Consider the following 55,075-nt stretch of genomic DNA (forward strand, 5'->3'; position numbering starts at 1 on the left):
TCCATTCAAACCTCCCTTTTGGAAGGTTGAATCAAACCTCAGGTGATTTGAAAATCCTCAATGTCCACAGGCCCTAGAACAATCCCTCCACATCGCCATCGGCATTGAGCTTGATTGCCTCGGCTGAAGGCACCCGCGGCAGGCCCGGCATGGTCATGATTTCACCGCAGATGACGACGACGAAACCCGCCCCCGCCGAGAGACGCACCTCGCGGATGGGGACGCTGAAACCCGTGGGCGCGCCGCGCAGGTCGGGATCGGTCGAGAAACTGTACTGGGTCTTGGCCATGCAGACCGGCAGATTGCCGTAGCCCTGCGCCTCCCAATCCTTCAACTGGTTGCGCACCTTTTGGTCGGCCAGCACCTCATCGGCGCGGTAGACGCGTTTGGCGATGGTCTCGATCTTTTCGAACAGCGGCATCTCGTCGGCGTAGAGCGGGGCGAAATTCGCGTGGTCGCCATCGGCGATCTCGGCGACGCGGGTGGCCAGATCGGCGGAGCCTTCCGAGCCCAGCTCCCAGTGGCGCGACAGGATCGCCTCGGCCCCTTGGGCCGCGACATAGTCTTTCACAGCCGCCACTTCGGCGTCGGTATCGGTGACGAAATGGTTGACCGCCACCACCACGGGCACGCCAAAGGATTTTACGTTTTCGATGTGGCGGCCAAGGTTGGCGCAGCCCTTTTGCACGGCCTCGACATTCTCGGTCCCGAGATCGGCTTTCGCCACGCCGCCGTTCATCTTCATCGCGCGCACGGTGGCGACGACGACCACCACCGAAGGCGCGAGCCCTGCCTTGCGGCATTTGATGTTCATGAATTTTTCGGCCCCGAGATCGGCGCCAAAGCCCGCCTCTGTCACCACATAATCCGCCAGTTTCAGCGCTGTGGTCGTGGCGATGACCGAGTTGCAGCCGTGGGCGATATTGGCGAAAGGCCCGCCGTGCACGAAGGCGGGGTTGTTCTCCAACGTCTGGACGAGGTTCGGCTGCATCGCGTCCTTCAGGAGTACCGTCATCGCCCCATCCGCCTTGATGTCGCGGGCATAGACCGGGCTGCGGTCGCGGCGATAAGCGACGATCATCGCGCCAAGGCGCTCTTGCAGATCGGTGAGGTTCTTGGCCAGACAGAGGATCGCCATGACCTCGGAAGCGACGGTGATGTCGAAACCCGTCTCGCGCGGGAAACCGTTGGGCACACCACCCAAGGAGGCGGTGATCTGGCGCAGAGCGCGGTCGTTCATGTCGACCACCCGGCGCCATGTGACCCGGCGGGTGTCGATCTCTAACTCATTGCCCCAATAGATATGGTTGTCGATCATCGCCGCCAGCAGGTTGTGGGCGCTGGTGATGGCATGGAAGTCGCCGGTGAAATGCAGGTTCATCTCTTCCATCGGCACCACCTGCGCATAGCCGCCGCCCGCGGCCCCGCCCTTCATCCCAAAGTTCGGCCCGAGCGAGGCTTCGCGGATGCAGACCGCCGCCTTTTTGCCGATCCGGTTCAGCCCGTCGCCGAGCCCCACGGTGGTGGTGGTCTTGCCCTCCCCCGCCGGGGTTGGGTTGATCGCGGTGACGAGGATCAGCTTGCCATTCGCACGATCCTGCACAGAGTCGATAAAGGATTGGCTCACCTTCGCCTTGTCATGGCCATAGGGCAGCAGATCGTCGCTTGAGATGCCCAGCTTCGCGCCGATCTCTTGGATAGGGCGTTTCGCCGCTTCGCGGGCGATTTGAATGTCGGTTTTAAAAGCCATGAGAATCCCCTGTTGCCGTTGGTGGCGATCTTTATTCTTTAGCCATAGCGCGACAAGCCCCCGCCGGGGGGCCGTATTTCCGACACTCAAAGTTCGCGAAACGGCGCGCGCTTAGGCCAGATGCGGCCAGACCGGTTGGTTCGGCACGAAAAGCCGCAACACATCCCCGAGGTTCAACGGTCCCTCCCGCTCGACCCATGCGGTCACGCCGCGTTTGCCTTGGGCGGCGGTTTTGAAGGTTTTGCCATGGCCCGGGGCCTCCACCTCAATCTCACGGGCCGGGAGGTTGCAGGGGCCGTTCTCGATATCCACGACCAAGGTGGTGCCATGCGCGTTTTGCAGCCGCGACCCCGGCGGGACAAGGGTGAAATCCGGGATCCCTTCAAGGATGATCGAAGCGCCCAGCAGGGTCGGGTCGAGCGTGGGCAGGTCGATGGCGGCGGCGATCTCGGTCATCTCTTCGGCGGAGAGGATGGAGAGCTGGCGGGTGTTGCGTATCTCTGTGCCCTTGGCATGCAGGTTGCGCACGCGCACGCAGGCCGGACGGGTCAGCCCTGCGTGAAAATCACCTTCGAAGCCCGCATATGTCGCAAAAGCCTGCTCCACCGCGACCGAGCGGATGTTTTCGCGGTTCTGAGGGACCATGCCCAGCCAAGTGATCCGGGCGGTATGGTCTGTCTTGCGCAGTTCGGGCATGGGGCATCCTTTGACGTGGTTTGCTGTGGCATCCTATGCCTATTGCCGGACCAGATGCACCTTGAAACCGCCCCCGCTTAGTGAGGCTTTGGCAAGGGTGCCCGCCGTGTAGACAAGCGACATCCCGAAGGATTTGAGATAGAAGGGCGAGACATAGCCCGGCCCCATGACGACACGGTAGGACATATCGCAGACCACCGAAGCCCCCTCCTCCCGGCTGCTTTGCGTCGCAATCTGCACCACGCGGCGCCCATCGTAAAGCGACAGCGGCGCGGGGCAGCTTTTGCCGGTAGCGAGCGCGGCGAAAACCTCGGGCGGGAAGAGGACACCGGCAGGCACCGCGCCGGCCTTCGACATTTCCGTCATTTCCGACGCCGGGGTGATCTTGACCGAGGTGACCTGCCCCCCGGCCCGATCAATCGCAATATCGCGCGTCTCGCTCCCCCGGTTGGATCCAAGGTAGCTGACCGCGGTTCCACTCGACTGGGTGGCCGCCTTGAAGCTGCCGTTCTTGATGCCGAAAGGCGCGTTGTCGAGCGACAGCAGGAAGGCCGCGTTCCGGCTTTGCCCGTTGAACTGCAAAGTCCCCAGCTGCCGCCCGCCTAAGGCGACCACATAGGTCTGCGGATCGGCCCAGACAGGTCCGGCGTTGAGGGCGAGGAGAAGGGCGAAGGCAGAAAGGATGCGTCGCATAAGACCCGGCTTGTTCAAGAATTCGGTCCCTGTCTAACGCGATGGCGGCTCTGAGGCGATAGTAGAGTTCCCGCCCCGACCGGCGGGAGTGCCGAAACGAAAAGACCCCGCCGAAGCGGGGCCTTTCATATGTCGAAGCGCCGGATCAGACCGAAGGTTCAGGCTCCATCCCGCCATCCTTTGGCGGGGCCTTCTTGCCCTTCGCCTTGGGGATCGCGGTGACGCTCGGCGCGCTGCCGGTGTCGGAGTTGTCGTCGTCGGAATCCTCCGCCGGTGGCAGGCCGTCCATGACGCGCTTGATCTCATCGCCGGTCAGGGTCTCATATTCCAGCAGACCTTGGGCCAGACGCTCGAACTCCACCTCTTTTTCGGTGATGATCTTCATCGCGCGGTCATAGCCGTCTTGGATGAACTGCTGCACCTCTTTCTCGACCAGCTCCTTGGTATTGGCCGAGACGGAGAAGCCCGCAGTGTTACCCTGATAGCCCTGCGCGGCTTCGGAATAGTCGATGTTGCCGACCTTATCCGACATGCCCCATTGCAGCACCATCGCACGCGCCAGCGCAGAGGCTTGCTGGATGTCGCCCGCCGGGCCGTTGGAGACCGAGTCCGGCCCGTATTTATGGATCTCCGCCGCCTTGCCTGCCATGGCCATGGCCAGACGCTGGTGGCATTCGTCCTTGAACATGTTCAGGCGGTCGATCTCGGGCAGGCTCATCACCATGCCAAGCGCGCCGCCGCGCGGGATGATCGTGGCCTTGTAGACCGGGTCGCATTTGGGCAGCGTCATGCCCACGAGGGCATGGCCAGCCTCATGATAGGCGGTCATCTCCTTTTGCTCGGCGGTCATCACCATCGAGCGGCGCTCAGGCCCCATCATCACCTTGTCCTTGGCCTGCTCGAAGTCGACCATGGTGACGAAGCGGCGCCCGACGCGGGCGGCCATCAGCGCGGCCTCATTCACGAGGTTCGCCAAGTCCGCACCCGAGAACCCCGGCGTGCCGCGTGCGATGATGCGCAGGTCCACGTCCGGCCCCAACGGGGTCTTGCGGGCATGGACCGAGAGGATTTTCTCGCGGCCTTTGATGTCGGGGTTCGGCACGGTGACCTGACGGTCGAAACGGCCCGGACGCAGCAGCGCGGGGTCGAGCACGTCGCGGCGGTTGGTCGCGGCGAGGATGATGACACCCTCGTTGCTCTCAAAACCGTCCATCTCGACCAGAAGCTGGTTCAGGGTCTGCTCACGCTCATCATTGCCGCCGCCATAGCCCGCGCCACGGTGGCGACCCACGGCGTCGATCTCGTCAATGAAGACGATGCAGGGCGCGTTTTTCTTGGCCTGTTCGAACATGTCGCGCACGCGGCTGGCACCCACGCCGACGAACATCTCGACAAAATCGGAGCCCGAGATAGTGAAGAAGGGCACGCCCGCCTCACCCGCAATTGCGCGGGCCAGCAGGGTCTTACCGGTGCCCGGAGGGCCCACCAGCAGCGCGCCTTTGGGGATCTTGCCACCGAGGCGCGAGAACTTCTGCGGATTGCGCAGGAATTCGACGATCTCTTCCAACTCTTCCTTGGCCTCGTCGATGCCCGCCACGTCGTCAAAGGTCACCCGGCCATGCTTTTCGGTCAGCATCTTGGCCTTGGATTTTCCAAAGCCCATGGCCCCGCCTTTGCCGCCGCCCTGCATGCGGTTCATGAAGTAAATCCACACGCCGATCAGCAGCGCGATGGGCAGAAGCGACATCAAGAAGGTCTGGAAACCGGACTGTTGCTGGGGGCGCGCTTTGACGGGGATGTCGTTGTCGATCAGAAGCTGGGTCAGCTCCGCATCGCCGGGTTTGATCGTCAGGTAGTCGGCACCATCCGCTTGGCGGAATCGCACCTGCTCGCCATCCAACGTCACATTACGGACATCACCATCCTGTACGGAGGTGACAAATTCGGAATAGCTGACTTCGTTGTTTTGAAGCGACCCGCTGGACCCGCTGAACAGGTTGAACAGCGCCAGCACAAGCAACATCAGGACAACCCAGAAGGCGAGGTTACGAACATTTCCCAAGGGAATTCTCCTAAATTCACATGGCCGCAGGCAAGTCCCGCAACCCAAGGGGCGCCCGTTCGGGCAACCACCATACTAAGATAGACATGATGCGCTCATGTTCAATGCGATAATGGCGCGGTTTTGTTCCATTCCGCCCCGCTTTCGCGCCGGACATGCCATTTCTGATCCAGCCCGGCAAGGGGCGCGGCAAGCAGCCGCGGGCCTTGCCAGATGGCCGGGGTCGACAGCAAGGCGGCACGGGGTCGCCCAAGGCTGCGCCAATCGGGGCATTGGGCCAGCCCCTCGGGGCCAAGCGCGCGCAATTCGGCCTCGGGCGGCAGCCCTTCGGGGGGAATCGCACGCCAGCGCCCGTCCCAAAGCTGATCCGCAGGCACGCGCAGATCGCGCACCGCGTTATACTCGCGAAAGACCCAGATTTCACCGCGCCGGCGCAGCGCCTGACAGCCCGCCAGCGTGGCCGCCTGCCCTTCCGCCAGCCCCGCGATCAGGGCGGCGACGGGGCCGCGGCGCGGGGGGTAGGCACCGCCGTTGATCTGCCCAAGTGCCCGAAGCATCAGGCGGCGGCGGGTCTCTTCCGGCTCGGCGAAAAAGGCATCGGCTTGCATCACCTGCGCCCCCGCTTCGATACGCAGAATATCGCCCGCGGCGCAGTCGGTTTGCGCCTCCAACGCCGCCCGGGCCATGGCCATGTTGCGCGCGACTTCGGCCAAGGTTTCCACATCAATGCCAAGTGGCGCGAGGGCATCGAGGCTTTGGCGGGTTTTGATCCGGGCATAGCGCGGGTCATCGTTGCTGGGGTCTTCGACCCAGTGAAGCCCCGCCCGTCGCAAATGATCGCGCAGCGCCGCACGCCGGGCGAAAAGCAGCGGGCGCAGCCATGTGACACCGAACCTTTCGCTGCGGAGCGCCATCGCTGCAAGCCCATCGACCCCCGACCGCCGCGCCAAGCGCATCAGCACCGTCTCGGCCTGATCGTCCGCCGTATGGCCAAGGGCCACGATGGGAAGCGCGCGCCGCGTGGCCCAATCGGCCATCAGGCGATAGCGCGCCTCCCGCGCGGCGTTTTGAAGATTGCCCTGCCCGTCCCAATCGCGCCAATGCAGAGTTTCATGGGCCAGCCCCAGTCGGGCGGCATGGCGCGCGACCATGGCGGCCTCTTCCGCCGCTTCCGGGCGCAGCCCATGGTCGACGGTCACGGCCTCAAGATGACTACCGGTTGCCACCGCCATCCCATGCAGAAGCGACAGCAAGGCCATGGAATCGCCCCCGCCAGAGACGGCGACGCCAAGGCGGGGCGGCAGCGCGCCGCCCAAGCCCGACAGCAGCCCCTCGGTCAGCGCTGCATCAGCCGTTGCGGCGGGTGCAGTCATCCGCGGTCAGGAACAACCCAGCGTCTGGCGCTGCGCCTCGGCTTGGCTGACCTGCGGGGCGCTCGGGAAGCGCACGGCGACTTCAGCGAGGGTCACGCAGGCTTCTTGGGTCTGCTCCAACACGCCAAGGGCGCGGCCCAATTCGAAGAGCGACCGCGGGGCCACCGGCCCTTCGGGGTCGGTGCTGAAGGCCGCCAGATAGGCGCGCGCCGCTTCGCGGTTATCGCCCAGACCGGTCAGAGCTTCGCCCCGGCGCATCTCGGCCTCGGCGGCTAGCGGACCGCCGGGATAGGTCGTATTGAAGGACGCAAAGAGATCGGCGGCGCTGCGAAAGTCACCCGATGCGAGCGCCTCCTGCGCCCGCTCGAAATCGGCCTTCTCGCTGACCGCCAGCTCTGCTTCGTTGATCGGGGTGATGATGCCGCCAGATGTACCTGCGCCACCGCTGCCGGGGGTCACTTCGACCACCTCACGACCCGCTTCGGGGGCGGGGGCCGCCACGGCGGGCGCCGCCCCGCCGCCGAGGGTCGACGTCTCACCCAAAGCGCCCAGATCGCCGCCTTCAAGCTCGACCAGACGGTACTCCAGATCGCCAATCCGGTTGGTGCCATCAGCGACGATCCGGTTGATGCGGTTCTCCATTTCCTCGGTCTTGGAGGTGAGGCGCTGCAACTCGCTCTCCATGGTGCTGACCCGCTCCAACACAGAGTTGCCGCCGGTCTCGACCGAGGCGCCGCCGGTGGTCGACAGTTCGCGGCGCAGCTTTTGCACCTCGACGTTGAGCACGGTCAACTGCTGGCGAATATCCGCCAGCGTTTGATCGTTGTCCTGCGCCATAAGCGCGGCGGGGGCGGTCATCAGCCCCATCACGGCCACGAAAATATATCGCTTCAGCACATCGGCCTCCTTGGATTGGTCATTGCTTGGGCTGTTGCCGCGATCAGCTTGTCAGCGCGCCGCCGGCCAGCACGGTCACCGCGCGGCGGTTCTTGGCATAGCACGCCTCGGCCGAGCAGATTTCGATCGGGCGTTCCTTGCCGTAGCTGATGGTCTTGAGCCGCGAGGCTGCGATCCCGCGCGAGATCATATATTCACGCACCGCATTGGCGCGGCGCCCCCCAAGGGCGATGTTGTATTCGCGGGTGCCCTGCTCATCGGCGTGGCCTTCGATCACGGCTTGGTAGTCGGAATTGGCCTGCAGCCATGCAACCTGCCCGTCAAGGGTGGCGCGGCCTTCGTCGGTCAGGGTGGATTGGTCGACCAAGAACAGCACCCGGTCGCCCACGGCCTGCTGGAAATAGGCGGTGGAGGTCGGGTCATTCGCGCTGCCCGGCACCACGCCGGCGTTGACCCCGGCCCCTGCATTTGCCCCGCCCATGCCATCGGCACCGAAGCGGTCAGGGTTGGTACAGGCCGACACGGCCAATGCGGAAATCAAAAGCGTGCTGGTCAGAATGCGTTTCATGGGGTCTGCCTTCTATGTGGTGGCGTTATCGTTGCTGGTATTAACACAGGCGCGGGATCATTGGAATTGCCCGCACCTGTGGATGATATGAGTAAGGCGTCAGTTTTGCAGCGGTGACCACGAGGGGTCAGAGCCGCCTTCGGGCGTGCGCACGGGCTTGAGGTTGCGCCCCGAAATATCGACGGAGTAAAGCGAGGAGGATCCGCCCGCCCCTTGGGTTTCGCGGGCGAACATGATGACCCGCCCGTTCGGTGCCCAAGTCGGCCCCTCATCGAGGAAAGAGGCGGTCAGCAAACGCTCTTCGGACCCATCGAGGCGCATCACGCCGATGTGGAAGCGGCCCTTGTTCTGCTTGGTAAAGGCCACCAAATCCCCGCGCGGCGACCAGACGGGTGTGCCGTAACGCCCCTCACCAAAGGAAATCCGCGTCGCCTCGCCCCCGGTGGCGGGCATGACATAAAGCTGCGGGCTGCCGGAACGGTCACTTTCAAAAACGATCTTGCTGCCATCGGGCGAGAAGCTCGGCGCCGTCTCGATCGCGGGGGTGTTGGTCAGGCGCACCGACTGGCCGCTGTTAATGTCCATCGAGTAGATATCCGTGTTGCCGCCTTGGCTCAGCGAATAGACCACCGTCTGACCGCTGGGCGAGAAACGTGGGGCAAAGGCCATGGAGCCTTCGGCGCTTTGCAGCCCGCGGCGCTGGACGGTGCCGATATCCAGAACATAGATGCGCGGGAAACCGCTTTCATAGCTGGTGTAGAGCACACGGTCTCCGCTCGGCGAGAAGCGCGGCGCCAGCACGATGGAGCCGGATTCGGTGAGGTATTTCAGGTTTGCCCCGTCATAGTCCATCACGGCCAGACGTTTCTGGCGGTTGTCCTTCGGCCCGGTCTCGGAGACGAAAACCACGCGGCTGTCGAAATAGCCGCCCTCGCCGGTGATCCGGCTGTAAACCGCATCGGCCACCTTATGCGCCATGCGGCGCCAACCATCGACAGTGCCGCTGAATTGCAGACCGCCCTGCCCGCTGGCATCCAGCAGTTCCTCGCCCGAGAAAACGTCATAGACGCGGAACTTTACGTTCACGCTGCTGCCGGTGACATTGACCGCCCCGGTGATCAGCGCCTGCGCGTTGATCGCCTTCCAGTCGGCATATTCCACCGGCGCATTGAAGTCGCTCACGGTAGAGATATAGGCGCTGGCCGGAATTTCGCGGAACAGGCCAGTGCCGGTCAGATCGTCCGAGACGACGCGGGCGATGTCTGTCGCCAACTGGCCCGCCTCACCGCTTTCGGGCTGGAAGCTGGGGACGGCAAAGGGCAAGGGTTCGATGGTCGGGTCGTCAATCACGATGCGCAACGGCTCGGCGCGCGCGGTGTCCGGGGCCGCCGCAAAGACGGTCGCGGCCCCCAGTGCCAGAAGTCCCAGAAGTCTCGTCAGCATGTTATCGGCTCCTCATTGGGTCGAATGTCATCTCGATGTCTTGCCATTGGCTGTATTTTTCCTGCGGCAGGTCATAGCCACGACCGCCGCAACGGATGACCGCACGTTTCGCGGCTTCAAAGGCTTGCCGCGCGGCGGTGTCGCTGCCGCCGCTGGCACTCAGCAAGCGGATCGAACTGGCCACTGGCGTGCCGTCCTGATTCATCTGCATGCCGACCACGACCGTGGTGCGGGCCGCCTCTGTCGACAATGCGCCGATGTTCCAACAGGCCGAGACCGCCACCCGCAGGCTTTCACGCTCACCAGACGAAAGCGGCGGGCCACTGGGTGCGGGGGCTTCGGCTTCGGGCTGGCCCAGAACCTCGCTCAGCGCGTCGGCGATAGCATCATCGGTCGAACTGGATGTCGCCGGTTCCTCGACAGGTTCGGGCGCGGGTTTGGGGTCCGGCCGCGCGGTCTCGGCAGGTGTTTCTTCGGGCGCCTCGGCCACCTCGACGGGCGGTGGCGGGGACGGACGGCGACCGGGCGGGCGTGCCGAGGCCGCCGGGGCCTTGTCGGCTTCGGTCACGATCTCGGTCGTGGTATCCTCGGGCGTCTGCGCCTCTTGCGGCTCTTCCTCGACCACGACTTCGGGCTCGGCCTCTGGCTCCGGCGTCACGGCGGGCTGTTCGTCGAGGTCGGGGCGCGCTTCGGGTTCGGGCGGCGCGACAGGCTCGGGCGCTACACGGGGCGCTTCGCGCGGGCGGGCTTCGGGGGCGATCTCGGGCACCAGCACGGCGGTATCGCCGATGGGCTCGTTCATTTCGGGCGCGGTGTCGTCCACTTCGGTCTGCGGCGGCAATTCCAGCTCGGTCACCTCGGGGGGGAGGTCTTCGGGCGGGGTTTCTGTTTGCACCGGCTCGGGCTGTTCGATCTGCGTGTCCGGCTCGGCGGTGACCTCGGGCGCTTCCTCGCTCGGCGCGGGCAATGCGGGCTGGGCCACCTCGGTGGCCGAGGCTGGCGGCTGCTGGGCCGCGACCAGCGCGTCATATTCCGCCGCCGAGATCACTGAGACCTCGGTCATCTCAACCGGCTCAGGCTCGGAAGTGAAAATGTTTCCGAACAACAGCCAGCCGATAAGACCCAGATGCCCGGCACCTGATATGTAATGCCCGGTATGCACCGCTCAGCCACCCGACGTGTCGCTGCCGTCCAACGCCGGGCCGCCGATGTCGGTCACCAGACCGATGTTGGAAAAGCCTCCCGCGTTGAGCGCGCCCATGACTTCCATGACCTGCGCATAAGACACCTTGCCATCCGCGCGCAGAAACACCCGGTCGCTGGCCCGCTCCGAGGCGATGGCGCGCAGCTTGGTCACCAGTTGATCGCGCGGCGTGTCGGTGGTCTGGATTTGCACCGCCCCTTCGGCAGTGAGGGTGACGGTCAGCGGCTCTTCCTGCTCGGATGGCAGGGCCGTGGCGGCGGTCTTGGGCAGTTCCACCGGCACGCCGACGGTCAAAAGCGGGGCCGCGACCATGAAGATGATCAGCAGCACCAGCATCACGTCCACGAAGGGCGTGACGTTGATCTCGGCCATCGGCTGGGCGCGGCCACGCCGCCGCCCCTTGCCGCCTTGTTTTTTCATGACACCCGCACCCATGGCTTAGCTGTCCAACTGGCGGCTGAGGATGGTCGCGAATTCGTCCGAGAAGGCCTCATAGGTGCCCAAGATCCGGTCACTGTCGGCGCTCAGCTTGTTGTAGAAGACCACCGCCGGGATCGCGGCCAGAAGGCCGATGCCGGTCGCCAAAAGCGCCTCGGCGATGCCCGGGGCCACAACGGCGAGGTTGGTGTTCTGCTGGGCGGCGATCTCAATGAAGGAGTTCATGATCCCGAAGACGGTGCCGAACAGGCCAACGAAAGGCGCGGTGGAGCCCACGGTGGCCAAGACGGGCAGCCCCTTTTGCAGGCGCTCGGCCTCTTTGGCGATGGCCACGTCCATCGACCGGTCGATGCGTGCGGTGGCACCGGGGATGAGCGCGCCATCCTCGCGGTGCGAGCGGCGCCATTCCGACATGCCGGCGGCAAAGATCTTTTCCGACGGCCCATCGGGGTCGGCGCCAATGGTGTCAAAGAGACCGTCCAGCGGCTCACCCGACCAAAAGGCCTGATCGAACTGCGCCGCCTCGGCGCGGGCTTTGCGGTATTGGATGGTTTTCTGGACGATGATCGACCAAGACCAGAAAGAGGCCCCGATCAGCATGATCATTACAAGTTTGACCGTGACCGTCGCCTTCGCGAACAGACCCCACAGGGAGAAATCGATCCCCTGTGCCAATGCCAGCGTCTCTGCTTCCATTTAACTATGCTCTTTTACTGCCGCCCCTTCGGGGCATTCTGCCTCTGGGTTCTATCTCTGGGCCCTATTTTCCGGCCTCTATTTGGAGCAAAGCTAACGGACTGCAACCGGGATTGCTAGAATTATGGTATCAGCGCGCCGGATCGCCGTCCGACAGGCGGAGTTTCGCTGGCAGCCGCGTGGGTTTTCCGCCCGTCGTCATGCAAACGGCGGTCACTTTGGCGCGAAAGATGACCTTGCCATCGCGCAGCACGTCTTGGTCGAACACCCAACGCACCGGCCCTTCGGCCTGATGGGTCGTCTGCACCTCTAGTCGATCGCCAAAGCGCGCGGCGCCGAGATAATCCGCCTCCACCCGCGTCACCACAAAGACCAGCCCCTCGTCGCGCATGGCACGTTGATCAAGGCCGATCTGTTCGACAATGTCCGACCGCGCCCGTTCGATATAGCGCAGGTAGTTGGCGTAATAGACGACGCCCGCCATATCGGTGTCTTCATAGAAGATGCGGACCGGGAAACTATGGCTCATGACGCCACCTGCACCCGTGCGGCAAGGCGCAGCGCGTGGCTGGCATCATTGGCGGCAGGGGGCATCACCGGGTCATAGGCGGCGCGGATCACATCCGCGACCTCAGGACGCAGCACCAGCGCGTCATCGGCCATCGCCAGCGGCGATTGCCCTTGAAAGGCATCCTCGGACCACAGCAGAATGACCTGCACCGCTTGGCTCAGCGCCAGCACCTGCGCGGACATGTCTTGCAGGCTCTCGTCCATGCGCAGGAAGACGAAGGCCGCCTTGATCGCGCCGGTCTCGTCAAAGCGGAAAAAACGGTACTGGTTCGCGCCTGCCGTCTGCAAGCGGTCGACCTGCGCCGCGAGGTCGGGGACCAGCCCCTCCATCCCCGGCACGTCGAGCAGCTCCGCCCAATCGGCGAAGAAGAACATCATCAGGTTGCTGCCCAATTCGGGGTCGGTTTCGGCCATGTCGTGACCGGCGAGCTTGGCCACCGCTTCGAGTGCGCCCTTCACGACCGGCAACGCCTCTTCCTCGATCCCAAAGGCCACGGGGGCGATGGGGCGGCCCCAGCGGGCAAAGGCGAACTGCCCGTCGCGGCGGGTGAATAGGGTCTCGATCTGCTCTGCGGTCATCGTCATCTGGTCTACCTTCGCTTCGAAGCGTCAGCCAAAAAGGTCGCTCTGCCCCTTTGGCGCGGCCATGCCAAGGTGTGTCCACGCCTTGGCCGCCAACATTCTGCCGCGCGGGGTACGCTGGATCAGCCCTTGCTGCAACAGGAAGGGCTCAATGACTTCCTCCAGCGCATCGCGGCTTTCGGAAAGCGCGGCCGAGAGCGTTTCGATCCCCACCGGGCCGCCCTGATAGTTCTCTGCCATCAACCGCAGGTAGCGCCGGTCCGCCCCGTCAAGGCCGAGGTGATCGACACCGAGCCGCGTCAGCGCCATGTCGGCCAACGCGCGCGTCACCCGGCCATCGCCTTCGACCACCGCGAAATCCACCACCCGCCGCAATAGCCGCCCGGCGATCCGCGGCGTGCCCCGGGCGCGTTTGGCAATCTCGCGCGCGCCGCCTTCGTCCGCCGGGGCACCCAGCTTGCGGGCGTTGCGGTCGACGATGATGTAAAGCTCGTCCTCGGTGTAGAATTGCAGCCGCGTCGGGATGCCGAAACGGTCGCGCAGCGGCGTGGTCAAAAGCCCCATGCGGGTGGTGGCGCCCACCAGCGTGAAGGGCTGCAACTCGATCCGCACCGTGCGCGCGGCGGGGCCCTCGCCGATCACCAGATCGAGCTCGAAATCCTCCATCGCCGGGTAGAGCACCTCTTCGACCGAGGCGTTGAGCCGGTGGATCTCGTCGATGAAGAGCACGTCGCGCGCCTCGAGATTGGTGAGGATCGCGGCGAGGTCACCGGCCTTGGCCAGCACCGGGCCGGAGGTCATGCGAAAGCCCACGCCAAGCTCGCGCGCCATGATCTGCGCCAGCGTCGTCTTGCCCAGTCCGGGCGGGCCATGAAACAGCGTGTGGTCCATCGCCTCGCCGCGTTGGCGGGCGGACTGGATAAAGACCGACAGGTTCGCCCGTGCCTCCGCCTGCCCAACAAATTCGCCAAGCATCTGCGGCCGCAGCGCGCGGTCGGTGTCTTCGGGCAGCGGGTCGGGCCGCACGGTGGGGTCGATCTCGGTCATAGGGCCTCGTTATGCCGTAGGGTGCGTGGTTCTTCCAGCGGAAGGTTCACGCACCAGCAGCCGCGCGCATTCCTGCTCACCCCTTCGGCGCCAGCAGCTTAAGCGCCGCGCGGATCAGCGCCTTGGTATCGGCCTCGGGCGCCTCTCCGGCGGCCTGCGCCACGGCGCCCGCCGCATCGCCCGGTGCATAGCCAAGGTTGCCAAGTGCCGAGAGCGCCTCGGACTGGGCCGAAGCATTGGGGGCGGCGGGTTTCGGCGCGGGGCGCGGGGCGGCGGCTTCGATCACCGCCTCGTCGGCGGCGGCCTCAGTCTCACCCATGGCGTCGGCCACGGTGCCGGTCATCGCCATGACGCCGGGCGCCTTGTCCTTGAGGTCCAGCACCACGCGCTGCGCGATCTTGGGGCCGATGCCCTTGGCGGCCTTCACCGCGTTCCAGTCGCCAAGCGCGATGGCGCGGCTCACGCCATCCGGCCCCAGCGTGCCGAGGATCGCGAGCGAGGCCTTGGCCCCCACCCCCTGCACCGAGGTCAGCAGCCGGTGCCATTCCTTCTCCACCAGCGTCTGGAAGCCGAAAAGCTGCATCAGGTCTTCGCGCACCACGAGGTCGGTATAAAGCGCCACCGCCTCCCCCACGCCGGGCAGCGCGGCCATGGTCCGGTCGGAGACATAGACAAGGTAGCCCACCCCGCGCACGTCGATCAGCACGTGATCGGCGGCGCGGTAGTCGATGCGGCCCGAGAGCTTGCCGATCATGCGCTCGCCCTCGCCACCGCCTGCGCGAGGGTGCTCGCGCCGCCGTGGTGTGCGTGGCAGATCGCGATGGCCAGCGCATCGGCGGCATCTGGCCCGGCAATCTCGACCCCCGGCATCTGCATCTTAACCATATGCGCCACCTGTCCCTTATCCGCATGGCCAACGCCGACCACGGTTTTCTTGACCTTGTTGGGGGCATATTCGCCCACCGTCAAACCAAACTGCGCGGGCACCAGCATGGCGATGCCCCGCGCCTGCCCCAGCTTCAGCGTCCCGGCCCCGTCCTTGTTCACGAAGGTCTGCTCAACCGCTGCCGCCTGTGGCTGCCACATGGTCAATACGCGCGTAAGCTGTCCATGCAAGGACAAGAGCCGCGCGCCAAGGTCGTCGCCTTCGGAGTGACAGATGCCATTGGCCACATGGGCGATTCGGCTGCCCGAGACATCGATCACGCCCCAGCCCAGATTGCGCAGCCCCGGATCTATGCCGATCACCCGTATCATCTCTGCCCCTCGGTAAAATTGTTGCTTTTTTGGTGCACTAGCACGAAAGGCGAACATCGCAAAGCCCTGATGCGCGGCGGGCGCTTTGCGACAGGCGCCCTGTCGCTTTTGAACCGCGGTGTCGAATTGCGCCCCTCCATGGTTCAAAACCGACATGCCAGGCAGCGAATTCTTCCCGCAATGAGAGTGGGTTAACCCTGTTTTCGACCCATGCAAAAAACGCAAGCCTCACTGTCGTATTTGAGGGATTGCGCGGGGCGACTTTCAGGCATACTTGCCGAAAATTCTGTTCGGCATGGGGCGCTACACCCTCCCCCGCTGACGTAACCTGAGATCAAACAAAGGACGGCCCCATGGCAGCTTTCGACACCACCCGCACCGCTTACGGCTCCCCCTCGGCCGTCGCCCGCATCCTTAGCTTTTTCGGCGCCTTCTTCGCCGCGGTTGAGGCTTGGCAAGACAGCCGCGCCACCCGCAAGGCGCTGTCGGACCTGACCGATCTTGAACTGCAAGACATCGGCTTGATCCGGGGCGACATCGACCTTGTGGCGCAGAACCACTTCGTGCGTTGATCTTACGGGATAAGCATCAGTCCAATTAGAAAAGCCGTAGCGGAGAGCCTCCGCTACGGCCTTTTTCTTTTCGCAAGGGGCGGTGCCACGTTACCGCATGATCGGGCCGGTCATCTCGGCCAATGTCTGGGTCACCGGGTCGATGGCCATCATCTTGGCGCCGACCTGCTCAAGGTTCGACCCATTGGCAAGGCGCGAGAGGCGTTCGTTATAGGTCACCGGGCCGATCGCCGCGAGGGTGAAGGCTTTGAAGCCGAAAAACACCAGCACGATCAGGAAAAGCCCTGTCATCGGGAATCCCCGGCGGGCGCGCCTCGGCAAGACCGAGATCAACCCGTCGCGCCCGATGCGGGTGACATATCCTCGTTCCAGCTTACGATGCTTGCGCCCGAGAAGTTCGATCCGTTTCGCGAATTGAGCGTGTCCTTCAGCCATCACAGCCTCCGTAGCAATCCGGCCCCCACCGTTTGCTGCCATTTTGAATAAAGTCCAAATGTGGCGAGAAAGCGGCAAAAGGGTCGAATGCAACGAAAATGAGGCGCGAATTATACTTTCGTTTGCAGCGTTAGTGTCGTCCAGTCGCCAATGCTCTCACGGTGGGTCAGATTGATGCCGGATCGTGCATAAACCTCGATCACCTCCTCTGCCTGTTCGTTCAGCAGGCCGGAGAGAATCGCATAGCCCCCGGGTTGCAGCGCCGCCGCCATGTCGGGGGCCAGTGCCACCAACGGACCTTTGAGGATGTTGGCGAAGACCAGATCGAAGGGGGCGGCTTCGGCCAAAGCGGGATGGTCGAAACCCGCGGCCTCCACGCAGGTCACGCGGCCCGTAAGGCCGTTGGCGTCGACATTGGCCTGCGCCACCTCTACCGCGACCTCGTCGATGTCGCTCGCCAGCACTGTTTCCGGCCAGATGCGCGCGGCGGCCATCGCCAGCACCGCGGTGCCGCAGCCGATGTCGGCGACGTTCTTGCCGTGGAAGCCGTCCGTCGCCAGCCGGTCCAACGCCTTGAGACAGCCCAAGGTAGTGCCATGGTGCCCGGTGCCGAAGGCCATGGCGGCCTCGATCAGCAGCGGCTCGCAGTCTTCGGGCACCTTGTCGGCGTCATGGCTGCCGTAAACGAAGAAGCGGCCCGCCTCGACGGGCGCCAACTCCCGGCGGACATGGGCGACCCAGTCGGTCTCGGGCAGTTCGGAGACGGTGAAGTCCTTCGCCCCCATCGCCTTGGCAAGTACCGCCAGCGCTGCGGTGTCCGGCTTTTCCTCAAAGTAGCCACCGACCTCCCAGAGGCCCGAGCCGTCCTCGACCTCGAACACGCCGACGCCGGTCGGTTCGGGGGAGAGCCGCTCCATCGCCTCGCCCAGAGCATAGGCGGGGTCGCGGCCTTCGAGGGTGGTCAGGGCGGTGAACGTGGGCATGGCGCGGTCCTTTGCTGCGGTGCGGTTGCGTTTCGCCTAGGGCCGCGCGCGCGCCGGGTCAAGCCATGCCAGGTTTCGCGCCCTATTCGGCGGCCTGCGGCACGGCACGTTGAAAGATCGTCTCATGCCCCGGCGCGGGATGGCGCGGGATCAGCAGCGACAGCATCAGCGACACCGCCGCCATGCCCGCCGCGAGGAAGAACACCGCCGCCGGGGAGGCTAGCCACAACAGCCCCAAGAGCACGGGCAGGAAGACCGCGGCGATGTGGTTGATGGTGAAAGCCACCGCCGCCGTGGGCGCGATATCCGCCGGATCCGCGATCTTTTGGAAGTAGGTTTTCAATGCCAGTGCGAGGGCAAAGAACATATGGTCGATAACATAGAGCGCCGCCGCGATCACCACGCCCCAGCCAAGGTAATAGACCCCGCCATAGGCCAGAAAGACCAAGATCAGCCCGATGTACTCCACCGCCAATGTCCTGCGTTCGCCGAAATGCCCCACCGCGCGGCCCATCAGCGGGGCAAAGAGCATATTGGCGACGAGGTTGATCAGGTAGAGCGTCGTGATCTCATGCACCTCGAAGCCGAAACGCTCGACCATCATGAAGCCCGCGAAGACCACGAAGATCTGCCGCCGCGCCCCGGACATGAATTGCAGCGCGTAATAGAGCCAGTAGCGGCGGCGCAGCACCATCTTCTTGTTCTGCACCGTGGGCGCCTCGAACTGCGGATAGGCCAGCATGGCGACAAGCGCGATGGCGACGGTAACGCCCCCGCCGATCATGTAGACGATGTTGTAGCTGAGGCTCAGGGTCTCCCACAGCGCCATGATCGCGAGATAGGCCACCAGCGTGGCCAGCGAGCCTGCGGCCATGAGCCAGCCGATCATCCGCGGGGCGTCTTCGATCTTGAGCCATTGCAGTTGCAGCGACTGGTTCACCGTCTCGTAGTAGTGAAAGCCGATGGAGCTCAGCATGGTGATCGTCAGGATACCGCCCATCGAGGGGAAATAGGCCGTGACCGCCGTCGCCGCACCCAGAAGCGCGAGCGAGACCAGCCCAAGCACCTGTTCGCGCATGAAAAGCAGAATGGCTATGACGCCGATGGCGAAAAAACCCGGGATCTCGCGCACCGTATGCAACAGCCCGATGTCGGACCCGTCGAAATCCGCGACCTCGATGACGAAGTTATTGAGCAGCGCCGACCATGTGTTGAAGGCGATCGGCATGGCCAGTGCCATGAGAAACAGCAGGGCCACGGGGCGGCGCCAGAACGGCAGGCGCTTGGCCTCTTCGAGGGTGATGAAACGGGTCATGGGATTTCATTACGCCGGGGTATCGGGAATGGCGAGAGAAAACGCGCAGAGCCGGGCAGTGCCAGACCGGGGCTGGGGTTGCCCGTATCAGTTGGTCACTCTATGGCGGCAACTCATAAGAACCACGCGCAAGCCGCCACTCCGATTGCAAAAGCGCCCGACCATGCACCGGTCTGGTGTTGCCCGGCGGCCTTCGGTCTTGATTTCGGGCTGTTTCGTGCGGGGCGTCAATTGGCACCGGCCCGGGACAAGCCGCAGGCGCCAGGCCATCGCCTGCCCGCCCCCCGGGTAGGCGATTTGCCAAGGCTGGGTGCGACCGCGCGAAGGCACATCACGGCTGAGCCATAAAGTGGCACGCGCCTAGCTTTGCATCGCCAACCCGCGGGCAGACGCTGGCCCTCGTCCTGCAATAGCTAAAGCCTCAATAAAAACTCTGCGGGTCGATATCCACCGCCAGCCGCAGATCCCCCTTCAGCCGCAGCCCGCCGACCCAGCGGCCCAGCGCCTCCTGCAACGCCACGCCCTTGTCGGCCTTTACCAGCAGCCGCACCCGGTGCCGCCCGCGCACCCGGGCGATGGGCGCGGGCGCGGGGCCGAATACCTGCGCGCCCACTGCCCGCAGCGGTGCGTCGTGCCGCGCCAGATGGTTACCCAAATCAAAGACCGCCGCCGCGTCGCTGCCGCTGAGGATGATCCCGGCCATGCGCCCGTAGGGCGGCACCCCGGCCTGCCGCCGTTCCCCGGCCTCGGCGGCCCAGAAGGCCTCCTCCTCTCCCGCCAGAATGGCCCGGATCACCGGGTGCTCGGGCTGGTAGGTTTGCAAGAGCGCCGCGCCGGGCGCCTCGGCCCGGCCTGCCCGCCCCGCCACCTGCCGCATCAGTTGAAACGTCCGCTCCGCCGCGCGCAAGTCCGACCCGGTGAGGCCGAGATCGGCGTCGATCACCCCCACCAGCGTCAGCTTCGGGAAGTTATGCCCCTTGGCCACCAGTTGCGTGCCGATGATAATATCCGCAGCCCCCTCGGCGATGCCCGCAATCTCGGCCTTGAGCGCCCGGGCCGAACCGTACATGTCCGAACTGAGCGTCGCGATCCGCGCCTCGGGCCAGAGGGCGGCGGCCTCCTCGCCCAGCCGCTCCACCCCGGGCCCCACGGGGGCCAGCTTGCCCTCGACCTCGCAGGAGGGACAGGCTTCGGGCATCGGCTTGCTCTCGCCGCATTGGTGGCAGATCAGCCGCTTGAGAAACCGATGCTCCACCATCCGCGCATCGCATTGATCGCAGCCGATCTGCTCGCCACAGGCGCGGCAGAGCGTGACCGGCGCATAGCCACGGCGGTTGATGAAGAGCATCGCCTGTTCGCCGCGCTCCAGCCGCGCGTCGACCTCGCGCTTCATCTCGCCCGAGATCCATTTGTCACCGGGCAGCCCGGCGGCGCGCATGTCGATGGCCCCCATCTTCGGCATTACCGCCGGGCCGAAGCGCGAGGTTAATTCCAGCCGCCGGTATTTGCCCGCCTGCGCATTGGCCCATGTCTCAAGGCTCGGCGTGGCGCTGGCCAGCACCACCTGCGCACCGCAGATCGAGGCCCGCAGCACCGCCATGTCGCGGGCGTTGTAAAGCACCCCGTCCTCCTGCTTGTAGGACGTGTCGTGTTCCTCATCCACGACGATCAGCCCGAGGTTCTGGAACGGCAGGAACAGCGCCGAACGCGCGCCGATCACCAGTTGCGCGTTGCCCTCGCCCACCATGCGCCAGATGCGGCGGCGCTCAGTCATGGTCACGCCGGAATGCCACTCGGCGGGCTTGGCGCCGAAACGCTCTTCGACCCGCTCGAGGAACTGCTCGGTCAGCGCGATCTCAGGCAAGAGCACCAGCGCCTGCCGCCCGGCCTGCACCGCCGCCGCCACGGCTTCGAGATAGACCTCCGTCTTGCCCGAACCGGTGACGCCGCGCAAAAGCGTCGTGCCGTAGGTCTCGGACTTGATCCCCTCGTGCAGCACCGCGGCGGCCTTGGCCTGATCCTCGGTCAGTGCCTTGCCAGGCAAGGATGGATCAAGCCGCCGGAACGGCAGATCGCGGGGGCTTTCCTCCTCGCGCACCGCGCCTTGGTCGACCAGCCCTTTCACAACCGAGGAGGTCACCCCGGCCATCTCCGATAATTCCTTTAGCGTGAAAGCCAGATCGCCATATTCCTCCAGCACCGCCATGACCCTTTGCCGCGCATCGGTCATGCGCGACGGCACGCCCTCGCCCGCGCGGTAGATCTTGCGCATCGAGGGCGGATCGCCCAGCCCCGGCGCGCGGGTGGCGAGCCGCAGCATGGCGGGGAGCGGGGTCAGCGTATATGCCGCCGCGCGCAGCAAGAATTCGCGCATCTCCTCGCGCATCGGCGGTGCATCAAGCACTCGGATCACATGGCGCACTTTGGTGATGTCGTAGTCCCCGGCCCCCGGCCCCCAGACCACGCCCATCACCTTGCGCGGCCCCAGCGGCACCTCGACAAAGGCCCCGGCCCGGCAACCGCCCTCGGGCGCGCGGTAATCCAGCGCGCGGCCCAGAGGCTGGGTGGTCAATACCGACAACAACTCACCATGGTGGTAGAATTCAGCCATACCTGCCGCCTGCTCCGTGTCGCTTGGGGGAATTGAGGCTTTAAGCATCGCAGATCATGCGGTAAAGCCAAGGCAACGAATTGCCCCGATAGCGATCACATTCCAACCCGGAAGGAAAGCCCATGAAATTCTTCGTAGATACAGCCGAGATCGACGCCATCGCCGAACTCAACGACCTTGGCATGGTCGACGGCGTGACAACCAACCCCTCCCTGATCCTGAAATCGGGCCGTAACATCCTTGAAGTCACCAAAGAGATTTGTGACCTCGTCGACGGCCCCGTCTCTGCCGAAGTCGTGGCGCTGGAAGCCGACGCGATGATCGCCGAAGGCCGCAAACTGGCCGAGATCGCCGACAACATTACCATCAAGCTGCCGCTGACATGGGACGGGCTGAAAGCCTGTAAGGTTCTGTCGGGCGAAGGTCATATGATCAACGTGACGCTCTGCTTCTCGGCGAACCAAGCGCTGATCGCGGCCAAGGCGGGCGCGACCTTTATCTCGCCCTTCATTGGACGTTTGGACGACATCAACCTCGATGGCATGGACCTGATCCAAGACATCCGCACCATCTACGACAACTACGGGTTTGAGACGCAGATCCTCGCCGCCTCCATCCGCAGCGTGAACCATGTGCTCGACGCCGCGCGCATCGGTGCTGATGTGATGACCGCGCCGCCCGAGGTGATCAAGAAACTGGCCGCGCATCCGCTGACCGACAAGGGGCTGGAGCAGTTCATGGCCGATTGGAAAAAGACCGGTCAGAACATCCTCTGATCCGCCTCAATGCCCGAAGACCAACCCCCTTCCGCCCTTGGCGGAGGGGGTTTTTCTTTGCCCTATGCCGCACTGCCTTCGACCGTCAGGTGATCGCCCGACCACAGGCCCGGGCGCACCTCTGCCTCTGCCGCGCCCGCGCGGATGCGGCGGCATTGCCCCACGGGAATCGCCGGAGCTTGTAAGACCAAATCCATGCCTTCCGCCGCTGTCTGGGGCGGTAGGGCCGCATGCATCCCGTCCAAAGCCACGGAGACATCGCAGGGCAAATAGACGCTCGCCCCGCCCACGCCGGTATCCTGCTGCCATGGGGTGAGCGGTGCGCCCACCGCGCCGACACAGCAAACGGCGGTCTGCAATTCGATCGCCCGCGCCCGCGCGCAGCTGAACACGCGGTTATAGCCGGTGATCATGTCGGTCTTGGCGGGAATGATCACCAGATCGAGGTCCAACTCTCCCAGTTTGGACCAGAGCGCGGTATATTCCGCGTCCAGACAAATCGCGATGACACAGCGTAGCCCGTTCCACTCGAACAGGTTGATCCCCGTGCCCGCGATGGTCACGCCGCTGGCGCCATTCGCCTCAAGCGGGGTCAGGCTCAGCTTGTTCTGCACTTGCAGCCCGCCATCGGGGGTCAGAAACCACGCTTGATTGAGGTAACCTTCGGGCGCATCCACCGAAGGGAAGGCCACGGGAAAGGTGCCGGGCAGCAGGGCCACGCCGGTCTGCTCGACCATGCGGCGCATCGGGTCAAGCGCCAGTGTGGCGGTCTGCGCGAGCCAGCCAAGCTGCCCTTCCGCGGGCAGGTCGGCAGGGGCGAAACTAAGCCACTGCGCGCAGCAGAACTCTGGCATCACCAAAAGCTGCGCCTCCCGCGCGGCGGCCTGCTCCAGACGCGTCTCGACACTGGCGAGCCAGCTTTGCAGCGAGTCCGGCGCGACCTGAAGGTTGGCGGCCCACAGATCGACAGAGACATGTTCCATGTAAGATTTCCTCTCCCGGCAAAAACCAGTCCCACCGCATCCGGGGATATGCGGCAGACTTCGATCAGAGGCGCGCGGCCCTACGGCTGAAATCCGCGCGTCGACCGGGGCCAACACGTCTGCGCCGCTTTTGTTCCGGCAGGCTTCGTTCTACATCCCGGCCTGACGCAAGGCGGCAACAAGACCGCAGGCGGCAGGACACGTGACCAATTGGGGGCAGATCTTGACGCCCCAGCATGCTATGACACCGCAAATCAAAAAGAGACGCCCATGAGCAGCAGCCCCAAAATCGACGACGCCCTGCGGGAGGCGATCATCTCAGCGCCCGATGTCATCCTTGACGACAGCGACGTGATGCAGGCGCTGATCGCGGCCAATGAAAAGGCCATGGGCGGCAATATCGTCGATCTGCGCGGCATCGCGATGGAACGTCTGGAAACCCGGCTCGACCGGCTGGAAGACACCCACCGCAGCGTCATCGCGGCGGCCTATGAAAACCTTGCCGGGACCAACCAGATCCACCGTGCCATCCTGCGGATGCTCGACCCGGTGGAGTTCGAAACCTTTCTGCGCGATCTCGGCGGTGAAGTGGCCGATATCCTGCGCGTCGATGCGGTGCGGCTGGTGTTGGAATCCACCCAGAACGACAATGACCCGGCGGTGCAGCGTTTGGGCGATGTGCTCAGCGTGGCCGAACCGGGGTTTATCGACGACTACCTCAGCCAAGGGCGCGGCGGCATGGTGCGGCAGGTGACCCTGCGCGCGCTGCAAGACGGGTCCGAAGTGCTCTATGGCGGCAAGGCGGGGTGGATCCGGTCCGAAGCCTGTCTCAAGCTTGACTTCGGCCCCGGACGGCTGCCCGGCCTGTTGGTCATGGGCGCCGAAGACCCGCATATGTTCGGCCCGCAACAGGGCACCGACCTGCTCACCTTCTTCACCGGCGTGCTGGAGCGCTCCATGCGCCGCTGGCTGTCTTGAGCGAGAGGGCAAATCCGCTGCTGATCAGCCCCGCCGCGCGGGACGCGCTTCAGACGTGGTTGGAGCACCAAAGTGCGCTAAAGGATGCGGCCGAAAATACGATCATCGCCTACCGGGGCGATGTGACCGAATTCCTCACCTTCATGACGCTGCATAAGGGCGATACCCAAGGTCTGGGGGCGCTGGCGAAGATCACCATCAGCGATATGCGCGCATGGATGGCCAGCACCCGCAGCGGCGGGGCGGGATCACGGTCGGTGGCGCGCAAACTTTCGGCGGTGAAGGCCTTTTACCGCTGGCTGGCCGAGCGGGAGGGGTTCGAGCCAACTGCCGTCCTCCTCGCCCGATCGCCGAAGTTCACCAAGAAACTGCCCCGCCCCCTGGCCGAAGATGCCGCCCGCGCGCTGATCGACTGTGTCGAGACCCAAGCCCGCGCCCCATGGGTCGCGGCGCGTGACGTGGCGGTGTTGACCCTGCTCTGGGGCTGCGGGCTGCGGATTTCCGAGGCGCTGGCGTTGAAAGGCGGCGATGCGCCGCTGCCCGCCAGCCTGCGCATCCTTGGCAAAGGCGGAAAGGAACGTGTCGTGCCGGTCTTGCCCGCCGCCCGCGCCGCCGTCGACGACTACCTCGCCCTCTGCCCGCACCCGCGTGAGGCGCAGGCCCCGCTGTTCCGCGCCATCCGCGGCGGTGGCCTGGGCGCGCGCGCCGTGGCGCAGGTGATGGCCGATGCGCGGATGCAACTGGGCCTGCCCGCCAGCGCCACGCCCCACGCCATGCGCCACAGCTTTGCCACCCATCTGCTGGACGCAGGCGGCGATCTGCGCGCCATTCAGGAGCTTCTGGGCCATGCCTCGCTCTCGACCACGCAGGCCTATACCGCCGTCGATACTGCGCGGCTGATGGAGGTCTATAACAACGCCCATCCCAAGGCGGGCCGCTGAGCCCCTTGCACCCCGCGCAGCAATCGCCATATTGGCAGCAAGCGAGGACGACCTCCCCCATTTGGGCAGCCACTCGGGACGACCCGACCAATACCGGGACCACCCCATGCGCAGCACCGCAGACCGCATCCGCCACGCCCTCAGTTTCGAGATCATCGCCCTGCTGATCGTCACCCCCGCAAGTGCTTGGCTCTTTGACAAGCCCATCAGCCATATCGGCGTAGTCGCCGTGGTCAGCGCCAGCATCGCGACGGGATGGAACTATGTCTACAACCTCGGCTTCGACCACGCCCTGCGCCGGTTGCGCGGCACGGTGAAAAAGACCGTGCCGATCCGCCTGCTTCATGCCGTGAGCTTCGAGATCGGGCTGCTCTTCGTGCTCTTGCCCTTCATCGCGTGGTATCTGGAGATTTCCCTGCGCGAAGCCTTCTTGATCGACCTGTCCCTGGCGGTGTTCTACCTGATCTACGCCTTCGTCTTTAACTGGGTCTACGACGTGCTCTTCCCCGTTTCGGAACCCGCAAACGCGTCTTGATCCGCCCCAAGGCGGCGGACGAATTCCGCCGCCGCTTCCGCCGGATCCCGCGCGCCATCGGCCACGGCATCGCTGAGCCGCGTCAGATCGTCCTTGGCCTGCGGTGTCTCAAGCTGCGCCAGAAGCCGCTGCTTCACGTCCTGCTCGAACCAATAGCGCGCCTGTGCGGCGCGGGTGCGGTCCCAGAATCCGTTTTCCCGGCGCCAATCGGTCAGTTCCTGCAAGGCGGCCCAAGTTCCCTCCAACCCGCTTTCCTCCAACGCCGAGACGGCGGTGGCACGCGGAAAGCCCTCGGGGTCTTGCGGGCGCTTGCGCAACAGGCGCAGGGCACCGGCATAGTCGGCCCGGGTGCGCGCGGCGGTGGATTTCAGATCGCCATCGGCCTTGTTGATGACGATGAGGTCGGCAATCTCCATGATGCCGCGTTTCACGCCCTGCAACTCATCCCCGCCCGCCGGCGCCAGCAGCAACACGAAAGCATCCGACATCTCGGCCACAACAGTTTCCGACTGGCCGACGCCCACGGTCTCGATCAGCACCACGTCGAAACCCGCCGCTTCGCAAAGCCGCACCGCCTCGCGCGAGCGCCGCGCGACGCCGCCCAGATGGGTCTGGCTGGGTGACGGGCGGATGAAGGCGCGCGGATCCCGGCTGAGCCGATCCATCCGCGTCTTGTCACCCAGGATCGAACCGCCGGTGCGCGCCGAACTGGGGTCCACCGCCAGCACCGCCACGCGCTTGCCCTGCGCGGTCAGCATCATGCCGAAGCTTTCGATGAAGGTGGATTTGCCCACCCCGGGTGTGCCCGACAGCCCGATGCGCAGCGCCTGCCGGTCGCTGGGCAGCTTGGCCAGCAGTTCCGCCGCCGCCGCGCGGTGATCGGCGCGGCCAGATTCCACCAGCGTGATCGCCCGCGCCAAGGCGCGGCGCTCTCCTGCTATGAGGCCCTCGGCCAATCTCTCGATATCCATGGGCAACTTTTGCGGGGGGCGGGTGGAATTGTCCATCCCCACCCTTGGCGCGGCGCGCGCGATGCCCGATAACCGCGCCATGTCCAACGCTGATTTCGCCCTGCCCATCGACGCCGTCCTGCCGGATGTGATCGCCGCCCTGCGCGACACGGGCCGTGTGGTGCTGCAAGCGCCCCCCGGCGCGGGCAAGACGACGCGGGTGCCGCTGGCGATGCTGGAGGCCGGGCTGACCCCGGACCGCATCCTGATGCTGGAGCCGCGCCGCCTTGCCGCCCGCGCCGCCGCCGCGCGGATGGCGGAAAGCCTTGGCGAAGAGACCGGCCAGACCGTCGGTTTCCGCGTGCGCGGTGCCTCGGCGGTGTCGAAATCCACGCGCATCGAGGTCGTCACCGAAGGCATCCTGACCCGCATGTTGCAGGACAACCCAGACCTGCCCGGCGTCGGCGCGGTGATCTTCGACGAATTCCACGAACGCTCGCTCAACGCCGATCTGGGCCTTGCGCTGGCGCTCGAGGTCGCGGGCGCGCTGCGCGACGACCTGATGCTGGTGGCCATGTCCGCCACGCTCGACGCCGCCCCGGTGGCCGCGCTGATGGACGCCCCGATCGTGACCTCAGAGGGCCGCAGTTTCGGGGTCGAGCCGCGCTGGCGCGACAAGCCCGTGGGCAAGCAGCGGTTTGAGAATGCCGTGGCCGATCTTACCCTGAAAGCGCTGTCAGAGGCACCGGGCTCGGCGCTGGTCTTCCTCCCCGGCGAGGGCGAAATCCGCCGCGTCGAGGCGCTTCTGCGTCCCGCCCTACCCCAAGACTGCACCCTCGCGCCCCTGTTCGGCGCGCTCGACTTCAAGGCCCAGCAGGCCGCCATCGCGCCCGCGCCCTCGGGCCGCAAGGTGGTGCTGGCGACCTCCATCGCCGAGACCTCCCTCACCATCGAAGGCATCCGCATCGTCGTCGATGGCGGCCGGTCGCGGCGCGCGCTTTTCGATCCCGCTTCCGGCATGTCGCGGCTGGTGACCGAGCGGGTGACCCGCGCGGAGGCCACGCAGCGCGCAGGCCGTGCGGGGCGGCTCGACACCGGGGTCGCTTACAAACTGTGGACCCGGGGCGAGGAAGGCGCGCTGGCGGCCTTCCCCCCGGCCGAGATTGAGGCTGGCGACCTCACTGGTTTCGCGCTGGAACTGGCGCTCTGGGGCGCGCAGGCGAGTGATCTGAGCTTCGTCACCCCGCCCCACGCGGGCCGTCTGGCCGAGGCGCAGGCGGTCTTGCAGATGCTGGGCGCGCTCGACGCTGCGGGCCGCATCACCGAACATGGCCGCGCCTTGGCAAAACTCCCCCTGCACCCAAGGCTGGCGCATATGGTCACGCGCGGCGGACCACGTGCGCCGATGCTGGCCGCCCTGCTGGCCGAACGCGATCCGATGCGCGGCGCGACCGTCGACCTTGCGCTGCGGATGGACGCATTGGCCGGAAAACGCACCGCCACGCCGCCCCATGCGCCCACGCTCTCCCGCATCAAGGCCGAGGCGAAACGCCTTGCCCGCAGTGCGAAGGGCGACGGGCCGGACGCCTTGGGCGTGCTGGCGGCCCTCGCCTACCCCGACCGCGTCGGTCTGCGCCGCAAGGGCGAGGCGCCGCGCTATGTGCTTTCGGGCGGCAAGGGCGCGGTGCTGCCCGAGACCGACCCGATGGCGGGCGCGCGGCTCTTGGTGGCCACCGACCTCGACGGCGACCCGCGTGAGGCGCGTATCCGGCAGGCGGCGCTGATCTCGGACGCCGAGCTGCGCGCCACCTTTGCCGATCAAATCCACTGGCAGGATGTCTGTCTATGGTCGCGCCGCGAGGGCCGCGTGCTGACCCGCAAGCAAGAGGTCTTCGGCGCGCTGGTTCTGGAAGACCGCACATGGCCCGATGCGCCCGCCGATGCGGTGGCGGTCGCGATGCTGGACGGTGTGCGGCAATTAGGGCTGAACCCCGGCAAGGCGGCGGCGCTGTTTCTGGCCCGCGCCCGGCTGATGCCCGCGCCCTTCCCCGATTTCAGCGAAGCGCATCTGATGGAGACGCTGGAAGACTGGCTGCTGCCGCATCTGGCGGGCCTGCGCAGCAGCGCCGATTGGAAAGGGTTCGACATCACCCCGGCGCTGAAAGCCCGGCTGAGTTGGGAGCAACAGCAAGCGTTGGACCGCATGGCCCCGGCCCATTTCGAGACCCCGCTCGGGCGGCGCGTGGCCATCGACTATAGCGGTGAGACCCCCGGCATCGCGCTGCGTTTGCAAGAGATGTTCGGCGTGACGCGGCACCCGACGGTGGGCGGCCAGCCGTTGCAAGTCACCCTGCTGTCGCCCGCGCAGCGCCCGGTGCAGGTCACGATGGACATCCCCGGCTTTTGGGCAAGCTCCTATGCCGAAGTGCGAAAGGACATGCGCGGGCGGTATCCGCGTCACCCCTGGCCCGAAGACCCCACAGTGGCGGACCCGACCCTGCGCGCCAAACCGCGCGGCACCTGACAGGGCAACGCGCGCCGAAAGCGGCGCGCGCTCCGTTTGGGTGAGACCGATCTGTTAAGCCGCGACGAATTTCAGCGAGACACCGTTGATGCAATGCCGCTTGCCCGTGGGCTCCGGCCCGTCATCAAAGATATGGCCCAGATGGCTGCCACAGCGGTCGCAATGCACCTCGGTCCGCCGCATGAAGAAACTGTTGTCGGCCATGGTCTCGACCGCATTGTCGAGCGGCTGATAGAAGCTCGGCCAGCCGGTGCCGCTTTTGAACTTGGTCGCCGCATCGTAGAGCGGCTGGTCGCAGCCTTTGCAGATGAAGGTGCCGGGGCGTTTCTCGTCGTTCAGCGGGCTGGTAAAGGCACGCTCCGTATCGCCTTCGCGCATGACCGCATATTCCAGCTCGCTCAGCATCGCGCGCCACTCGGCCTCGCTGCGGGTGACCTCGAAGTTGCCCTCGACATAGGCTGCCGATGCGCCACGCGCGCCCAACCCGATGGCGGTGGCGCCCAGAAAGGTCGATGTCAGAAAATGACGTCTGTTCATGGTGTTACTCCTCGCGTTCGGATTGGGTTAACGCCGGACCAGCATGGAGGTACTGGCCCGGCCACATCATGCGGGTTGCCTCTTACTTGGGCACCAGCACGCTGTTTACAACGTGGATCACCCCGTTGGACTGGTTCACATCTGCGATAGTCACGCGCGATGCATTACCGCTTTCGTCGATGATATAGACGTTGCGGCCCTTCACCTGCGCCGACAGCGCATCGCCGGAGACGGCGTTGAAATGGTAGAACCCATCGCTGGAGGCGCGGGCCTTGGCGGCGATATCGGCGGCGGACCATTTACCGGCCACCACATGAGCGGTCAGCACTTTGGTCAGCATGTCCTTGTTCTCGGGCTTGAGCAGGGTCTCGACCGTGCCCGCGGGCAGCGCGTCGAAGGCGGAGTTGACCGGGGCGAAAACGGTGAACGGCCCTTCGGAGGCCAGCGTGTCGACCAGACCGGCGGCCTTCACGGCGGCGACCAGCGTGGTGTGATCGGCGGAGTTCACGGCGTTTTCGACGATGTTCTTATTCTCGAACATGGGCGCGCCGCCCACTTCGGGATTGGCGGCGATGGCACCGGTGGCCAAAAGCGCGGCGGTGGCGGTGGCGGCGGCGAATGTCTTGAGCGTCTTCATTGGATTTCCTCCCTTGAATGCCCCCCGTTGTGGGCGGCGATACTGGACCCACGGGGCAGAGGTGAGAGGAGTTTCAGAATGGTTCAGAAAATTTGCGGAAAAATCATAACGCGCTGTAAAGGAACCGGAAAATGAAACGCCCTGCTCGGTCAAAGCAGGGCGTTTCGGGGTTTAGAGTTCCGCCACGGCACCGGCGGCCATAACGGCCCCGGTGGGGATACCGCCGGGTGCGCCGCCCGGTGGCTCGTCCGTGATCGCCAAGGTGATCTGCGCCGCCTCGGGTGCCAGATCGGCGGGCAAGGTCACGCGGTTAACCTCCCCCTCAGGCAGCACGCCCAAAGAGATCGGCGCGCGGTCCGGCAGGATCGCCCAAAGCTCCAGCACGCGGCCCGCGGGCGCGTCGCCCGAGACACGGCGCAACGCGATATCGCCGCGCGACATGTCCATGACGGCAAGCAATTCCAGCGCGCTGTCCTCGGCCGCCATGCGGGTGGCATAGACCTCTGCCGGGAGCTGCATCGGCGGCTCGCGCAGCATCGGGAGGGCAAGGAAGGCCACGGTGGCCATTGCCGCCACCGAAATCCCCTGCCAGAGCCAGAGCCGCTGCAACAGCGGCACCTGCCGCGCAGGGAAGAGCCGCGACATCAGCGCGCGGCGCAGCTTCGCGGGCGGGGCGACAGGGGCGATATCGTCGGTCATCGCCACGAAACGCTCCTGCCAATCGGCCACGCGGCGGGCGAAATCACGGTCTTGCATCAGGCGGGTGCGCGCCGCGGAACGGTCTTCGCCCTCCAACAGGCCCAAGGCCATTTCGGCGGCCAGCAGATCGTCGTCTTCGGGCGGGGTGATGGGGGTGTCGCTCATACGCTCATACACTCCCGCAGGGCCATCAGACCACGGCGCAGCCATGTGCGCATGGTATTGAGCGGCACGTCGAAACGCTGCGCAAGCTCGGCATAGCTGTCGCCATCAAGGTACGCCCCGCGCACCGCCGCACCGCGATCCGCTTCGAGGTCATCCAGACAATTGGTCAGCCGCTTGGCCTCCGACGCGGCCACGGCGGATTGTTCGGGGTTCGGCCCCGGCGCGGCCAGTTCCAGCCCCGGCGTGTCGATGTCCTGATGGCCCTTGCGGGTGGCGCGCAAACGGTCGATCGCGGTATTGCGGGCAATGGTGATCAGCCACGTCATCGGCGACAGGCCATTGGCCTGATAGCGGTCGGAATTGTTCCAGATTTTGACGAAACTGTCCTGCATGGCATCCTCTGCTGCGGCGCGTGTATCCAACACACGCAGGCAGACCCCGAATAGTTTCGCAGACACCCGATCATAGAGCGCCTCAAAGGCGGCACGGTCCCCCATTGCGACCTGCGCAATCAGACGCTCAATCTCTTCGCGGTCGCTGTCCAAGGGCCACTCCTTTGGGCGGTCATCTGTGTTGCGGCATAGCGCTCATGGTGCGACAGCCACGGTAAAAGTCAACCCTGCCTCATCCATGGGCACGGGCGCAACCCATCGCCGCAAAACGAAAATTCACGCCGCTGTTCACAAAGATTGCAGGCTCTGAATGCTTAGGCTACCCACGATTCAGAGGGGAATGCGCAAAGGGAGACTGTGCATGAAAAACGCGCTTGAGACGTCCTATGACGTGGTGATCGTGGGCGGGGCCATCTATGGCTCGGCTTTGGCTTGGTGGCTGACCAACACGCCGGGGTTCGATGGCGAGGTGCTGGTGGTCGAGCGTGATCCAACCTATGAATTCGCCTCGACCAGCCATACGAATTCCTGCATCCGCCAGCAGTTCAGCGCCCCCGTGAACATCCAGATTTCACAATTCGGGGCCGAGTTCATCAAGAACTTCCGCCACTTCATGCATGACGATCCCGAGGTGCCGGAACTGGCGCTGCAGAGCTTTGGCTACCTCTATCTTGCCGACACGCCCGAGTTTGCCCAGACCCTGCGCGAGGCGCAGGGCATCCAGACTTCCATGGGCGCGCATACCCGGCATATGACCAAGGATGAGGTCGCCGTGCGCTATCCTTTCTACATGCTCGACGATGTGATTGCCGCCAATCACAACACGGTGGATGAGGGCTATTTCGACGGCGGCACCATGTTCGACTGGTTCAAGCGTATGGCCAAGCGTCGCGGCGTGACCTTTGTCCATGACGAGGTGACGGGCATGGTGCTGAACCCCGCAGGCAGCGCCGTGGATGCGGTGACGCTGAAGTCCGGGGCGAGGGTTTCCTGCGGGACGGTGGTCAATGCCTCCGGCCCCCGCGCGGCGGCAACGGCGCAGATGGCCGGGATCACCCTGCCGGTGGTGCCGCGCAAACGCTACACCTTCATCTTCGACGCCGCTGAGCCGCTTGAGATGGACCTGCCGCTGACCATCGACCCCAGCGGCGTGCATATGCGCCAAGAAGGCAAATATTACATGGCCGGTTGCCCGCCTGAGGATGACTATGACGCGGCCTATGACGATTTCGCCTTCGACCATTCGATCTGGGAAGAGAAGGTCTGGCCCATCATCGCCACCCGCGTTCCGGCCTTTGAGCGGGTCAAGGTGATCAACGAATGGGTCGGGCATTACGCCTATAACACCGTCGATCAGAACGCGATCCTCGGGCGGCACGACAAGGTCGCGAACTTCGTCTTTATGAACGGCTTTTCCGGCCACGGCTTGCAACAGGCCCCCGCCATCGGGCGCGGCACGGCAGAGTTGATCACCCATGGCGGCTACCGCACGCTCGACCTTACCCCGCTGGACTACGCCCGTATCGTGCGCTCCGAGAAATTCGTCGAAAGGGCCGTGATATGAAATTGCGCGAGAACAGCTTCCTCACGGCCATCCGCGCCGGGCAAAAGCAGCTGGGCCTCTGGGTCTCCCTCTCCAACGGCTATGCCGCCGAGGTGGTGGCCCATGCGGGCTATGACTGGGTGATGCTGGATATGGAACATGCGCCCAGCGACATGGCCTCGGTACTCGGCCAGTTGCAGGCGTTCTCGGGCAGTGAGACCACGGCGATGGTGCGGCCCGACTGGAACGATGCGGTCAAGGTCAAGCGGCTGATGGACCTCGGCGCGCCGGGGCTGCTGTTTCCCATGGTGCAGACCCCTGATGAGGCCCGCGCCGCCGTGGCCGCCTGCCGCTACCCGCCGCGCGGCATTCGAGGTGTGGCCGGGCTCAACCGCGCCAATCAGTTTGGCCGGGTCGCGGATTACAATGTCGCGGTCGAGCATCAGACCGCCATCCTGATCCAGCTTGAAACCCGCGCCGCCGTCGAAAACGCCGCCGCCTTTGCCGAGGTCGAGGGGATCGACGGTATCTTCTTTGGCCCCGCCGATATCGCCGCCGATCTGGGCCATCTGGGTCAGACCCTGCACCCCGAGGTTTGGGAGGTGATCCGCCCCGCCGCCAAAACTCTGATGGACAAGGGCATTCCCGTCGGCACGCTGGTGACCGACCCCGATTTCGCCGCCCAACTGCTGAACGAAGGCTTCACCTTTGTCGCCTGCGGCACGGATGTGGGCCTTTTGGCCCAAGGCGCCGACGCGCTGCGCACCAAGGTGCGCGATAAGATTTCTGAGACGTGAAAGGAAGATGTTATGAAATTTAAGAAACTGGTCCTGACAGGCGCCGCAGGGCGGCTTGGCTCCTACCTGCGCGAGCCGCTGGCCGCGATGTGCGAGGAATTGGTCAGCTCCGACATCGCCGAGGACATTGGCAAGCTTTACGACGGTGAGCGTTATCAAAAGGCCGATCTGGCGAACTACGACGAGGTCGCGGCGCTGATGGAGGGCGCCGATATGGTGGTGCATTTCGGCGCCATCGTGGACGAGAAACCCTTCATGGAGCTTCTGGGCCCGAACTTCGTCGGCTCCTACAACGTGTGGGAATCGGCCTATCAGGCCGGGGTGCGGCGGGTGGTCTATGCCTCCTCGATCCACGCCGTGGGGATGCACAAGAAGGCCGATTTCATCGGCATCGATGCGGCCCATAAGCCCGACACCTTCTACGGCCTCGCCAAATGCTTCACCGAAGACCTCGGCTCCATGTACTGGGACAAGCGCCAGCTCGAATCCGTGCATCTGCGCATCCTGAGCGCGGCACAGGTCAACAACGCCCGCGCGCTCGGCTCGTGGCTCAGCTATGACGACCTGATCCAGCTGGTGACCCGCGCGGTGGACACGCCCTCGGTCGGCTTTTCGGTGATCTACGGCGTGTCGAACAACGACCGCGCGCCGGTGGACAACTCGAAAGCCTCTTTCCTCGGGTATCGGCCCAAGGACAACGCCGAGCAATTTGCCGAAAAGGTGCTGGCCGAGGAAGGCGCGGTCGATATCACCGACCCCGGCCAGATGTGCCACGGCGGCCCCTTCGCCAAGGTTGATCTGGGCGAAAGCGGCATCGCGCAGATGACCATCGTCGACGACAAGAAAGAGACCTGACCGCAGGTCGAAAAGGAGGGACCGTCATGAAACTGCAAGACCTCGATATCATCGTGACGGCCCCGCCCGCCCCCGGCTGGGGCGGGCGCTATTGGATCCTCGTGAAACTGACCACCGACACCGGCCTGACCGGCTGGGGCGAATGCTATGCCGCCAGCGTCGGGCCGGGCGCGATGCGCGCGGTGATCAAAGATGTTTTCGCCCGCCATATGCAGGGCGAAAACCCCGAGAATATCGAGTTGATGTTCCGCCGCGCCTATTCCGCGGGCTTTACCCAACGGCCAGACCTGACGGTCATGGGCGCGTTTTCGGGGCTAGAGATCGCCTGTTGGGACATTCTGGGCAAGGACCGCGATCGCCCGGTGCATGCGCTGATCGGCGGGCGCACCAATGATCGGGTGCGCGGCTATACCTACCTCTACCCGCTGCCGCATCACAGCATGGCGGATTTCTGGACCTCGCCAGAGATGGCGGCGGAATCGGCGGCGGATTGCGTGGCGCGCGGCTATACGGCGGTGAAATTCGACCCCGCCGGCCCCTATACGCTGCGCGGCGGGCATATGCCTGCGATGTCGGATATCAGCACCTCGGCGGCGTTCTGCAAGGCCATCCGCGCGGCGGTGGGCGACCGCGCCGACCTGCTCTTTGGCACCCATGGGCAGTTCACCACCGCGGGCGCGATCCGGCTGGGCCAAGCGATCGAACCCTATAGCCCGCTGTGGTACGAAGAGCCGATCCCCCCAGACGCGCCCGAGCAGATGGCCAAGGTCGCGCGCGGCGTGCGCGTCCCTGTGGCCACCGGCGAGCGGCTGACCACCAAGGCCGAATTCGCGCCGCTGTTGCGTGCCGGGGCGGCGGAGATCCTGCAACCGGCGCTTGGCCGTGTGGGCGGCATCGCGGAGGCCAAGAAAATCGCCGCCATGGCCGAGGTCTATAACGCGCAGGTGGCGCCGCATCTCTATGCCGGGCCGGTGGAATGGGCCGCGAATGTGCAGCTTGCCACCGCGATCCCCAACATCCTGATGTGCGAATGTATCGAGACGCCTTTCCATGACAAATTGATCAAAGGGTCGATCCGGGTGGAGGATGGCTTTATTACCGCCCCCGAAGCACCCGGTCTGGGGATCGAAGTGGATGAGGAATTCGCCCGCGCGCATCCTTATACCGGCGACGGGTTGCATCTGGAAATGCGCGAAGAGCCTTGCGATTATGTGAACGGGAATAATTTCCAAGGCGGCGCACCGGCGGAGAGCCACTAAGGGCCATCGCCTGCCCGCGGGTCGGCGATCCAACGTGCCTTCGTGCCGTTTTATGGTTCAACCATGATTGGCTTGAGCAATGTGCCACCCAGCCTCACCAAATCGCCTACCCGGGGGGCGGGCAGGCGATGGCCCGGCGCCTGCGGCTTGTTCCGGGCCGGGTGGCAGAAGCTAACCCTACCCCAGCAAGTCCCGCGCCGCCGCCACGATCCCCTCGCGCGAGGGCAGCGTCGCCGCATAGGCTGGCCCCGTGGCGATAAAACTGTCCTCCGCCGTCAGCTGAGCGAACCTTGCCACACCACGCTCAGCCATCAGCGCCATCAGCGCCTCGGCCTGGCCGCCCGTCCGACGGCATTCGTCCACGATCAGCACCGGACGATCCCCGATGGCCTCGATCAAGGCATCCTCTGGCAAGGGCGCGAGCCAGCGCAGGTCGATCACCCGCGCATCGACGCCCGCCTCGGCCAGATCGCGCGCCGCCTGTTGGCTCAGGTAATGCCCGTTGCCGTAGCTCACGATCGCCAGATCCGCGCCCGCGCCAGACACACCGACCTCGCCCAGAGCGATCCGCCGGTCCGGCGCCGGGTAGTGCCGCATCCAACCGCCGTCCCCGGCCTCCATCAGGTCGCGCATCGGATAGAGCGCGATGGGCTCGACAAAGACCACCACCCGCTGCTCCTCGCGCGCCAGACGATGCGCCTCGCGCAGCATCATCGCGGCCTCGTCCCCGGCAGAGGGGCAGGCGATGACGATGCCCGGAATGTCGCGCAGCACGGCAAGCGAATTGTCGTTGTGGAAATGCCCGCCAAACCCCTTCTGATAGCCCAGCCCCGCGATGCGCAGCACCATCGGGTTGCTCCATTGACCGTTGGAGAAGAACGGCAGGGTCGCCGCCTCCCCGCGCAGCTGATCCTCGGCGTTGTGCAGATAGGCGAGGAATTGGATCTCCGGCATCGGCACGAAGCCATTGTGCGCCATGCCGATCGCCAGCCCGAGGATGCTCTGCTCGTCCAGCAGCGTGTCGATCACGCGACCGGGGCCGAAGCGCGCCTGAAGCTTCTGGGTGACGCCGTAGACCCCGCCCTTGCGGCCCACGTCCTCGCCCATCAGCATGGTCTCGGGATGGGCCAGCATCAGGTCGTGCAGCGCCCAATTGATCAGCCGAGACATCGGCTGCGGATTGTCCATCTGCCCCATGTCACCGCCGAAGGTCTCGGCCCGCGCCTCGGCACTCGGACCGTTGCTGGGCGCGCAGTCGCGCTTGGGCGGCATAAGGCTTGCCATCACGTCCGATGCGGTTTTCAGTCGGGGGCGCTTCACCACCTCATCCGCAGCTTTCGCGACCGCCTCCTGCGTATCGCGGTAGATCGACAGCGCCTCTTCGGCGGGCACACCGGCCTCGACCAACAGCCGCGCGGAATGCAGCAACGGATCGTTGGCCTCGTCGGCCTCGACCTCGGCGCGCGGCAGATAGGAGGTCGCCACATCCGCCCCGGCATGGCCGTAAAGACGCACGGTACGCAGATGCAGGAAGGCGGGCTTGCGGTGCACCCGCACGTAATCCGCCGCCTCCTTCGCCGCCGCATAGGCCGCATGCAGGTCGAGCCCGTCGCCTTCGAAGTACTTCAGCCCCGGCCGCGCCGACATCGAGGCCTTGATCCAGCCCGTCGGCGTCTTGGTCGAAATGCCGATGCCATTGTCCTCGCAGACAAACAGAAGCGGCAGCGGCACGCCCTGAACGGCGGTCCAGCAGGCGGCATTGATCGCGCCCTGCGCGGTGGAGTGGTTGGCCGAGGCATCACCAAAGCTGCACATGGCGATGCCATCGCGCGGCAGGATAGCATGTTCGGGCCGGTGCCGCCGCGCCATGCCAATGGAATGCGCCGCCCCCACCGCCTTGGGCAGGTGGCTGGCGATGGTCGAGGTCTGCGGCGGGATCATCAGCGGGCGCGAGCCCAGCACCTTGTGCCGCCCGCCGCTGGTCGGATCCTCCGCCGAACAGGCAAAACTGAGCAGCATGTCGCGCATCATGTCCTGCCCGCCGGCCTGATCGGCCCGGGCGATCTGGAAGGCCGCGTCGCGGTAATGCAGGAAGGCGATGTCGTCGACGCGCAGCGCCGCCGCCACCGCCGCCATCCCCTCGTGGCCGGATGAGCCGATGGTATAGAAGCCCTGCCCCTCTTTCTGCATGACGCGGCTGTGCAGGTCGAGCGCCCGGCTCAGCACCTGCGCGCGGTAAAGCTGCTCCAACTGGCCGCGATCAAGCGCCTTGTGCGGGGAGGTGGAAACGGGAAAATCCCCCGCCGCAACGCGACGGAGGAAGTTCTCATGAACGATGGCAACGCGGTCCATGGGGCCTCTTGGAATAGAAATTAATCGCTCTCGGCGAGAGCGTGTCGGCCAGAAAGAAAGGCGCCGCCCCTCTTTCTGGCCATAAATATTTTGGAGTCCGGTGGCCGGGGGGTGCCCCCCCCGAAGCCGGTGTTTAGAAGAACGCCTGCAGGCCGGTCTGGGCGCGGCCCAGGATCAGCGCGTGCACGTCGTGGGTGCCCTCATAGGTGTTCACCGTCTCAAGGTTCATCATGTGGCGGATCACCTGGAACTCACCCGAGATGCCGTTGCCGCCGTGCATGTCACGCGACATGCGCGCGACGTCGAGCGCCTTGCCGCAGTTGTTGCGCTTCACGATTGAGATCATCTCGGGCGCGGCATTGGCGGCATCCATCAGGCGGCCCACCTGCAGCGAGCCCTGCAGGCCGAGCGAAATCTCGGTCATCATGTCGGCCAGCTTCTTCTGGAACAGCTGGGTTTGCGCCAGCGGTTTGTTGAACTGCTTGCGGTCCAGCCCGTATTGCAGCGCGGCGTGCCAGCAGAACTCGGCAGCCCCCATCGCGCCCCAAGAGATGCCGTAGCGCGCACGGTTGAGACAGCCGAAGGGCCCTTTCAGACCCTGCACATTCGGCAGCAGCGCGTCTTCGCCCACTTCGACACCGTCCATGACGATCTCGCCGGTGATCGAGGCGCGCAAAGAAAGCTTGTTGCCCACCTTCGGCGCGCTCAGACCCTTCATGCCCTTTTCCAGCACGAAACCACGGATCTTGCCGTCATGGGCTTCGGACTTGGCCCAGACCACGAAGACATCGGCGATGGGCGAGTTCGAAATCCACATCTTCGAGCCGGTGAGCTTGTAGCCGTTCTCGGTCTTCACGGCGCGGGTCTTCATGCCCGCAGGGTCGGAGCCCGCATCGGGCTCGGTCAGGCCAAAGCAGCCGATCCATTCGCCCGAGCAAAGCTTGGGCAGGTATTTCTGGCGCTGCTCTTCGGAGCCGTAGGCGTAGATCGGGTACATGACGAGGCTCGCCTGCACCGACATCATCGACCGGTAGCCGCTGTCGACACGCTCAACCTCACGGGCGACGAGACCGTAGGAGACGTAGCTGCCGCCCAAGCCGCCGTATTCCTCGGGGATGGTGACGCCGAGGAGGCCCATCTCGCCCATCTCGCGGAAGATCTCCGGATCGGTCTTTTCCTCGGCGAAGGCTTCGATGACGCGCGGCTGCAGCTTTTCCTGCGCATAGGCGCGGGCGGAATCGCGGATCATGCGCTCGTCTTCGGTCAATTGGCTGTCGAGGCGGAAGGGATCCTGCCAGTCGAAGGTTCCAAGATCGGGTTTGTCCTTGGCGCGCAGCTTGGGGGCGTCAGCGGTCATGATGCATCCTTTCGGGTGATGTGATTTGCGGCAGTATTGCAAATCGGCGGCGCGAACTCTATCGCTGCTTTGTCCTGAGTTCATGAGAAAAAGTCATATGATCGCGCCGCGCCGCTTCCTGCCTTCGATCTCGGCCCTGCTGTCCTTCGAGGCGGTCGTGCGGCTCGGCACCGCCACGGCGGCGGCGCAGGAATTGAACCTCACGCAGAGCGCGGTCAGCCGTCAGATCAAGACGCTGGAGGAACAATTGGGCGTGACGCTGATGATCCGTCAGGGCCGCCGCCTGACCCCGACGCAGGCGGGGTTGGATTATGTAACGCAGGTGCGCGACATCCTGAACCGGCTGGCGCAGGCCTCGGTCTCGGCGCGGACGAACCCCACGGGGGGCACGTTGAATCTGGCGATCCTGCCGGCCTTCGGGATGCATTGGCTGGCCCCGCGCCTGCGCGATTTCGCGCGGGATCACCCGGAGGTGACGGTGAACCTATCGACCCGGCTGCGGCCCTTCGCCTTTGCGGGCAGCCGATTCGACGCCGCCATTCATTTTGGTCATGAAGATTGGCCCGGCGTGCGCTACCTGCCGCTTTTGCCGGAAACGGTGGTGGCGGTCTGCGCGCCCGACCTGCTGCCCGCACCTTTGGAGGATGCGCGCGACGTGCGGCATTTGCCTCTGCTTCATCTGGAGACCCGCCCGCGCGGATGGGCACGCTGGCTGTCCTCGCTCGGGGTGACGGATGAGCCGCCCGGCGGCATGATGTTCGATCAATTCTCGACCATGGCGCAGGCGGCTATTCACGGGCTGGGGGTGGCGCTGCTGCCGACCTTTTTCGCCCGCCCCTATCTACGCGACGGGCAATTGGTGCTGGCCGCCTCGCCCACCACGCAGAGCATCGGGAACTACTACCTCGTCTGGCCCGACGACCGGGATGAGACGGCGGCGCTTGCGTCATTCCGCGGCTGGCTGGCGCAGCAGGCAGAGCCTGCGACGGCGGGATGATCGCCTCAACACTGGCCTAAGTTGTGCCGCATTTACCTTGTATGAAACCGGCTAACCCGCCCACATCGGGCGTTCCAAAGGAGCAGATGATGCTAAGTTCATACCGCAAAAGCGCCGGCGCTCTGGCCCTTGCCCTGAGCCTCTGCGCCGCTGGCGCCATGGCTGAAAGCCGCAACGTGCTGATCGTTGATGGCGCCTATTTCCCATCGCTGTCTCATGTGCAGCCGGGCGATCAGGTGGTCTTTACCAACAACGCCACCGGCAGCCATACGATCACCGGCCAGGACGAGGCATGGACCAGCGGGCCGATCCCGGTGAACGGCAGCTACACGCTCGACATCACCGCACAGACCCCGACAGCGTTCAGCGGGCAGACCTTGGAAGAGCCTGCATTCGAAGGGGCGATCAGCTTCGACTGAGCCCGTCCACGACCTCAGCCATTCAAAGCCCCGCTTGCGACAGCGGGGCTTTGTCATTTCAGCGCTTGGCCTTACTGGGCAAAAACGCGGTCCATATTGGCGAAACCCTTGACCTCGATCGGATTGCCCGACGGGTCACGGAAGAACATGGTCGCCTGCTCGCCCGGCTCCCCCTCGAAACGCAGCGAAGGTTCAATCACGAAGTCGACCTCAGCCCCCTTCAGCCGCTCCGCCAGCGCCTTCCAATCTTCCATCCGCAGGACGACGCCCAGATGCGGCATCGGCACCATGTGCTCACCGACCTTGCCGGTAGCCTCCGTCTTGAAAGGTTCACCCAGATGCATGGAGATCTGGTGGCCGAAGAAGGAATAATCGACCCAAGTCTCGGTCGAGCGGCCTTCGGTGCAGCCCAGAACATCGCCGTAGAAGGCGCGGGTCTCATCAAGGTCGCGGACGTTATAGGCAAGGTGGAAAGGGGTGAGCATAGCGGTCTCCTGTTTGGTTACCGCATGTGTATCCCTTGGCGGGAGAGGTGCAAGGGGCGGTAGGTTTGTGCGGGCTTGGCAGCGGGCGCAATAGCCCGAAATCAAGGGCGCACGCCCGCCGGGCAGCGCCGGACCGCCCGCATCGGCAGGCTGTGCCCGGCTACTCGCAAACAAAAAGGGCGCGCCCCACCGGACACGCCCTTTCGCTCAGGTGAGTGAGCTTACTTTATCTTGATACGGCCATCGGTATAGGGCTTGTAGCTGCCATTCTTCGCCAGATACTCCGCCGTCACATCCGCCAGATCCGGGCCGAAGTCATAGGCATTCTCGGCGTCCTTGAACATCGCGTAGCCGTCGCCGCCATTGCGGACATAGTTGTTGGACACGGCGCCATAGGTCTTTTCGGGATCAACCGGTTCGCCGCCCACCATGACATCGCTGATGCGGCTGCCGGGCTCGGCCTTGGGATCAAAGGTATAAGACATGCCCGCCACCTGCGGGAAACGGCCTGCGCCGTCTTCCAACTGGCTCACCCCGTTTTCCAGCGCTTCGACGAGCGTGGCGCCGCTGATCTGGAAGGTCGAGAGTGTGTTCTGGAACGGCAGCACCGTCAGCACCTCGCCCATGGTCACCTCGCCCGCGTCGATGGAGGCACGCAGACCGCCCGCGTTGGAGATCGCCACGTCGATGCCCTGATCCTTCACCCGGTCCAGCATGGCGGCGGAGACAAGATTGCCCATGGCGCATTCCTGCGCGCGGCAGATGTCACGGCTGCCTTCGATGGTTTCCGACGTCTCGGCCACGACCTTCTGGCGCAACTCCTCCAGCGGGGCGGCGCGCTCGGCCACCAGATCGACCGTCGCCTGATCCTCTTCGACCGAGGCATCGAGCAGGATCGGATCGCCGGAGATCGCGGTCACCTCGCCCGCATCGTCGAAGGTGACATTCACCTCGCCCAGATATTTACTGTAGGCATAGGCCTGCACGATCGGCACGTCATTGACCATGGTCGGGTACGCGCCCTCGGCCCGTTCCTCGCTGTTGCTCAGAAGCGTGTGGGAATGGCCACCCACGATCAGGTCGACGCCGGTCAACTCTTCGGCAAGCCGTTTGTCGGCGGCAAGGCCCAGATGTGTAAGCAGGATGATCTTGTTAACCCCATCCTCGGTCAGCGCGTCGATCTCGGCCTGTGCCGCATCCGCTGCCGGAGAGAAGATCACCTCCGCCCCGGGCGAAGAGGTCTCAGGCGTGTCTTCGGCAAGGACGGAAACGATGCCGATCCGCTCTCCCCCAACCTCAACCACGGTGGATTTGCCGATCTCGCCCTCCAGCCCCTCGACACCGCTGACGTCGATATTGGCCGAGAGCACGGGGAAATCGACCTTGGCCACGAAATCGGCCAGCCCCTCGGGGCCGTCGTCGAACTCGTGGTTGCCCACGGCCATCACGTCATAGTCGAGCTTCGTCATGAACTCGGCTGCCATATCTCCCTTGTAGCGGGTGTAGAAAAGCGAGCCTTGGAACCAGTCGCCCGCATCCAGCAGCAGGTGGTTCTCGCCCGCGCGTTCGCGGGCGGCTGCGATGGCGGTGACCATCCGCGCGACGCCGCCAAAGCATTTGCCCTCGGCATTGTCCTCGGCGCCACAGGGGCCGTCATATTTGCTGATCGGCTCGAACCGGTCGTGGAAATCATTGGTGTGCAGAATGGTCAAATTATACTCGGCCGCCGCCATGCCGCTGGTCAAAGCCAGCGCGGCGGTCGCGGTCAGGAATCGTTTCATGATAGTTCCCCTGTTGCTTGTTATGCCGGTATCGTGGCGCGGGGTTTGGCCCGTGTCAAAGGTCATATGACCTGCCCTATGGTCACCCGCGGGTCTTGACCCCGCCCCGCCCGGCGGGCATCAGAAGCCATGCTGATTTTCAAGATATTCCGAGCAGACGAATGGGCTGCGCTGCGCAAGAACGGGGTCTCGGACGGGGCGCCGATCGACGTTACCGATGGCTATGTGCATTTCTCCACCGCCGAACAGGCAGCGGAAACCGCAGCCAAACATTTCAAGGGGGAGGACGGTCTCTTCCTCCTCGCGCTTGAGGCCGACGCTCTGGGCGATGCGCTGAAATGGGAACCCTCGCGCGGCGGCGCGCTTTTCCCCCATCTCTTCCGCCCGCTCAAGATCGAGGACGTGGTCTGGGCGCAGCCCTTGCCGCTGGTGGATGGCGTGCATGAATTCCCCGCAGGATTGGGCGAGGCCAGCAAATGATGCCGCTCTTGGAAAGGCTGGGCCTGCGGGCGCTGCACCGGGTCGATCCCGAAGCGGCCCATGCACTGGCGATCCGCGCGCTGCGGGCGGGGCTTGCGCCTGCGCCGGGGCCGCAGACTTCGGCGCGGCTGCACACCACGCTTGCGGGTCTGGACCTGCCGAACCCTGTCGGGCTGGCGGCGGGGTTTGACAAGAACGCCACCGCGATCGCCCCCCTCTCCCGCGCCGGTTTCGGCTTTGTCGAAGTGGGGGCTGCCACGCCCCTGCCCCAGCCCGGCAATCCGCGCCCGCGCCTGTTTCGCCTGACCGAGGACCGCGCCGCGATCAACCGTTTCGGCTTTAATAATGAGGGGATGGAGGCGATCTGCGCCCGGCTTTCGCGCCGGGGTGCGGGGGTGCCGGTGGGGCTGAACCTTGGCGCGAACAAAACCAGCAAGGACCGCGCCGCCGACTTTGCCCGCGTGATGACCGCCGCGCGCAATCACGTCGATTTCGCGACGGTCAATGTCTCCTCCCCCAATACCGAGAAGCTGCGCGACCTTCAGGGCAAAGCGGCGCTCTCGGCCCTGCTCGAAGGGGTGATGGACGTGCGCGGCGCCACCCCGGTTTTCCTGAAAATCGCCCCCGATCTCAGCGAAGCCGAGATTGAGGATGTGGCCGAGGTTGCCCAAAATTCGGGCGTTGCTGCCATCATCGCGACCAATACCACCCTCGACCGGAGGGGCCTTGCCAGCGCCCATGCGGGCGAGGCGGGTGGCCTGTCCGGTGCGCCGCTGTTCGAACGTTCGACCCGCGTCTTGGCGCGGCTGGCGGGGCTGACGGATATTCCGCTGATCGGCGTCGGCGGGGTGTCGGACGCGCAGACCGCCTATGCCAAGATCTGCGCCGGGGCCTCGGCCCTGCAACTCTACACCGCGCTGGTCTTCGGTGGTCTCGGACTGGTGCGAGAGATCTCCACCGGGCTGGATGCGCTCTTGGCCCGCGATGGTTTCGCCAACGTGGTCGAGGCCGTGGGCAGCAAACGCGAGGATTGGCTATGATCACCCTATGGCACAACCCGCGCTGTTCGAAATCGCGGCAGGCGCTGGCCCTGATCGAAGCGGCGGGAGTGGAGGCAACCCCGCGCCGCTACCTCGAAGACGCGCCGACACGGGATGAGATCATCGCCGCCCGTGATGCCCTTGGCCTGCCCGTGATCGAGATGATGCGGACGGGCGAGACGCTGTTCAAAGAATTGGGTCTCCGCAAAGACAGCCCCGAAGAGACGCTGATCGACGCCATGGCCGCCCATCCGATCCTGATCGAACGCCCCATCGCCTTTGGCAATGGCCGCGCCGTGATCGGCCGCCCGCCCGAAGCGGTACAGGCGCTGCTCTAGCCCGCCGCGCGTTCCAAGGCCGGGTAGCGCAGCGCCAGCGTGATGCCGCGCACCACGAAGGACACCAGAAGCGATATCCAAAGCCCGTGATTGCCCAAGCTCGGCACCAGTGCCAGCGCGGCCACGGCATAGATCAGAAACGACACCAGCATCATATTGCGCATGTCGCGCGACCGCGTGGCGCCGATGAAGATACCGTCGAACATATAGGCCGCACAGCCCAGCAGCGGCGCCGCAACCATATAGGGCAGATAGACCCGGGCGAGGTCTTGCACCTGCGGGGCCTTGGCCATCAGGTCGATAATCGCGCCGCCGCTGACCGCAAAGACCACCGCCAACAGCAGGCTGACCAACAGCGCCCAAGCGGAGGTCAGCACTGCCCCGCGCCGCAGGACATCGCGCTGCCCCGCGCCGTAGGCCCGGCCAATGATCGCCTCGGCGGCGAAGGCGAAACCGTCCAGCCCGTAGGAGGTGATCATCAGGAATTGCAGCAGCACCTGATTGGCCGCCAAGGTCACATCGCCCAGGCCCGACCCCATGAACAGGAAGGAGACAAAGATCGCCTGCAACAAAAGCGAGCGGATCAGGATATCGGTGTTCACCTGCATCATGCGCGTCCAGCGCGGCCCGTCAAAGACCTGCGCCCAATCGCGCCAGGCCACCCCCGCGAAAGCCGCGCGGCAGAACCACAGGCCCAAGGCCGCCCCGCTCCATTCCGCAAGGAAGGTGGCGATGGCCACGCCCTCCACGCCCCAGCCGAGGCCCAGCACGAACCACAGATCCAGCAGGATGTTCAGCCCGTTCATCCAGACCTGCAAGACCAGCACGGCGCGGCTGCGCTCCTGCGCAATGAGCCAGCCGGTGATCGCATAGATCGAGATCGCGGCGGGCGCAGACCAGATGCGGATTGCCATATATTGCCGCGCCAGCCCCTCGACCTCGGGCGATCCGGGGGCGGTTTGGAACGCGGCCCAGAAAAGCGGCCATTGCAGCGCCATCAAAGCCAGCCCCGCGCCTGCGCCGATCAAAAGCCCGCGCGTCAGCAGTGCAGCGACCTCGCCCTCTTCGCCATTGCCCGCCGCCTGCGCGGTGAGGCCCACCGTGCCCATCCGCAGAAAGCCGAAAATCCAGTAGAGCGCCGAGAGGATGATCGCCCCCAGCCCCACCGCGCCAATGGGGGCGGCAGCGCCCATCTGCCCCACTACGCCGGTATCGACCGCCCCGAGGATCGGCACGGTGGCGTTGGAGATGACAATGGGAACCGCGATCTTGAGCACGCGGCGGTGGGTCACCACATCGCGCGCCGCCAGCGTGCCACGCTCAACCGCGCGCACCTCTGCGTCGGTCAGCGGCTCGGTCTCTGATTGCGGCTCAGCCACGCCGTTGCGGCATCAGGAAATGGCCCGTGGCCTGCGCGAAAATACGGCTGCGGTTGTCCTGCCATGCCTCGACATGGACGCTGGCGTAGCGCCGGCCCGAGCGGTTGATCCGCGCCCGCGCATAGGCATCGCGCGGCAGGCCCGACCGCAGGTAATCGACGGTGAAATCGATCGTTTTGGGCAGCCGGGGCAGATGGTCGGCATCCAGATTGTCCAGATCGAGCGCGCCGCTTTCCATGTCCTCCCAGATCAGCCCCCAACTGAGGGTGATGATCGCGGTCGCCTCAAGAAAGGCCGCCGTGGCCCCGCCATGCAGAGCGGGCAGGATCGGGTTGCCGATCAGCTGCTCGGAAAAGGGCATGATGCCGGTCAGCTCATCGCCACGGCGCTCGAACTCGATGCCCAGAAAGCGAATATAGGGCACGCCCTCGACCATGGCGCGCAGCACCCCGTCGCGGCGTTGCTTGATGACCTGAACCGGCTCCGGCTTGCGACGTGTGGTCATGTGTGCCCCTCCACGGTGAAAGTGCCGGTCGCCGTGGCGACAAGGTTGTCGGCGTCCTCATCCGTCGTCGTGGCCCGCACGAAGGCGACCGAACGGGTGACGTGATAGCAGGTCGCGCGGGTTATGATCGTCTGCCCCGGTGTGGCCGCGCGCAGATATTCAATCCTAAGATCCATTGTGGCAGTGGCCGCCGGGTTGCTGGGGTGGCTCATCACCGCAGCCCCGCAGCAGGTGTCCATCAGCGCCGAGACCGCCCCGCCGCTGATCACCCCGGTCTGCGGGTCACCGATCAGCTTTTCGTCATAGGGCATGGTGATCACGGCAGAGCCATCGCCCAACTCCTGCAACTCCATCCCCAGTGCCATGGAATGGGGCAGCGCCTGAATGAACTGTCGCGCCAGCTTTAATTTGTCGGACATGCAACCCAACCCTCTGCCTCTGGTTTCGTCCTTTATCAGGGCGAGATAGCCAAAGGGCAAGTCCGCCTGTTGCGCATCCCCGCGCGTGACCATAGTTTGCCGGAAGGGAGAAGATGCTTTGGACGATGAACGCCTGACTTTCAAAGAGATGTGCGCGGCATTTGACGTGACGCCACGCACGTTGCGCTATTACGAGTATATCGAATTGCTGCAACCGCACCGTGAGGGGCGCTCGCGTTTCTATGGCCCGCGCGAACGGGCGCGGATGAAGCTGATCCTGCGGGGCCGCAAGTTCGGCTTCGCGCTGGAGGACATCCGCCAGTGGCTGCTGATCTACGAAAAAGAGGGGACCGAGGCGCAGATGCGCACTTGGGTCACCATGGCCGATGGTCAATTGGAAGAGCTGGCCGAGCAGCGCCGCCAGCTGGACGAAGCCATGGCGGAATTGCAAAAGCTGCGCGATGACACCGCCGCGGCCATCGCCTTAGACAAGGGCTAAGCGCCGGGCTCAGCGGCTGTTGCGCTGCGCCAATTGCGCGATCAGCATCTGCAGGTCCGCCGTGATGCGGATGAGATCGGACACCACATCCGCGCTTACGTCACCGGCCAGATCGAACGCGGCGTTTTCAATGGTCTCGGACGCGCCTTTCAGCTCGGCCACCACGCGCGCGCGTGTCTCATTCACGCAACCGTTTTCGGCCCCGCTACCTGCCTGCTCTGGTTTTTCTGACATGCCTCGTGCCTCTTTAGGTCGAGCGCCCGCACCTATAACGCCCAGGACATGGGGTCATGTCACGCAGTCACGCCACAACGACGCAAGGTCAACCTTGCGCTAGGGCGCGCCCTCTTTCGGGCGGCGCAGCAGCCCCGCGCCGAGCCCGCGAATGGCCGCAGTGGTGCGGTCGTTCACGTCAAGTTTGGAGAAAATCCGCCGCACGATCGTATCGACCGTATGAGGCGAAATCCCAAGGATCTCGGCAATGACCCCGTTGCTCTTGCCCGTGGCAATCCACTCCAACACTTCGACCTCGCGCGGGGACAGGCCGAAATCACGCGGCGATTGGCTTTCGGCCAAGGCGCAATAGCGCAGATGCGCGATTTGTGCGGCGCTGAGAAGCTTATACAGCCCCCCCGGGGACAGCCGCGCCTGTTTCGCGGCAAAGCCCAGCCCCACCACGGCGGAATCCCCACCCGGGCCATGCACCCTGAGCGACACGCCGTCATTCGGATAACGCCGCATCAACCCTTTCATATAGTGGTCTTCCGCAGCAGTCAGCCGCGCCGTGCGGGCCACATCGGACCAGTAGATCGGCATCACCTGCTGTCGGGCCAGCGCCTCGACCGGGCTTTCGCGCAGTTTCTCAACATCCAGAAATTGCGAATGCCACTGCGCCCCCACCGTGCCCGTGCCGTCGAACTTATAAAGGATCGCAGGCGCGCCGGGGCTGTCGCCATGATAGCTGACCAGATCAATTCCAAGCCGCTGATAGTAGCCAAGACCGCAGGCCAGAATGCCCGCCGCACTTGTGGCGTTCTGCGCACAGTGGACCAGCGCGTCCAGCGTCGTCGGCCCGCTTTGATCGAGGTTTGCCATCTCCCACCCGTTCTGATGCCCAGCGCCATGAGGGCGGCGCACGCCCGCCAGCCTTTCAAACCTAAATGAAATTCCCCTGCGCATAAAGTGACGCAACGTATCACTTACGTCAACGTCAACTCCCATTGTATCAGAGGGACCAGCCCCCAACTGAAGTCATGAAACGACGATTGGAGAGTGATGAGATGACTGCCGACACGCTGACCATTCGCCAGATGTGCGACGCTTTCGAAGTAACCCCCCGCACCCTGCGGTTCTACGAAGCGAAAGAGCTGCTCTTCCCGTTGCGCGAGGGCCAGAAACGCCTTTTCACCAAAAGCGACCGCGCTCGGCTCAAGCTGATTCTGCGTGGCAAACGCTTTGGCTTCAGCCTCGAAGAAATCCGCCAGCTGCTCGACCTTTATCATATGGGCGACCAGCAGCAGACGCAGATCGCCGCAGCCTATGAGATCGCCCGCGCCCGTCTGGCCGACCTCGAGTCGCGCCGCGAAGAGCTGAACGAGGCCATCGAAGACCTCAAGGACCAGTTGAAATGGGGGGGAAAGATGATCGCCTCCATGAACCAACCCCGCCGCGCCGCCGAATAACCCCGGCGACGCCGCCGCTTACATCCATAAAAAGACGACCCGGAGAGCAAAGATGCCCAGTTACACAGCCCCCACCAAAGACCTGCAATTCGTTCTGCACGACGTGCTGAAGGTGACCGAAAGCAAGACCCCCGGCTATGATGAGCTGGAGCCTGATTTCACCTCTGCCATCCTCGAAGAGGCAGGCAAGCTCACCTCCGAAGTGCTCGCCCCGCTGAACGTCGTGGGCGACAAGGAAGGCTGCCGTTTGGAAAACGGCGTCGTCTATACGCCCAAGGGTTTCAAGGAAGCCTTTGAAAAGGTGAAGGAAGGCGGCTGGACCGGCCTCGACATGCCCGAAGCCTATGGCGGGCAGAACATGCCCTACGTCCTCGGCACCGCCGTGGGGGAGATGTTCTCGGCGGCGAACCAAGCCTTCACCATGTACCAAGGTCTGACCCATGGCGCGGCCTCGGCGATCCTCGCTCATGGCACCGATGCGCAAAAAGACACCTATCTGCCCAAGATGGTCTCCTGCGAATGGACCGGCACCATGAACCTGACCGAGCCGCATTGCGGCACCGATCTGGGCCTGATGCGCACCAAGGCAGCGCCGCAGGACGACGGCAGCTACAAGATCTCTGGCCAGAAGATCTTCATCTCCTCGGGCGAGCATGACATGGCAGACAACATCATCCACCTCGTGCTGGCCAAGATCGAGGGCGGCCCCGAGGGCATCAAGGGCGTGTCGCTCTTCATCGTGCCGAAGTTCATGGTCAACGAAGATGGGTCTTTGGGGGAGCGCAACGGCGTCTCCGTCGGCTCCATCGAAGAGAAGATGGGCATCCATGGCAACTCGACCTGCGTGATGAACTACGACGGCGCAACCGGCTATCTCTTGGGCACCGAACACAAGGGCATGCGCGCCATGTTCACCATGATGAACGAAGCCCGCGTCGGCGTTGGCATGCAGGGTCTGGCACAGGCCGAGGTGGCCTATCAAAACGCCCTCGAATACGCCAAGGACCGTCTTCAAGGCCGCGCCGTCACCGGTGCCGTCGCCCCCGAAAAACCCGCCGACCCGCTGATCGTGCACCCCGACATCCGTCGTTCGCTGATGGATCAGAAAAGCTTTGTCGAAGCCGCCCGTGCCTTCATCCTCTGGGGAGCCACGATGATCGACGCGGCGCACCGCGCCGAGGACAAGGACGCTGATGGCCTGGTGTCGCTGCTGACGCCGGTCATCAAGGGCTTCCTGACCGACCAAGGCTACGACATGACTGTGAAGGCCCAGCAGGTCTACGGCGGCCACGGCTATATCGAGGAATGGGGCATGTCCCAATTCACCCGTGACGCCCGCATCGCTCAGATCTACGAAGGGGCCAACGGCGTGCAGGCGCTTGACCTCGTGGGCCGCAAACTGGCGCAGGACGGCGGCAAGCACGTCATGGCTTTCTTCGACCTCGTGAAAGGCTTCATCAAAGAGAACGCAGGTCAGGATGCCGAATTCGACGCGGCCTTCCTTGAGCCGCTGAAGGCGGCCAGCAAGGATCTGCAATCGGCGGGCATGTACTTCATGCAGAACGGCATGAAGAACCCCAACAATGCGCTCGCCGGCTCCAATGACTTCATGCATATGTTCGGCCATGTCTGCCTCGGCCTGATGTGGGCCAAGATGGGCCTGGCGGCGAAAGAAGCATTGAAGAACGGCAGCGACGACGCCACCTTCTACGAGACCAAGCTCGCCACCGGCCGCTACTATATGGCGCGCCAACTGCCCGCCACGGCCCTGCATCTGACACGCATCCAATCGGGCGCGGATACGGTCATGGCGTTGGAGGCCGCAAACTTCTAAAACGGGGGGTGGGGGCACACCCCCCACCCTGCCCAACACCCGGAGAGACCATGCCCAAACGCTTCCGCCTGACCCGCCGCTTCCCCGTCGCCATGACCGAGGAAGGCTACCGCAGGCTGAAGAAGTTCAGCACCGACGCAGGTCTTGATGAGGGGGAAGCGCTGTCGTTCCTGTTCGAGAATTTCAACTCGGTCATGAACGCGGAAAACCTGACCGCGCGGCTGCGCCTGTTCAACGCCGAACTGGACGCCCGCAAACGCTGAACCCTTGGGGAGGGGGCCGGAGATGCAGACCAAGACATCCAGCTGGATGACCGAAGAACACCAGATGATCGCCGATATGACGGCGCAGTTCATCAACACCGAATGGGCGCCGCATTTCGAGAAATGGCGCAAGCAGGGCCAAATGGACCGCGACACCTGGGCCCAGGCCGGGGAACTCGGCCTGCTCTGCCCCTCGGTGCCCGAGGAATACGGCGGTGCTGGCGGTGACTTCGGCCACGAAGCGGCGATCCTGATCGAAGGCTCGCGCGCCAATCTCGCCTCTTGGGGCCACGGCATTCACTCCGGCATCGTGGCGCATTACATCCTCGCCTATGGCACCGAGGACCAGAAAAAACGCTGGCTGCCCAAGATGGTCTCGGGCGAGCTGGTCGGCGCGCTGGCGATGACCGAACCTTCGACCGGCTCGGACGTGCAGCGCATCAAGACCAAGGCGATCCGCGAAGGCAATGCCTACCGGCTCTCGGGGCAGAAGACCTTCATCACCAACGGCCAGCACGCCAATCTGATCATCGTGGCGGCCAAGACCGACCCCAAGGAAGGCTCCAAAGGCGTCAGCCTCGTGGTTGTGGAGACCGACAAGGCCGAGGGCTTCCAGCGCGGCCGCAACCTCGACAAGATCGGCCTGCATGCCGCCGACACTTCCGAGCTCTTCTTCGACAGTGTCGAAATCCCGCCCGAAAACATCCTTGGCCAGGAAGAAGGCCAAGGCTTCTACCAGATGATGCAGCAACTGCCGCAGGAGCGCCTGATCATCGGCTGCGGCGCGGTCGGGGCCATGGAAGGCGCCGTGGCGCGCACGGTCCAATATTGCAAGGAACGCGAAGCCTTCGGCGGCCCGCTGACCCAGTTCCAGAACACGCGCTTCCAACTGGCCGAAGTGAAGACCAAGACCGCCGTGGCCCGCGCCTTTCTCGACGAATGCATCGCGGAACACCTGCGCGGCGAGCTTAGCGTCGACAAGGCGGCGATGCAGAAATACTGGCTCACGGACACCCAAGGCGAGGTGCTCGATGTCTGCTTGCAGATGCACGGCGGCTACGGCTTCATGCAGGAATACGCCGTGGGCGAAATGTGGGCCGACGCGCGGGTGCAACGCATCTACGGTGGCACCAATGAGATCATGAAGGAACTGATCGCGCGCAACCTCTGACCGCGCGCGGATTGAAACACCGGCGCTGAGGTATTTGCAAAAGGATGAAGATAAGGCGCCCCCTGCCCCCTTCATCCTTTCATAAATACCGTCCGACATTTCAGCGGGCGCCGACAGAAGAGGAGGAATGACAGGTGACCATCCAACTTTATTGCTTTGGCGAATCTGGCAATGCCTACAAGGCGGCGCTGGCGCTTGAATTGTCGGGGCTCGGCTGGGCGCCGGTGAAGGTGGACTTCTTCGGCGGCGAGACGCGCCACCCCGACTACCGCGCGCAGATCAACAACATGGGCGAGGCGCCGGTGATGATCGACGGCGATCTTCGGCTCACCCAATCGGGCGTGATTCAAGATTACGTCGCGGAAAAGTCGGGCAAATTCGGCGGGCGCGACGCGACGGAACGGCGCGAGATCCTGCGATGGGTGCTATGGGACAACCACAAGCTCAGCTCCATGGCCGGGATGACACGTTTCCTGATGAACTTCCTGCCCGAAGACAAACGCCCCGCCGAAGTCATCGCCTTCAACCAAGGTCGGCTCAAGGCGGCCTACGGCGTGCTGAACGACCATCTCGACGGCCGCGACTGGATCGTGGGCAGCGACATCACCAACGCGGACCTCAGCTGCTGCGGGTATCTTTATTACCCCGAGCCTTTCGGCTTTGATCGCAGCGACTGGCCCCATATCGACGCGTGGCTCACGCGTCTGAGCGAAACACCGGGCTGGAAAGCCCCGTATGATTTGATGCCCGGCAGCCCAGCTGACCGCGCCTGACCCGGAGGACATGACATGACCCAAGACGTATACATCTACGACGCCCTGCGCACCCCGCGCGGCAAGGGCCGCAAGGACGGCGCGCTGCACGAGGTGACCTCGCTGCGGCTGTCGGCGCAGACCCTGAACGCCGTGAAGGAGCGCAACAACCTCGAGGGCCATGCCGTCGAGGACGTGATCTGGGGCAATGTCACCCAGGTGATGGAACAGGGCGGCTGCCTGGCGCGCTCGGCGGTGCTGGCCTCGGACCTCGATGAGCGCATCCCGGGTCTTGCCATCAACCGCTTCTGCGCGTCGGGCATGGAGGCCGTGAACCTTGCTGCCAATCAGGTAAAGGGCGGCGCCGGCAACGGCTATATCGCCGGCGGTGTTGAGATGATGGGCCGCGTCGCCATGGGCAGCGATGGTGCCGCGATTGCCGTGGACCCGACGCTGGCGATGGAGAAATACTTCGTGCCGCAGGGCATCTCGGCGGATATCATCGCCACCGAGTTCGGCTTTTCGCGTGACGAGGCCGACCAGCTGGCCATGCAGTCCCAGCAGCGCGCCGCGCGGGCCTGGGAAGAGGGCCGCTTCGACAAGTCCGTCATCACCGTGCGCGACCAGAACGGCCTCGCGATCCTTGACCGCGACGAATACATGCGCCCGCAGACCGACATGCAATCCTTGGGCGGCTTGACCCCAGCGTTCCAGCAGATGGGTGAGGTCATGCCCGGCTTCGACAAAGTCGCGCTGATGAAATACCCCCATCTGGAACGGATCAACCACATCCACCACGCGGGCAACTCGAGCGGCATCGTGGACGGCGCTGCCGCCGTCCTGATCGGCAACAAGGAGTTCGGCGAACAGCACGGGCTGAAGCCCCGCGCCCGCATCCGCGCCACCGCCAAGATCGGCACCGATCCCACCATCATGCTGACCGGCCCGGTGCCGGTGACCGAAAAAATCCTCAAGGACAACGGCATGACCATCGGCGACATCGACCTCTTCGAGGTCAACGAGGCCTTCGCCGCCGTGGTGCTGCGCTTCATGCAGGCTTTCGACGTGGATGACAGCAAGGTCAACGTGAACGGCGGCGGCATCGCCATGGGCCACCCCCTGGGCGCCACCGGTGCGATGATCATCGGCATCCTGCTCGATGAGTTGGAGCGCGCCGACAAGGAAGTGGGGCTGGCCACGCTCTGCATCGCGTCCGGCATGGGTGCCGCCACCATCATCGAGCGCGTGTGAGCCGCGAAGGGAGCAAGAGAATGACCGATTTCACAATGAACAAAGATGCCGAGGGCATCGCCACCATCACCTGGGACGTGCCGGGCAAGAGCATGAACGTCATGTCCTTCGACGGTCTGCGCGATCTGGAAAAGCACATCGACGACGCGCTGACCGATGACGCCGTGAAGGGCATCGTCATCACCTCGGGCAAGGAAGGCTCTTTCGCCGGGGGCATGGACCTGAACCTGCTGGCCAAGATGAAGGAAGACGCGGGCGACGATCCGGCCAAGGGTCTCTTCGAGGGCACGATGCAGATGCACGCCCTG

58 protein-coding genes (1 of these 58 cut by a window edge) are annotated in these 55,075 nt (G+C 64.7%); 23 read left to right on the forward strand and 35 right to left on the reverse strand.

The annotated features are described in order from the left end of the window. Positions 1–73 precede the first annotated feature (73 nt). The 16 genes from ACGYK7_RS13570 to ruvC all read right to left on the reverse strand — a co-directional run bounded on the left by ACGYK7_RS13570 (position 74) and on the right by ruvC (position 15,276). A complete protein-coding gene (locus ACGYK7_RS13570; protein WP_394402900.1) occupies positions 74–1,750 on the reverse strand; it encodes a formate--tetrahydrofolate ligase in 1,677 nt (558 codons plus the stop codon). 111 nt (positions 1,751–1,861) lie between these two features. Next, on the reverse strand, positions 1,862–2,446 hold the full coding sequence (locus ACGYK7_RS13575) for an MOSC domain-containing protein (protein ID WP_394402902.1): 585 nt from the start codon (positions 2,444–2,446) through the stop codon (positions 1,862–1,864). 39 nt (positions 2,447–2,485) lie between these two features. Beyond that, a complete protein-coding gene (locus ACGYK7_RS13580; RefSeq protein ID WP_394402904.1) occupies positions 2,486–3,139 on the reverse strand; it encodes a hypothetical protein in 654 nt (217 codons plus the stop codon). A gap of 145 nt (positions 3,140–3,284) precedes the next feature. Further along, entirely contained in the window at positions 3,285–5,201 is a 1,917-nt protein-coding gene (ftsH, locus tag ACGYK7_RS13585; protein WP_394402905.1) for an ATP-dependent zinc metalloprotease FtsH, read from the reverse strand. Between the two features lie 101 nt (positions 5,202–5,302). Beyond that, positions 5,303–6,574 (reverse strand): tRNA lysidine(34) synthetase TilS, encoded by a 1,272-nt coding sequence (gene tilS, locus ACGYK7_RS13590; protein ID WP_394402906.1) that lies wholly within the window; start codon positions 6,572–6,574, stop codon positions 5,303–5,305. Between the two features lie 6 nt (positions 6,575–6,580). Continuing rightward, entirely contained in the window at positions 6,581–7,441 is an 861-nt protein-coding gene (gene ybgF / locus ACGYK7_RS13595) for a tol-pal system protein YbgF (RefSeq protein WP_394402988.1), read from the reverse strand. Between the two features lie 73 nt (positions 7,442–7,514). Continuing rightward, on the reverse strand, positions 7,515–8,039 hold the full coding sequence (gene pal, locus ACGYK7_RS13600) for a peptidoglycan-associated lipoprotein Pal (protein WP_067262930.1): 525 nt from the start codon (positions 8,037–8,039) through the stop codon (positions 7,515–7,517). A gap of 99 nt (positions 8,040–8,138) precedes the next feature. Next, positions 8,139–9,482, reverse strand: coding sequence for a Tol-Pal system beta propeller repeat protein TolB (gene tolB / locus ACGYK7_RS13605; protein WP_394402908.1), 1,344 nt, complete (start codon positions 9,480–9,482; stop codon positions 8,139–8,141). Between the two features lies 1 nt (position 9,483). Beyond that, on the reverse strand, positions 9,484–10,644 hold the full coding sequence (locus ACGYK7_RS13610; RefSeq protein WP_394402910.1) for an energy transducer TonB: 1,161 nt from the start codon (positions 10,642–10,644) through the stop codon (positions 9,484–9,486). 3 nt (positions 10,645–10,647) lie between these two features. Beyond that, complete coding sequence (tolR, locus tag ACGYK7_RS13615) at positions 10,648–11,121, reverse strand: protein TolR (protein WP_394402911.1); 474 nt, start codon at positions 11,119–11,121, stop codon at positions 10,648–10,650. A 3-nt stretch (positions 11,122–11,124) separates the two neighbouring features. Beyond that, positions 11,125–11,820, reverse strand: coding sequence for a protein TolQ (gene tolQ / locus ACGYK7_RS13620; protein ID WP_394402912.1), 696 nt, complete (start codon positions 11,818–11,820; stop codon positions 11,125–11,127). Between the two features lie 130 nt (positions 11,821–11,950). Next, entirely contained in the window at positions 11,951–12,349 is a 399-nt protein-coding gene (locus ACGYK7_RS13625) for a YbgC/FadM family acyl-CoA thioesterase (RefSeq protein ID WP_209218189.1), read from the reverse strand. Further along, complete coding sequence (locus tag ACGYK7_RS13630) at positions 12,346–12,969, reverse strand: hypothetical protein (RefSeq protein WP_394402990.1); 624 nt, start codon at positions 12,967–12,969, stop codon at positions 12,346–12,348. The genes ACGYK7_RS13625 and ACGYK7_RS13630 overlap by 4 nt, the downstream gene beginning before the upstream one ends. Positions 12,970–12,999: 30 nt before the next feature. Continuing rightward, a complete protein-coding gene (gene ruvB, locus ACGYK7_RS13635) occupies positions 13,000–14,019 on the reverse strand; it encodes a Holliday junction branch migration DNA helicase RuvB (RefSeq protein WP_394402913.1) in 1,020 nt (339 codons plus the stop codon). A gap of 76 nt (positions 14,020–14,095) precedes the next feature. Beyond that, a complete protein-coding gene (gene ruvA / locus ACGYK7_RS13640; RefSeq protein ID WP_394402915.1) occupies positions 14,096–14,773 on the reverse strand; it encodes a Holliday junction branch migration protein RuvA in 678 nt (225 codons plus the stop codon). Then, positions 14,770–15,276 (reverse strand): crossover junction endodeoxyribonuclease RuvC, encoded by a 507-nt coding sequence (gene ruvC, locus ACGYK7_RS13645; protein ID WP_394402917.1) that lies wholly within the window; start codon positions 15,274–15,276, stop codon positions 14,770–14,772. The genes ruvA and ruvC overlap by 4 nt, the downstream gene beginning before the upstream one ends. A 353-nt stretch (positions 15,277–15,629) precedes the next feature. Here ruvC and ACGYK7_RS13650 point away from each other — a divergent pair, with 353 nt between their 5' ends. Continuing rightward, positions 15,630–15,848: a DUF1127 domain-containing protein gene (locus ACGYK7_RS13650; protein WP_394402918.1), complete on the forward strand. Its 219-nt coding sequence runs from the start codon at positions 15,630–15,632 to the stop codon at positions 15,846–15,848. Between the two features lie 90 nt (positions 15,849–15,938). On the opposite strand, the gene ACGYK7_RS13655 is transcribed toward ACGYK7_RS13650, so the two are convergent. The 4 genes from ACGYK7_RS13655 to ACGYK7_RS13670 form a co-directional block, all read right to left on the reverse strand. Continuing rightward, the gene (locus tag ACGYK7_RS13655; RefSeq protein WP_394402919.1) at positions 15,939–16,283 is read right to left on the reverse strand and encodes a hypothetical protein; all 345 of its coding nucleotides are present in this window, start codon (positions 16,281–16,283) and stop codon (positions 15,939–15,941) included. A gap of 110 nt (positions 16,284–16,393) precedes the next feature. Next, entirely contained in the window at positions 16,394–17,266 is an 873-nt protein-coding gene (locus tag ACGYK7_RS13660; RefSeq protein WP_394402921.1) for a 50S ribosomal protein L11 methyltransferase, read from the reverse strand. Between the two features lie 82 nt (positions 17,267–17,348). Further along, positions 17,349–18,581 carry an MFS transporter gene (locus ACGYK7_RS13665; protein WP_394402922.1) on the reverse strand — a complete coding sequence of 411 codons (1,233 nt, stop codon included), beginning with the start codon at positions 18,579–18,581 and terminating at the stop codon, positions 17,349–17,351. A 421-nt stretch (positions 18,582–19,002) separates the two neighbouring features. After that, positions 19,003–21,192, reverse strand: a complete 2,190-nt coding sequence (locus ACGYK7_RS13670) for a primosomal protein N' (RefSeq protein WP_394402924.1) — start codon at positions 21,190–21,192, stop codon at positions 19,003–19,005. 122 nt (positions 21,193–21,314) lie between these two features. Between ACGYK7_RS13670 and fsa the strand changes: the two genes are divergently transcribed. Beyond that, the gene (gene fsa, locus ACGYK7_RS13675) at positions 21,315–21,968 is read left to right on the forward strand and encodes a fructose-6-phosphate aldolase (protein WP_317406331.1); all 654 of its coding nucleotides are present in this window, start codon (positions 21,315–21,317) and stop codon (positions 21,966–21,968) included. Positions 21,969–22,030: 62 nt separating this feature from the next. Here the strand turns inward: fsa and ACGYK7_RS13680 are convergent, their stop codons facing one another. Continuing rightward, positions 22,031–22,951, reverse strand: coding sequence for a nitrilase-related carbon-nitrogen hydrolase (locus tag ACGYK7_RS13680; protein ID WP_394402926.1), 921 nt, complete (start codon positions 22,949–22,951; stop codon positions 22,031–22,033). Positions 22,952–23,221: 270 nt separating this feature from the next. On the opposite strand from ACGYK7_RS13680, the gene ACGYK7_RS13685 reads away from it, so the two are divergent. From ACGYK7_RS13685 to ACGYK7_RS13695, 3 genes are all read left to right on the forward strand, one after another. Further along, on the forward strand, positions 23,222–23,929 hold the full coding sequence (locus ACGYK7_RS13685; protein ID WP_394402927.1) for a DUF484 family protein: 708 nt from the start codon (positions 23,222–23,224) through the stop codon (positions 23,927–23,929). Further along, on the forward strand, positions 23,926–24,870 hold the full coding sequence (locus tag ACGYK7_RS13690) for a tyrosine recombinase XerC (RefSeq protein WP_394402929.1): 945 nt from the start codon (positions 23,926–23,928) through the stop codon (positions 24,868–24,870). The genes ACGYK7_RS13685 and ACGYK7_RS13690 overlap by 4 nt, the downstream gene beginning before the upstream one ends. Before the next feature lie 106 nt (positions 24,871–24,976). After that, on the forward strand, positions 24,977–25,405 hold the full coding sequence (locus tag ACGYK7_RS13695; RefSeq protein ID WP_394402930.1) for a PACE efflux transporter: 429 nt from the start codon (positions 24,977–24,979) through the stop codon (positions 25,403–25,405). Here the strand turns inward: ACGYK7_RS13695 and meaB are convergent. Beyond that, positions 25,360–26,376 (reverse strand): methylmalonyl Co-A mutase-associated GTPase MeaB, encoded by a 1,017-nt coding sequence (gene meaB / locus ACGYK7_RS13700; protein WP_394402932.1) that lies wholly within the window; start codon positions 26,374–26,376, stop codon positions 25,360–25,362. The two genes, ACGYK7_RS13695 and meaB, sit on opposite strands and share 46 nt — an antisense overlap. Positions 26,377–26,437: 61 nt before the next feature. On the opposite strand from meaB, the gene hrpB reads away from it, so the two are divergent. Then, positions 26,438–28,879: an ATP-dependent helicase HrpB gene (hrpB, locus tag ACGYK7_RS13705; protein WP_394402992.1), complete on the forward strand. Its 2,442-nt coding sequence runs from the start codon at positions 26,438–26,440 to the stop codon at positions 28,877–28,879. Positions 28,880–28,933: 54 nt separating this feature from the next. Here the strand turns inward: hrpB and msrB are convergent, their stop codons facing one another. From msrB to ACGYK7_RS13725, 4 genes are all read right to left on the reverse strand, one after another. Next, positions 28,934–29,416, reverse strand: a complete 483-nt coding sequence (gene msrB, locus ACGYK7_RS13710; protein ID WP_394402934.1) for a peptide-methionine (R)-S-oxide reductase MsrB — start codon at positions 29,414–29,416, stop codon at positions 28,934–28,936. An 82-nt stretch (positions 29,417–29,498) separates the two neighbouring features. Beyond that, entirely contained in the window at positions 29,499–30,053 is a 555-nt protein-coding gene (locus tag ACGYK7_RS13715; protein WP_067268384.1) for a fasciclin domain-containing protein, read from the reverse strand. A gap of 171 nt (positions 30,054–30,224) precedes the next feature. Further along, the gene (locus tag ACGYK7_RS13720) at positions 30,225–30,917 is read right to left on the reverse strand and encodes an anti-sigma factor domain-containing protein (protein WP_394402936.1); all 693 of its coding nucleotides are present in this window, start codon (positions 30,915–30,917) and stop codon (positions 30,225–30,227) included. Next, on the reverse strand, positions 30,914–31,414 hold the full coding sequence (locus ACGYK7_RS13725; RefSeq protein WP_394402994.1) for a sigma-70 family RNA polymerase sigma factor: 501 nt from the start codon (positions 31,412–31,414) through the stop codon (positions 30,914–30,916). The genes ACGYK7_RS13720 and ACGYK7_RS13725 overlap by 4 nt, the downstream gene beginning before the upstream one ends. A gap of 256 nt (positions 31,415–31,670) precedes the next feature. On the opposite strand from ACGYK7_RS13725, the gene ACGYK7_RS13730 reads away from it, so the two are divergent. From ACGYK7_RS13730 to ACGYK7_RS13745, 4 genes are read left to right on the forward strand one after another with little or no spacing between them, the layout of a single operon-like run. Continuing rightward, a complete protein-coding gene (locus ACGYK7_RS13730) occupies positions 31,671–32,873 on the forward strand; it encodes an NAD(P)/FAD-dependent oxidoreductase (RefSeq protein WP_394402938.1) in 1,203 nt (400 codons plus the stop codon). Continuing rightward, positions 32,870–33,649, forward strand: a complete 780-nt coding sequence (locus ACGYK7_RS13735; RefSeq protein WP_394402940.1) for an HpcH/HpaI aldolase/citrate lyase family protein — start codon at positions 32,870–32,872, stop codon at positions 33,647–33,649. The genes ACGYK7_RS13730 and ACGYK7_RS13735 overlap by 4 nt, the downstream gene beginning before the upstream one ends. A 12-nt stretch (positions 33,650–33,661) precedes the next feature. After that, positions 33,662–34,504: an NAD-dependent epimerase/dehydratase family protein gene (locus tag ACGYK7_RS13740; RefSeq protein WP_394402942.1), complete on the forward strand. Its 843-nt coding sequence runs from the start codon at positions 33,662–33,664 to the stop codon at positions 34,502–34,504. A gap of 26 nt (positions 34,505–34,530) precedes the next feature. After that, a complete protein-coding gene (locus tag ACGYK7_RS13745; RefSeq protein WP_394402944.1) occupies positions 34,531–35,763 on the forward strand; it encodes a mandelate racemase/muconate lactonizing enzyme family protein in 1,233 nt (410 codons plus the stop codon). Between the two features lie 177 nt (positions 35,764–35,940). On the opposite strand, the gene ACGYK7_RS13750 is transcribed toward ACGYK7_RS13745, so the two are convergent. Both ACGYK7_RS13750 and ACGYK7_RS13755 read right to left on the reverse strand, forming a co-directional pair. Continuing rightward, positions 35,941–38,115 carry a thiamine pyrophosphate-dependent enzyme gene (locus ACGYK7_RS13750; RefSeq protein ID WP_394402946.1) on the reverse strand — a complete coding sequence of 725 codons (2,175 nt, stop codon included), beginning with the start codon at positions 38,113–38,115 and terminating at the stop codon, positions 35,941–35,943. Positions 38,116–38,248: 133 nt separating this feature from the next. Beyond that, a complete protein-coding gene (locus ACGYK7_RS13755) occupies positions 38,249–39,472 on the reverse strand; it encodes an acyl-CoA dehydrogenase (RefSeq protein ID WP_394402948.1) in 1,224 nt (407 codons plus the stop codon). Positions 39,473–39,569: 97 nt separating this feature from the next. Here ACGYK7_RS13755 and ACGYK7_RS13760 point away from each other — a divergent pair, with 97 nt between their 5' ends. Together ACGYK7_RS13760 and ACGYK7_RS13765 are read left to right on the forward strand one after the other, a co-directional pair. Next, positions 39,570–40,469, forward strand: coding sequence for a LysR substrate-binding domain-containing protein (locus tag ACGYK7_RS13760; RefSeq protein ID WP_067263618.1), 900 nt, complete (start codon positions 39,570–39,572; stop codon positions 40,467–40,469). A gap of 86 nt (positions 40,470–40,555) precedes the next feature. Next, on the forward strand, positions 40,556–40,888 hold the full coding sequence (locus tag ACGYK7_RS13765) for a hypothetical protein (protein WP_394402949.1): 333 nt from the start codon (positions 40,556–40,558) through the stop codon (positions 40,886–40,888). Positions 40,889–40,959: 71 nt separating this feature from the next. Here ACGYK7_RS13765 and ACGYK7_RS13770 read toward each other — a convergent pair whose 3' ends face one another. Together ACGYK7_RS13770 and ACGYK7_RS13775 are read right to left on the reverse strand one after the other, a co-directional pair. Beyond that, positions 40,960–41,373 carry a VOC family protein gene (locus ACGYK7_RS13770; RefSeq protein WP_394402951.1) on the reverse strand — a complete coding sequence of 138 codons (414 nt, stop codon included), beginning with the start codon at positions 41,371–41,373 and terminating at the stop codon, positions 40,960–40,962. Positions 41,374–41,594: 221 nt separating this feature from the next. Further along, positions 41,595–43,154 carry a bifunctional metallophosphatase/5'-nucleotidase gene (locus tag ACGYK7_RS13775; RefSeq protein ID WP_394402953.1) on the reverse strand — a complete coding sequence of 520 codons (1,560 nt, stop codon included), beginning with the start codon at positions 43,152–43,154 and terminating at the stop codon, positions 41,595–41,597. A gap of 129 nt (positions 43,155–43,283) precedes the next feature. Here ACGYK7_RS13775 and ACGYK7_RS13780 point away from each other — a divergent pair, with 129 nt between their 5' ends. Genes ACGYK7_RS13780 through arsC form a run of 3 tightly spaced genes read left to right on the forward strand, consistent with a single transcriptional unit; the run spans position 43,284 to position 45,012 of the window. Next, entirely contained in the window at positions 43,284–43,634 is a 351-nt protein-coding gene (locus tag ACGYK7_RS13780; protein WP_394402955.1) for a DUF952 domain-containing protein, read from the forward strand. After that, positions 43,634–44,674 carry a quinone-dependent dihydroorotate dehydrogenase gene (locus tag ACGYK7_RS13785; RefSeq protein WP_394402996.1) on the forward strand — a complete coding sequence of 347 codons (1,041 nt, stop codon included), beginning with the start codon at positions 43,634–43,636 and terminating at the stop codon, positions 44,672–44,674. Before ACGYK7_RS13780 ends, ACGYK7_RS13785 begins: the two co-directional genes overlap by 1 nt. Further along, positions 44,671–45,012 carry an arsenate reductase (glutaredoxin) gene (gene arsC, locus ACGYK7_RS13790; RefSeq protein WP_394402956.1) on the forward strand — a complete coding sequence of 114 codons (342 nt, stop codon included), beginning with the start codon at positions 44,671–44,673 and terminating at the stop codon, positions 45,010–45,012. The genes ACGYK7_RS13785 and arsC overlap by 4 nt, the downstream gene beginning before the upstream one ends. On the opposite strand, the gene ACGYK7_RS13795 is transcribed toward arsC, so the two are convergent. Genes ACGYK7_RS13795 through ACGYK7_RS13805 form a run of 3 tightly spaced genes read right to left on the reverse strand, consistent with a single transcriptional unit; the run spans position 45,009 to position 47,315 of the window. Beyond that, on the reverse strand, positions 45,009–46,361 hold the full coding sequence (locus ACGYK7_RS13795) for an MATE family efflux transporter (protein ID WP_394402997.1): 1,353 nt from the start codon (positions 46,359–46,361) through the stop codon (positions 45,009–45,011). The two genes, arsC and ACGYK7_RS13795, sit on opposite strands and share 4 nt — an antisense overlap. Positions 46,362–46,383: 22 nt before the next feature. Continuing rightward, on the reverse strand, positions 46,384–46,896 hold the full coding sequence (locus ACGYK7_RS13800) for a PaaI family thioesterase (protein WP_209218213.1): 513 nt from the start codon (positions 46,894–46,896) through the stop codon (positions 46,384–46,386). Further along, positions 46,893–47,315, reverse strand: a complete 423-nt coding sequence (locus ACGYK7_RS13805) for a PaaI family thioesterase (protein WP_394402958.1) — start codon at positions 47,313–47,315, stop codon at positions 46,893–46,895. Before ACGYK7_RS13805 ends, ACGYK7_RS13800 begins: the two co-directional genes overlap by 4 nt. Before the next feature lie 118 nt (positions 47,316–47,433). Here ACGYK7_RS13805 and ACGYK7_RS13810 point away from each other — a divergent pair, with 118 nt between their 5' ends. Further along, positions 47,434–47,814 (forward strand): MerR family DNA-binding transcriptional regulator, encoded by a 381-nt coding sequence (locus ACGYK7_RS13810; protein ID WP_394402960.1) that lies wholly within the window; start codon positions 47,434–47,436, stop codon positions 47,812–47,814. A gap of 9 nt (positions 47,815–47,823) precedes the next feature. Here ACGYK7_RS13810 and ACGYK7_RS13815 read toward each other — a convergent pair whose 3' ends face one another. Together ACGYK7_RS13815 and ACGYK7_RS13820 are read right to left on the reverse strand one after the other, a co-directional pair. Then, entirely contained in the window at positions 47,824–48,048 is a 225-nt protein-coding gene (locus ACGYK7_RS13815; RefSeq protein ID WP_394402962.1) for a hypothetical protein, read from the reverse strand. Positions 48,049–48,147: 99 nt separating this feature from the next. Then, positions 48,148–48,909, reverse strand: a complete 762-nt coding sequence (locus ACGYK7_RS13820) for a LuxR C-terminal-related transcriptional regulator (RefSeq protein ID WP_394402964.1) — start codon at positions 48,907–48,909, stop codon at positions 48,148–48,150. 185 nt (positions 48,910–49,094) lie between these two features. On the opposite strand from ACGYK7_RS13820, the gene ACGYK7_RS13825 reads away from it, so the two are divergent. The 7 genes from ACGYK7_RS13825 to ACGYK7_RS13855 all read left to right on the forward strand — a co-directional run. Continuing rightward, on the forward strand, positions 49,095–49,496 hold the full coding sequence (locus ACGYK7_RS13825; protein ID WP_394402999.1) for a MerR family DNA-binding transcriptional regulator: 402 nt from the start codon (positions 49,095–49,097) through the stop codon (positions 49,494–49,496). A 52-nt stretch (positions 49,497–49,548) separates the two neighbouring features. Further along, positions 49,549–51,330, forward strand: coding sequence for an acyl-CoA dehydrogenase C-terminal domain-containing protein (locus tag ACGYK7_RS13830; RefSeq protein ID WP_394402966.1), 1,782 nt, complete (start codon positions 49,549–49,551; stop codon positions 51,328–51,330). Between the two features lie 50 nt (positions 51,331–51,380). Further along, a complete protein-coding gene (locus tag ACGYK7_RS13835; RefSeq protein WP_394402968.1) occupies positions 51,381–51,593 on the forward strand; it encodes a hypothetical protein in 213 nt (70 codons plus the stop codon). Positions 51,594–51,615: 22 nt separating this feature from the next. Next, a complete protein-coding gene (locus tag ACGYK7_RS13840; RefSeq protein WP_394402970.1) occupies positions 51,616–52,764 on the forward strand; it encodes an acyl-CoA dehydrogenase family protein in 1,149 nt (382 codons plus the stop codon). A gap of 134 nt (positions 52,765–52,898) precedes the next feature. Next, complete coding sequence (locus ACGYK7_RS13845) at positions 52,899–53,537, forward strand: glutathione S-transferase family protein (protein ID WP_394402972.1); 639 nt, start codon at positions 52,899–52,901, stop codon at positions 53,535–53,537. Between the two features lie 15 nt (positions 53,538–53,552). Then, positions 53,553–54,767 carry an acetyl-CoA C-acetyltransferase gene (locus ACGYK7_RS13850; RefSeq protein ID WP_394402974.1) on the forward strand — a complete coding sequence of 405 codons (1,215 nt, stop codon included), beginning with the start codon at positions 53,553–53,555 and terminating at the stop codon, positions 54,765–54,767. Between the two features lie 20 nt (positions 54,768–54,787). Next, positions 54,788–55,075, forward strand: the beginning of a protein-coding gene (locus ACGYK7_RS13855) for a 3-hydroxyacyl-CoA dehydrogenase NAD-binding domain-containing protein (protein ID WP_394402976.1). It continues 1,914 nt past the right edge of the window; the window shows 288 of its 2,202 coding nt (coding positions 1–288); it begins with the start codon at positions 54,788–54,790; its stop codon lies off the right edge, out of view.

This window comes from Sulfitobacter sp. 1A15299 (assembly GCF_043556915.1).
Taxonomy (GTDB): Bacteria; Pseudomonadota; Alphaproteobacteria; order Rhodobacterales; family Rhodobacteraceae; genus Sulfitobacter.

Coding starts and splice junctions, on each gene's coding strand:
- ACGYK7_RS13750 (WP_394402946.1), bottom strand. CDS start 38,115: ATGGACCGCGTTGCCATCGTTCATGAGAACTTCCTCCGTCGCGTTGCG.
- ACGYK7_RS13800 (WP_209218213.1), bottom strand. CDS start 46,896: ATGACCACACGTCGCAAGCCGGAGCCGGTTCAGGTCATCAAGCAACGC.
- ACGYK7_RS13765 (WP_394402949.1), top strand. CDS start 40,556: ATGATGCTAAGTTCATACCGCAAAAGCGCCGGCGCTCTGGCCCTTGCC.
- ACGYK7_RS13825 (WP_394402999.1), top strand. CDS start 49,095: ATGACTGCCGACACGCTGACCATTCGCCAGATGTGCGACGCTTTCGAA.
- ACGYK7_RS13780 (WP_394402955.1), top strand. CDS start 43,284: ATGCTGATTTTCAAGATATTCCGAGCAGACGAATGGGCTGCGCTGCGC.
- ACGYK7_RS13570 (WP_394402900.1), bottom strand. CDS start 1,750: ATGGCTTTTAAAACCGACATTCAAATCGCCCGCGAAGCGGCGAAACGC.
- ACGYK7_RS13685 (WP_394402927.1), top strand. CDS start 23,222: ATGAGCAGCAGCCCCAAAATCGACGACGCCCTGCGGGAGGCGATCATC.
- ACGYK7_RS13840 (WP_394402970.1), top strand. CDS start 51,616: ATGCAGACCAAGACATCCAGCTGGATGACCGAAGAACACCAGATGATC.
- fsa (WP_317406331.1), top strand. CDS start 21,315: ATGAAATTCTTCGTAGATACAGCCGAGATCGACGCCATCGCCGAACTC.
- ACGYK7_RS13630 (WP_394402990.1), bottom strand. CDS start 12,969: ATGACCGCAGAGCAGATCGAGACCCTATTCACCCGCCGCGACGGGCAG.
- ruvB (WP_394402913.1), bottom strand. CDS start 14,019: ATGACCGAGATCGACCCCACCGTGCGGCCCGACCCGCTGCCCGAAGAC.
- msrB (WP_394402934.1), bottom strand. CDS start 29,416: ATGAACAGACGTCATTTTCTGACATCGACCTTTCTGGGCGCCACCGCC.
- ruvC (WP_394402917.1), bottom strand. CDS start 15,276: ATGATACGGGTGATCGGCATAGATCCGGGGCTGCGCAATCTGGGCTGG.
- hrpB (WP_394402992.1), top strand. CDS start 26,438: ATGCCCGATAACCGCGCCATGTCCAACGCTGATTTCGCCCTGCCCATC.
- tolQ (WP_394402912.1), bottom strand. CDS start 11,820: ATGGAAGCAGAGACGCTGGCATTGGCACAGGGGATCGATTTCTCCCTG.
- ACGYK7_RS13785 (WP_394402996.1), top strand. CDS start 43,634: ATGCCGCTCTTGGAAAGGCTGGGCCTGCGGGCGCTGCACCGGGTCGAT.
- ACGYK7_RS13575 (WP_394402902.1), bottom strand. CDS start 2,446: ATGCCCGAACTGCGCAAGACAGACCATACCGCCCGGATCACTTGGCTG.
- ACGYK7_RS13660 (WP_394402921.1), bottom strand. CDS start 17,266: ATGCCCACGTTCACCGCCCTGACCACCCTCGAAGGCCGCGACCCCGCC.
- meaB (WP_394402932.1), bottom strand. CDS start 26,376: ATGGATATCGAGAGATTGGCCGAGGGCCTCATAGCAGGAGAGCGCCGC.
- ACGYK7_RS13815 (WP_394402962.1), bottom strand. CDS start 48,048: ATGTCAGAAAAACCAGAGCAGGCAGGTAGCGGGGCCGAAAACGGTTGC.
- tilS (WP_394402906.1), bottom strand. CDS start 6,574: ATGACTGCACCCGCCGCAACGGCTGATGCAGCGCTGACCGAGGGGCTG.
- ACGYK7_RS13805 (WP_394402958.1), bottom strand. CDS start 47,315: ATGTCCGACAAATTAAAGCTGGCGCGACAGTTCATTCAGGCGCTGCCC.
- ybgF (WP_394402988.1), bottom strand. CDS start 7,441: ATGGGGCTGATGACCGCCCCCGCCGCGCTTATGGCGCAGGACAACGAT.
- ACGYK7_RS13760 (WP_067263618.1), top strand. CDS start 39,570: ATGATCGCGCCGCGCCGCTTCCTGCCTTCGATCTCGGCCCTGCTGTCC.
- ACGYK7_RS13835 (WP_394402968.1), top strand. CDS start 51,381: ATGCCCAAACGCTTCCGCCTGACCCGCCGCTTCCCCGTCGCCATGACC.
- tolB (WP_394402908.1), bottom strand. CDS start 9,482: ATGCTGACGAGACTTCTGGGACTTCTGGCACTGGGGGCCGCGACCGTC.
- ACGYK7_RS13695 (WP_394402930.1), top strand. CDS start 24,977: ATGCGCAGCACCGCAGACCGCATCCGCCACGCCCTCAGTTTCGAGATC.
- ACGYK7_RS13755 (WP_394402948.1), bottom strand. CDS start 39,472: ATGACCGCTGACGCCCCCAAGCTGCGCGCCAAGGACAAACCCGATCTT.
- ruvA (WP_394402915.1), bottom strand. CDS start 14,773: ATGATCGGCAAGCTCTCGGGCCGCATCGACTACCGCGCCGCCGATCAC.
- pal (WP_067262930.1), bottom strand. CDS start 8,039: ATGAAACGCATTCTGACCAGCACGCTTTTGATTTCCGCATTGGCCGTG.
- ACGYK7_RS13820 (WP_394402964.1), bottom strand. CDS start 48,909: ATGGCAAACCTCGATCAAAGCGGGCCGACGACGCTGGACGCGCTGGTC.
- ACGYK7_RS13720 (WP_394402936.1), bottom strand. CDS start 30,917: ATGAGCGACACCCCCATCACCCCGCCCGAAGACGACGATCTGCTGGCC.
- ACGYK7_RS13740 (WP_394402942.1), top strand. CDS start 33,662: ATGAAATTTAAGAAACTGGTCCTGACAGGCGCCGCAGGGCGGCTTGGC.
- ACGYK7_RS13680 (WP_394402926.1), bottom strand. CDS start 22,951: ATGGAACATGTCTCTGTCGATCTGTGGGCCGCCAACCTTCAGGTCGCG.
- ACGYK7_RS13625 (WP_209218189.1), bottom strand. CDS start 12,349: ATGAGCCATAGTTTCCCGGTCCGCATCTTCTATGAAGACACCGATATG.
- ACGYK7_RS13715 (WP_067268384.1), bottom strand. CDS start 30,053: ATGAAGACGCTCAAGACATTCGCCGCCGCCACCGCCACCGCCGCGCTT.
- ACGYK7_RS13775 (WP_394402953.1), bottom strand. CDS start 43,154: ATGAAACGATTCCTGACCGCGACCGCCGCGCTGGCTTTGACCAGCGGC.
- ACGYK7_RS13725 (WP_394402994.1), bottom strand. CDS start 31,414: ATGGGGGACCGTGCCGCCTTTGAGGCGCTCTATGATCGGGTGTCTGCG.
- ACGYK7_RS13730 (WP_394402938.1), top strand. CDS start 31,671: ATGAAAAACGCGCTTGAGACGTCCTATGACGTGGTGATCGTGGGCGGG.
- ACGYK7_RS13830 (WP_394402966.1), top strand. CDS start 49,549: ATGCCCAGTTACACAGCCCCCACCAAAGACCTGCAATTCGTTCTGCAC.
- ACGYK7_RS13770 (WP_394402951.1), bottom strand. CDS start 41,373: ATGCTCACCCCTTTCCACCTTGCCTATAACGTCCGCGACCTTGATGAG.
- arsC (WP_394402956.1), top strand. CDS start 44,671: ATGATCACCCTATGGCACAACCCGCGCTGTTCGAAATCGCGGCAGGCG.
- ACGYK7_RS13655 (WP_394402919.1), bottom strand. CDS start 16,283: ATGGCTGAAGGACACGCTCAATTCGCGAAACGGATCGAACTTCTCGGG.
- ACGYK7_RS13735 (WP_394402940.1), top strand. CDS start 32,870: ATGAAATTGCGCGAGAACAGCTTCCTCACGGCCATCCGCGCCGGGCAA.
- ACGYK7_RS13745 (WP_394402944.1), top strand. CDS start 34,531: ATGAAACTGCAAGACCTCGATATCATCGTGACGGCCCCGCCCGCCCCC.
- ACGYK7_RS13650 (WP_394402918.1), top strand. CDS start 15,630: ATGGCAGCTTTCGACACCACCCGCACCGCTTACGGCTCCCCCTCGGCC.
- tolR (WP_394402911.1), bottom strand. CDS start 11,121: ATGGGTGCGGGTGTCATGAAAAAACAAGGCGGCAAGGGGCGGCGGCGT.
- ACGYK7_RS13665 (WP_394402922.1), bottom strand. CDS start 18,581: ATGACCCGTTTCATCACCCTCGAAGAGGCCAAGCGCCTGCCGTTCTGG.
- ACGYK7_RS13850 (WP_394402974.1), top strand. CDS start 53,553: ATGACCCAAGACGTATACATCTACGACGCCCTGCGCACCCCGCGCGGC.
- ACGYK7_RS13670 (WP_394402924.1), bottom strand. CDS start 21,192: ATGGCTGAATTCTACCACCATGGTGAGTTGTTGTCGGTATTGACCACC.
- ACGYK7_RS13580 (WP_394402904.1), bottom strand. CDS start 3,139: ATGCGACGCATCCTTTCTGCCTTCGCCCTTCTCCTCGCCCTCAACGCC.